Source organism: Nisaea nitritireducens (assembly GCF_014904795.1).
GTDB classification, from domain to species: Bacteria; Pseudomonadota; Alphaproteobacteria; order Thalassobaculales; family Thalassobaculaceae; genus Nisaea; species Nisaea nitritireducens.
Map to the genome: position 1 here is coordinate 1 of NZ_JACZFS010000033.1, position 55,250 is coordinate 55,250.

The following is a 55,250-nucleotide window of genomic DNA, read 5'->3' on the forward strand; positions in this document are numbered from 1 at the left end:
GCACGGCGGGATCGAGCACCGGCAGGTCGCCCTGGATATTGACGATGGCGTCGTGTTTTGCGTCGGGGTCGAGCGTGCAGAGCGCCTCCCAGATCCGGTCGGAGCCGGAGGGATGGCCCGGGTCTGTCAGCACCGCCTCCCCGCCATGATCGCGGACGGCATCGGCGATCTCCTTCTCGGCGCAGGCAACGGCGACCCGTCCGAGATCGGCCTCTTCCGCCCGGCGCACCACATGCACGATCATCGGCAGACCGCCGATATCGGCGAGCGGCTTGTTCGGCAGCCGCTCAGACTTCATCCGGGCGGGGATCAGGACAATAGGATTAGAGGGTGTCGCGTTCGCGGCCATGTCAGTCTCGCTCTTCGTCTTTCCGTTCCCGCCGGGCGCCCCATTCTGCCATTTCTTGCGGCGAAATGTCGCGCGGCCAGGGCGCTCTGTCCGCATGCCGGTAAATGTCCGGACTTGCGTCTTAGAGGGCGGAACCTTATAGGAAACTGTTAAAGGACTGTCGCCTGCCGAATTTGGCGAAACGGTCCGGATGTGAGATAGCTGGGCCGCGCGGAGCCTTTCCGGGCACCGATGCGGCGGGAAACAAAGGCGGGACGAGGTTCGGCATGTCATCTTCTCTGGAATTCAACAAGCTGGCCGCGGGCGTTCTGTGTGGCGGATTGCTTCTGATGGGCGTCGGCAAATTCGCAGGCGTGCTGGTGCACCCCGAGCAGCTCGAAACCAATGCCTATACGGTCGAAGTCGCCGAAGGCGCCGCAACGGCCGCCGCGCCGACCGGACCCGCTCCGATCGAGCCGATCCTCGGCCTTCTCGCCAGCGCCGATGTGGCCAGCGGGCAGAAAGTCGCGAAGAAGTGCGCGGCCTGCCACAGCTTCGACAAGGGCGGCCCGAACAAGGTTGGCCCGAACCTCTTCAATGTCGTGATGGCCGCCAAGGGTCATGTTGACGGCTTCGCCTATTCCGATGCGCTCCTGTCCTCCGGCGAGACCGACAACTGGACCTACACGGCGCTGAACCACTTCCTGCTGAAGCCGAAGGATTATGCGCCGGGCACGAAGATGAACTTCGCCGGCATCAAGAAGGCTTCCCAGCGCGCGGACCTCGTTGCCTATCTCCGCTCTCTCGCGGACAGCCCGGCAGCGCTGCCGTCGGCCGAGGAAATCCAGGCTGCGGACGACGCGTTCAAAGCCGCTGGCGGCTGATCGCCAACCGGAATTCAGGATTGAGCCGGGCCCGGATGTGGCCCGGCTTTTTCATTTTGGGAGCAAGACTATGACCCGGCCCTCCACGACTGAGCTTGCCAGCTTCGCCGCCTCGCTCGCCGATGCCGCCCGCGGCGTCATCCGCCGCTATCACAATTTCGGCGTCAACATCGAAGCCAAGGCCGACGAGAGCCCGGTGACAGTGGCCGACCGTGGCGCGGAGCGGGTCATGCGCGCGCTGATCGAGGAACGCTTTCCGGAGCACGGCATCGCCGGCGAGGAATATGGCAAGGTCCGTGAGGATGCCGAATTCGTCTGGTCGCTCGACCCGATCGACGGCACCAAGGCCTTCATCACCGGCAGCCCCCGCTTCGGCACCCTGATCGGCCTGGTCGAAAACGGTGCGCCGGTCCTCGGCGTGATCGACATGCCCGTGCTGGACGAGCGCTGGATCGGCGGCCGGGACTACATGGCCCGCATGAACGGCTCCCCGGTCGAGGTCCGCGCCTGCCCGCAGCTCTCCGACGCCATTCTCGCCGCCACCTCACCCGCCATGTTCGAGGGCACCGAAGAGATCTACGCCAGGCTCTGCGCCGGAACGCGCTATCAGGTCTATGGCGGCGACTGCCACAATTTCGCGACCCTCGCCGGCGGCCATGTCGATCTCTGCGTCGAGGCCGGTCTGCAGGATTACGACTTCCTCGCCGTGGTCCCGGTCATCGAGGCCGCAGGCGGCATCGTCACCGACTGGGAAGGCAACCGCCCCGCCCCGGGCTCCACCAACCGCATCTGCGCCGCCGGCGACAAGCGCGTCCACGAAGCCGCCCTGAAGATCCTGAACGGCTGACACTGGTTTCTTTCCCTCTCTCTCTCTTCATCGTCATCCCGGCCGGAGAGCCGGGACCTGGTTGTCATAGAGCGCAGCCCGCCATCCTCTGGATCCCGGCCTTCGACGGGATGACAACCTTGGAACGTCACCTACCACCGTCACCCCGGCGCAGGCCGGGGTCCACAGATCAAAGAGCGGTGTCCGTCATCCATGGATCCCGTCCTTCGACGGGATGACGATGATGTTGTGCGTCTCCGCTACCGTCGAATGGACGCACCGTATATGGCCTCATATGTAAACGCGCTGAACTCTTAGGCGAATATCCGCAATTAACTATCGCGCGGAAAATTCTCCGCTGTATTCTTCTTTAAATGTCTATCCGCTATTGGTTGTACGCAATTGCACTTGGGGGATGCCTGATCTCTGGGCCGCTACGCGCCCAAGAGAAAGATTCGTCCGCCAGTCCAAGCCCACAGGTAGAAAAACAGCCCCTCGGGAAAGCGGATGACCATCCAGCCTTACCCGATCCGCTTGCTTTACCAGTTCGGATCATTCAGAGCGAGGAAGAGGTCGCGCATGAACGTAAGCGTGAAAGCAGCTCTGATGAGTACAAGGCAGCAGGCCTGGAGGCCCAAGAACGTTCCGCTGAAGCCGCGGAGAAAAGCGCTCAAGCCGCTGATTGGCAGATATACCTCACAGGCGTGCAGGCCATTTTTGCGCTCATCGGAACTGCCGGACTGATCTTCGCTCTGTGTTTGAGCCATAAGGCCAACAAGGCCGCTCTAAGAGCCGCGAAGGCCGCCGAAGAAACTGCCGCCATCACGCAAAACACCGCCAAGAAGCAACTTCAGGCTTACGTCTCCCTCGCCCCCGCTGGGTTCATCTACGACAAATACACTCAGAAGCCGATAATTCGCGTCGAGCAATCCAACACCGGGCAAACCCCAGCCCGGAACGTTCGCGCTTGGGGGATGGTCGACGCACTCGACTATCCGCTTCCCCCTGATTTCGTCTTCCCAGAACCCGAATTCGGAGATGCCGTCAATACAGTGAATCCGGGGCAAAGATTCTATATTCCGTACGAGTACAAAACGTCCGTGCCCGCAGGTGATATCAAATCTACGACCATCATCGCCGCCAACAGAGAGACTTCCAAAAGGTTCTATTTCATAGGAGTCGTCGAGTACGACGACATCTACGGCGAGACGAGGAGAAGAACTCAGGCTTGTTGGTCCATTAAGATTCAAGATGCCGACATGAAAGAGAGTCGCTGGGGGACGATTATCGAAACGCCATTCGACTTTACAGGCGACCACAACGACGCAGATTAGACACGCCGCCAGCACCGCGAACCTACGCATTGTCGTCTAGGTGCATTTGATATTTAATCCCGCTCTCGGGCCGCGATGACGGACTTGGGGGTTGGTCGGGTGAAATCACCCCTCCACCTTTGCCTCGGCCTCACTCCGTGCTAGGACCGAATTCCAGCCTTTTGAACAATTTCCGGAGAGTTCCATGCCCGCCGTTATGTTCCGGTCCACGAGCGATTCCGCGCCTGCCTGGGAAGAAATGCTGAAACAGCGGATTCCGGGGCTCGACTTCCGGTCCTGGCCGGATATCGGCAATCCGGAGGATATCGAGTTCGTGCTCGCCTGGAAGATGCCTCCGGGCACGCTTGATGGCATGCCGAACGTGAAATGCATCTGTTCCCTCGGTCAAGGTGTGGATCATATTTTCGCCGATCCCAATCTGCCGGAAGGTGCCCAGATCATGCGGCTGGTCGATCCCTGGATGTCCCAGGCGATGAGCGAGTGGGTGCTGCTGCATGTGCTGCGCTACCACCGTCAGGCACCGGAATATGAGGAGCTGCGGAAGAGCAAGACCTGGAAATCCCTGCCGGCGCCGGATACGGCGAGCCGGAAGGTCGGCATTCTCGGCCTCGGCGCGCTCGGCGCGGATGCCGCCTCCAAGATCGCCGCACTCGGGTTCGACACCGCCGGCTGGAGCCGGACGGAAAAGCAGATCGAGGGCGTGAAGAGCTATTACGGGGAAGACCAGCTGATGGATTTCCTGGCCCGGACCGAGATCCTCTGCTGCCTGCTGCCGCTGACCAAGGCGACCGAGGGCGTGATCAATGCCAAAACCCTGGCCGCGCTGCCCGAGGGTGCCTTCGTGATCAATTCAGGCCGCGGCGGTCATGTGGTCGAGGAGGATCTGCTGGCGGCACTGGATAGCGGCCATATCGCCCATGCGGCCCTCGACGTGTTCCGCACCGAGCCGCTGCCGCAGGACAGCCCGTTCTGGGAGCATCCGAAGGTCGATCTCTGGCCGCATGTCTCGGCCCAGACCAACCCGGTCAGCGCCGGGGACCAGGTCGCCGATGCGATCCGGAAAGTGTTCAGCGGCGAGACGCCGGACAATCTGGTCGATCCGAAAATTCAGTACTGAGCGGAATGCGGGGACAGGTGGCCGGCGTCAGTCGGCCGCTTCGGCCTCGAACCGGCTGCCGCGTGACGCGTCGACAACAAGGTCGCCGAACTCGGTCAGGAAGACCGAGCCTTTCACAGTCCGCTGCACCAGCACGCTGCGCCGGTCCGCCTCGTCCGGGCGGCGGCGCACGAAACCGTATTCGCCAAGACGATCAAGCGCCCGGGTAATGGCCGGTTTCGAAACGTTCAAAGCGGCGGCGAGCCCGCGCACCGTATGCGGCGGATTCTCGATATAGACGGTGAGCAGGACCGCCAGTTGCCGGGCGGTCAGGTCCGGCGTATCGCGCCGGACGCTTTCGACCAGGGCTTTGCGCCAAATGCCTAGGGCTTGTATCGAATCGACAGCCATATCCGGTACCAGCATAACCCTGTTTGTTACGAATTCGATTTGACAATACAGGGAGCAACCGCACCGCGCAACGAAAGATCGTTCGCAAAACGCGAATTTACTGTCAGCTAACCGTATTTACCGACCGTTAACCATAACGTTTGCGCAACATTTTATAAAAAGCCCGTATACCCATGACTTCCCCGCCTTCCGGGCGGCCCGGCCGGGACTTCAGGTTCCAGGCCATCACGTCGACATGAGCCCATCGTGTCTCCGACGAAACGAAGTGCTCCAGGAAAAGCGCCGCCGTGATCGCGCCGCCATATCCGCCCGATCCGGTACTGGAAAGATCGGCGTTCGGCGATTTCAGCATCTCCCGATAAGGCTTGTGCAGCGGCAGCCGCCAGAGCGCGTCCCGTGCCTCCAGCCCGCCTTCCAGGAGATCCGCGGCAAGGTCGTCATCGTTACAGAAAAGCGCGGGCAGGTCGGTGCCCAGCGCCACCCGGGCAGCGCCGGTCAGGGTGGCGAAATCGAGAATCATCTCCGGCTTTTCACTATCCGCTTCGGTCAGCGCGTCGGCCAGCACAAGGCGGCCTTCGGCATCCGTGTTGCCGACCTCGACGGTCAGTCCCTTGCGCGACGGCAGGATATCCATCGGCCGGAAGGCATTGCCGGAGATCGCATTCTCCACCGCCGGCACCAGCACCCGGAGCCGCACCGGCAGCTCCGCGTCCATGATCAGTTTGGCGAGCCCCAGCGCATGGGCCGACCCGCCCATATCCTTTTTCATCATCAGCATGCCCGCAGCGGGCTTGATGTCCAGACCGCCGCTGTCGAAGATCACGCCCTTGCCGACAATCGTCACCTTCGGATGGCTTTTCTTGCCCCAGCGGATATCGATCAGCCGCGGCGCCCGGTCGGCGGCCCGGCCGACGGCGTGGATCATCGGGAAATTCTCGGCCAGAAGCGCCTCGCCCTCGATGATCTCGATCTTCGCCTTGTAGCTCTTGGCGAGATCGGACGCCGCGTCTGCAAGCTCTTCCGGGCCGAGATCGTTGGCCGGCCGGTTGATCAGGTCGCGGGCAAGCCCAGTCGCCTCGGCAAGGCGGCGCACCTCGTCCTGATCGGCGCCGTCGGGCCAGACCAGCTCGGCCTTGAAGACGGTCTTTTCCTTGAACGTGTCGAACCGGTAATGCGCCAGCGCCCAGCCGGTCGCCGCGCTTGTTGCCGCCTCGGGCGACAGCTCCGCCTCAAGGTAATAGCGGCCCTTCGGCAGCACGGCCGGCAGCGGCGCCAGATCCCAGAGACCGCCTCCCGGCACCTCCTGCTCCTCCACACCGAACAGGACGCGCTCGAGCCCGCCATCGGCATCGGGCAGGAAGCAGGTCCCCCCCGGCGCTGCCGAAAACTCCGATTCGCCGATCCAGCGCGCGGTGCGGGCGTCCGCTGCTTTCCGCCATGCCGGCAAGGTGGCGGCGCTGACCGGGGTCAGCGGAATGGATTTCGGGGTCGCTTTTCCAACGAAACGGAACGGCATCGGGGGGCTCCAGTAAAAGAGACGGTGCTTTTGTTCTAGCCTGCACGGCAGACCCGCTCAAGCGAAGCCGCGATGGATCGCCCCAGCTCGGCGCCCTGTTGCATGTCAGAGGTTGCGCAGCAGGCTCCAGCCGGTTCAAATGGCGGCAACAAAGCTCGGAGGAAAACCGTTATGGCGCCGTACAGCCTCATCATTGGAAACAAGAACTATTCGTCCTGGTCAATGCGGCCGTGGCTGATGATGACCGCGTGCGACATCCCGTTCGAGGAAACAGTGATCGCGCTCGACACGCCGAACACGCGTCAGGAAATCCTGCGGCATTCGCCGTCCGGCTTTGTTCCGGTCCTGAAAGACGGCGAGCTGACGGTCTGGGACAGCCTATCTATCGGCGAGTATCTGGCCGAGAAGCATCCGGAAGCAGGGTTGTGGCCCGACGACCCGATCGCCCGCGCGCGGGCCCGGTCGGTCTCGGCGGAAATGCATTCCGGTTTCGGCGCCGTGCGCAAGAACATGCCGATGAATATCCGCTCCAGCTTCCCGGGGCATGGGCGCGCGCCCGGCGTGCAGGAAGACATCAACCGGATCTCTGCAATCTGGCGGAACCACCGGCGCCGGGTGACCAACCCCGACGACGGGCCGTTCCTTTTCGGCCGCTTTTCCATTGCCGACGCGATGTTCGCACCGGTGGTCTCCCGGTTCCGGACCTATGCTGTCGATCTGACGGATGAAGCCGCGGCCTATGCCGAGGCAATCTGGGACATGCCGGCGATGAAGGCCTGGGTGGAAGACGCCAGGAACGAGCCGATGGTGATCGACCGGCACGAACTCTAGGCCGCATGTATTACTCGGCGAGGCCGCGCTCCAGCCGCGGATAATACAGCGCCATGGCCCCTGCCCTGACCAGCAGGAACAGGCAATAGGCGGCCCAGAGCCCATGATTGCCGTACAGGTCGGTCAGCGGATATGCCGCCGCGACGAAGACCGCGAGGGCGATCAGCATGCCGTTCCGCATCTCCGCCCCGCGTGTTGCTCCGATGAACATTCCGTCGAGCTGGAAGGACCAGACCGCGACAAGCGGGATCGCCGCCGCCCATGGCAGATAGTCACGGGCGACGTCCCGCACGGTCTCGATGCTGGTCATCAGGTCGATGAAGAGAGTGCCGCCGGCGAAGAACAGCACCGTCATCAGGACGGCCAGAACGGCGGCGCCCTTGGTGGTGGCAATCACCGCCGCACGCAGTTGCACCCGCGACCGCCGTCCGATCGCCTCGCCCACCAGCGCCTCTGCGGCATGGGCATAACCGTCCAGGCCGTATCCTGCGACGCTTTTGAAGATCAGAAACACCGCATTGGCCGCCAACACCGTGTCCCCGAGCTTCGCGCTCTCGTTCATGAAGAAGGCGGAGGCCGTCAGCACCGCCAGCGTGCGGATGAAGATGTCCCGGTTCACCGCCATCATCGCCTTCAGGCGACGGACAGCCGCCAGCTCCCGAAGGCGCGGCAGGCGGACATCGCGCGGCGCCAGGCGCCAGACCAGCACGGCACCGACCAGAAGTCCGATATACTGGGCAATCACCGTCGCCAGCGCGACGCCTTCGATGCCCCAGTCGAGCCCCAGCACGAAGATCAGGTTCAGCACCACATTCACGGAGTTGATGACGACCTGCTGGATCAGCCCGCCGCGCATCGCCTGCATGCCGAACAGCCAGCCAAGAACCGAGAAATTGCACAAGGCCGCCGGTGCGGCCCAGACACGGATCATGAAATAGGACCGCGCCGCCTCCTCGACCTGCTCGCTGCCGTCGAGGATGGAGAAGGCAAAGTCAGCCATCGGCACAGTCAGGGCGAGGCAAATGCCGCCGAATAACAGCGACAGCAGCAAGGCCCGGCCGAGACTGGCCAGAACCTCCGTCCCGTCGCCCGCACCTTTCGCCTGAGCGACAAAGCCCGTGGTGCCCATGCGCAGGAAGCCGAAGCCCCAATAGATGTAATTGAACAAGAGGGTACCGAGCGCCACGCCGCCGATATAGAAGGCGGCATCCAGATGGCCGACCACGGCCGTATCCACCGCACCGACCAGAGGCACCGTCAGATTTGACAGCACGACGGGCCAGGCGAGGTTCCAGACCCGGCGGTTGATGGTCGGCTGGAGGGACATGGTTCGTGCTGCCTTCGATTGCTCGGGGTGGCGGGGTGTAATCCGGCCCCGACCATAAAGACAAGCCTGTCCGGCCGATCCGAATAAAATCGAACGGCGACCGGTCAGATCTGTCGAGATGGCTTCACGCGGCCAGAGCCAGCAAGCCCGCAACAAGGATCAACGCGCCGCAGGCCAGCCGGAACAGGGTAAGGGCCCGGCGGATATCGCCCATACCGGCATCCGCACCGCCCGCTCCCATCCAGGAGTCGTCGACAGTTTTGCCGCCATAGACGCGCGGTCCGGCAAGACGCACACCAAGAGCACCCGCCATCGCCGCCTCCGGCCAGCCCGCATTGGGCGAGCGGTGCAGACGGGCATCCCGCAGGGTCGCCCGGACCGAGGAATGGGCATCCGCACCGGGCGTCACAAATGCGGCAGCCCAGATCAGTGGGGCGGACAACCGGGCCGGGATCAGGTTCGCCAGATCGTCCAGCCGGGCGGAAGCCCAGCCGAATTCCAGATACCGGGCATTCTTGTGGCCGATCATGCTGTCGGCGGTGTTCAACGCCTTGTAGGCAAGCAGTCCCGGCAGACCGCCGATCAGGTACCAGAAAGCCGGCGCCACCACGCCGTCGGAGAAATTCTCCGCCGCTGTCTCTATGGCCGCCCGGCTGACACCGTCCTCGTCCAGTTGCTCCGGATCGCGCCCGACGATCATCGAAACCGCCCGGCGGGCGCCCGGCAAACCATCTGTCGCGAAGGCGCGGGCCACTGCGGCGACATGATCGTACAGGCTTTTCTGCGCCAGAAAGACGGACGCTATCGCCGCTTCCAGCAGCCATCCGTAGCTTACGAAAGAAACAAGGCGATGCAGCAGCCAGCCAATGAGCGCGGCGACGGCAAGCAGCAATACGGCCAGCAGGACACCATCCCGGCGGCGGGCCGCATCGCCTGCCTCGGGCCGGTTCCAGCGGGTCTCGCCCCAGCCGATCAGGTTGCCGAACAGGACTACCGGGTGCGGCAGCCTGCTCCACAGGGCGGGGGGATCGCCGATCAGCGCGTCAAACACCAGCGCAAGGCAGAGAATGCCAGCCGTGCTCTGCAATGCCGCTTCGATCATGTCTGCCCGTTCCCGCCGGTTTTCAGGTTCACGCCGACTGACACCATTTCAGGCGCCGTTTCCAGAGAATTCTAACAGTGGAAGATAGTGTGGAGCGCGCCTGAATCTCGCACTCACGAGACAAAAAAGTGGCCCGGTCATGACGACCGGGCCATTTCGATTCAAGTGAGTTCTCACAAGGAGAATCGGCTAAGGGACTCACCACATACGACTCTACGCCTTCCGATTTTAATTTACAATACGTAAACACATATCGTTTAATTAGTTAAATCGTCTCCTCATTTACGTTTGAAAGGTTTGCTGATGGGACGGCGCTATTTCACACGCAGACGGCACGCCATAAAGGCCAGCCGTCTCTGGGTCAGGAGCACGACGTGGATTGCCGCGCCGTGCCTTATGTCATGGCTGGCTTACAAAGCTGTCACGCATGGGACGCTGGATCTTGCCGCGGTCGTCGTGATTGCCGTTTTGGCTGCTATTTATCTGGTGTCGGTCCTGCGCGTGCGCGGATTGTCCGGAGAATGGACCTTTTTCTGAGACGGCCGCCCTTTGGGCCAACTGCCCCGTCAGCTTCCCTTTACCTGAACCGGAAGTCCGGCAACGACCAGGGTCACCCTGTCTGCGATCGCCGCAATGCGCTGGTTGAGACGCCCCGCATGATCGCGGAAGGCGCGGGCGAGTTTGTTCTCCGGCACGATGCCGAACCCGACCTCATTGGCGACCAGCACCACTTCGCCTGATGACGCGCTGACGGCCGCACATAGCCGCTCAATCTCCGCATCCACATCCGCGTCGGCAAGAAGATGGTTCGTCAGCCACAGGGTCAGGCAATCGACGAGCAGAGCTTGGCCGGGCACTGCTTCCCGCCGCAAAACCGCCGCTAGGTCTTTTGGCTCCTCAATCGTCTGCCAGCCGTCTGCCGCACGGTCCGCCCGATGCTGCGCAATGCGGGCCTTCATCTCGTCATCATGCGCATCGGCCGTCGCGACATAGATCCGGGCGCCCTCACGCGCCTTGCACAAGCTCTCGGCATAACGGCTCTTGCCGGAACGGGCGCCGCCCAGTACCAAGGTCACCAATCCGCTGCTCTGCGTCATTCCGGCTGTTCCTCATTCGGCTGTCCCGCACGCACGGAGCAGAGTACACTTCGGCAAGCCCTGGTCATACCCGGGCAGGTCGGCAAACAGGAGCAAGATATGCCACAAGACGATCTCACCATGAGCGCACAACTGCTTCTGGAATCTGTCGAAGAAGAAAATGCCGACCTGCATGAAGCATGGGAACAGCTTGAGCGCATTCTCAACACCATGCGTGCCGAAGGCCTGCAGCCTCCGGAAGACCTTCTGAAGCTGGAAGAACGCATGAAAGCCGATTTCGCGGCGGCCAGCAAAAACGCCTGACGCGGAAGACCGGTCCGGTCGCTAGCGCACCATCCCCGAGGCCCTGGCCCGGGGATCGCCGACGGCGGCGGCCGTACCGTCATCATTCACCGCAACCGCCTGCACCGAGGCCAGCATCGGGTCCCGGCCCGGGCTCAGCTTGAGCTGCAGGTTGCGCGCCTCCGCAATGCCGGCGACGGTCTCCTCAAGCTCGGCATCCGCCAGAAGTGTCTCGGTTTCCGCATGTAGCCGGGCGCGGCCAACCGCGTCCGGCAAGCTGTCGCCGAGCACCAGGCTGTTGAACAACACCTGCATGATCGATGTCGGAATCCGGGTCGAGCCGGAAGCACCGATCGCCATGCGCACCTTGCCATCCCGGAACATCAGGCTCGGCATCATGCTGGAGACAGGGCGCTTGCCGCCGACCACCTCGTTCGGGTTTCCGGGCCACGGGCTGAACAGCATCATCTGGTTGTTCAGCAGGATACCGGTCCCGGGCAGTACCACGCCGGAATGGTTGTTGTTGGAATAGGTGATGCAGGCCGCATTCCCTTCCCGGTCGATCACGGCGAGGCTTGTCGTCTCGCTCGACTCACCGGAAGCAACCTTCACGAATGCCGGATCGCCATAACCGGCCGCCCGCTTCCGGAACATCTCGAGCATCGCGCCCGCCAGCAGGTCGTAATGCGCGCCGTCCGTGACGCTTTCGCCCTCCAGCGCCGCCAGTCCGGCGAAAACCAGCCCGCCCGATGACGGCGGCGGCATGGTCGCAACGTCATGCCCCTTGAACCGTGCGGTCGCAGGCGCCCGCCAGATCGCCTCGTAACTTTCGAGATCGGCGCGGTTGAGAAAGCCGTCATGGGCCTCCATCTCCGCCAGCAGCCGGTCCGCGAGGGCGCCTTTGTAGAAACAGTCCGGCCCGTCTTTCGCGATCATCCGGAGGGACTGGCCATATTCCGGGTTGGCCATCGCTTCCCCTGCCCGGTAGAGGCTGCCATCCGGCTTCAGCAACAGTTTGCGCGTTGCTTCGGTAAGGCTCAGCAGTGCTTCCGTGCGGGCCATGCGCAGGGCCGCCTTGTGCCCGACCTTGAAACCGCTTTCCGCCAGCCTGATCGCCGGCTCCAGCACGTCGGCCATCGCCAGCTTGCCGAATTTCGCCTGCGCCTCGCCGAGCCCGCGCACCGAGCCCGGGACCGCAACCGAGCGATGGCCGCGCTCATTCTCGCGGCCCTTCACCCGGACGATATAAGCGTTGTCAGTATCCATGGAGGGATAGAGATCGTACCGCGCCGTCATCGGGGCCACGCCGAGGAAATCGACGGACTCCGTCTTTCCGCTGGCCGCATCGTGCAGGATCATGAAACCGCCGGCGCCGATGCCGGAATCGAGCGGCTCCACCGTGCCCATGACATAAGCTGCCGCAACCGCCGCATCGATGGCGTTACCACCGGCCTCAAGGATATCCAGCGCCGCCCGGGACGCATCGGCATTGCCGCACGCCGCCGCACCTGCTTTTGGCGTGCCTTGTTGCCATGTCGTGATGCTCGGTTCCCGCTCGGCCATGTCGTCCTCTGGATGGATAATCTTGGAAGCGCGCGAGTGTGATCTATTCCGGCGCGCCCTGCACTCGAATATTGCGGTATGCAGAATATACGTTCCAGCATTGATCGCACAGCTCGCCGACAATCGTGCAAGCACCGGCTCTTGCCCGCCGCCCTTCACCGGTCTATGTCGGACCTTGGCCCCGCGCCGCTTTCATGATCCGCGCCGAGAAAGAGATATCCCGTGTCGAAGACCCATCGCCTGCTCCTGACCCAGCCGAAAGGCAGCCCGCGCTACGAGATGCTGAAGAACAATCTGGAAACGGATTGGGAAATCGAAACCTGGTCGAAGGATGACGGCGAGGACGCCTTCCGCGAGCGGATTGCAGATGTAGAGGTGCTGGTCGGCGGCGGCGTGCCGGATCTGCCGCAGGGCATTCCGCTGAAACTGTTCCAGATCCCCTTCACCGGCTATGACTGGACCGGGCCGGAGAAGATTCCGGCAGGCACTGTGTTCTGCAACACCTTCGAGCACGAGACCACGATCGCCGAGCACGTGCTGGCCGGCATGCTGGAATTCCAGACCGGCCTGATGCGCGAGACCCATCCGATGATGAAGGAAAAATCCTTCAACGGCCGGGACATCTCGAAGGGCCCGATGCATCGCGAGATGCGCGGCGCCACCGTCGGCATCGTCGGCTACGGTCATATCGGCCGCGAAGTCGCCAAGCGCTGCAAGGCCTTCGACATGGCCGTCATGGCGCTGTCCCGCACCAAGCGGGACGAGCCGGATCTGGTCGACTGGTACGGCACCCTCGACGACATGGACACGCTGCTGGCGGAGAGCGATTTCGTCATTGTCACGGCGCCGCTGAACGACGACACGCGCAGCATGATCAATGCCGAAGCCTTCGGGAAAATGAAGTCGGACGCGGTGATCTGCAATGTCGGGCGCGGGGCGGTGGTCGACGAGGCCGCGCTATACGAAGCGCTGTCGAGCAAGCAGATCCGGGGCGGCATCATCGATGTCTGGTACACCTACCCGTCGAAGAAAGACCCCAATCCCTGGCCGTCCAAGTTCCCGTTCCAGAAGCTCGACAACATCATCATGTCGCCGCACAACTCGGCCTGGAGCAACGAGATGGCCAACCGCCGCTGGGCCTTCGTCGCCGCCAACCTCGACCGGTTCGCCCGTGGCGAAGAGCTGCAGAACTTCTGCTTCGAGGGCACACGCCAGGGCTGACCCAAGACCTTATCCCAGACCATAAATCGGCCGGGCACGTGACCCGGCCGAACCTGGCCTCGGCCCAGCTGTAGCCGTCCTTTATCTGCTCTTCATTGTCCGCATACCCGAAATACTGGGTATGGATGATGATTTATGTGTTGTTATAAAATCACATCAACGCAAGCCGGTTAATGCCTCGACAAGGACGGCGGTGAGCGTGGCCCGGGTTGAGGCATGCCGTTCGACAACAATGACCCGGCGGGTCGTAACGGGGTCTCCGAATGGCAAGACCCGGATTCCCTCACGTCTCTCCGGATCAAGCGCATAGGCAGGCACCACTGCGACGCCGAGCCCGCCGGACACCATTTCGATGATCGGCTCGATCGCATCCAGCTCCATCGCCTCATCCACGGCCAGCGCGCGATCGCGCAAGGCATGCTCGATGATCCGGCCGACGCCGGTGCGCCGGTTGAAACGGATGAAGGGATGGCGTGTCAGCAATTCCGCATCCGTCACGCCAGAAAGCCCCGACGGCGCGATCACGGAAAGCGGCTCCTCGAAAATCAGGTGGTCCTTCAGTTCCGGAGGCAGACGATCCGGCGCCGTCAGAATGGCGGCATCCAGCTCCCCATGCGCAACCCGCCCCAGCAGGCCCGCGGAAAGGCCGCTTTCGATCCGCACCCGCAGATCCGGATATTGCTCATGCAGGCTTGTCAGTGCGCCGGGAAGAATGCCGGTACTGGCGGTCTGGATCACGCCGAGCCGGAGCGTGCCTGCGACATGCCCGTCCGGCTGCACAGACTGTTTCAGGTCCTCGTACTGGGTCAGGATCGCCCGCGCCTTCGGGATCAGCGCGGTGCCCCGGTCGTTCAGCACCGGCGGGCGGCGGGACCGGTCGAACAGATCCGCGCCCAGCTCCTGCTCCAGATTGCGCATCTGCATGCTGACGGCGGACTGGGCGAGCCCGAGCCTGTCGGCAGCGGCGGCGAAACTACCGCGCGCGGCGACTTCGAGGAAAATCTGCAGTCGGCGAAAGGACATCGGCTTTTCTTCACTATTTCTGATTTTAAGTATCAGAAATATGCGCTTGCCTGAAGTTATTCCCGGCCACAGACTTCACGGACCTGTGAAAGGCGCGTGAGATCCGCGCTCAGCAAAAAACAAGAACACCCGCGTGAGGAAACGCCATGTTTTTCGACCTGACCCCGGACCAGAAAGACCTGCAGGCCCGCGCCCGCGCGCTGGCGGCAGACGTGATCGCCCCGCGCGCCGCCGAGGTGGATCGCAGCGAGCAATATCCGTGGGACAACATCAAAGCGCTGACCGACGCCGGCTTCATGGGCATGACCGTGCCGAAAGAGTACGGCGGGCCGGGCCGTTCCTATCTCGACACCGTGCTGGTGATCGAGGAGATGGCGGCGGCCTGCGGTGTCACCGGGCGCATCGTGGTCGAGGGCAATATGGGCGCAATCTCCGCGATCATGACCTACGGCACCGAGGAGCAGAAGAAACTCGGCGCCGAACATGTTCTGTCCGGCGACAAGCTGGCGATCTGCATCACAGAGCCGGATGCGGGCAGTGCCGCGACCCTGATGACCACCCGGGCCGACAAGCGCGGCGATACCTATGTGCTGAACGGCAAGAAGCACTGGATCACCGGTGGCGGCGTCTCCCGCCTGCACCTGATCTTCGCCCGCGTGTTCGACGAGGACGGCACCGAGCTTGGCATCGGCGGCTTCCTGGCCGACAAGGACAAGGCGAGCGGCCTGATAATCGGCACCCGCGAGCCGACCATGGGCCTGCGCGGCATTCCGGAAACGGAAGTGATCTTCGAGGATCTGGAAATCCCCGCCTCCATGGCACTGCTGCCGCCAAGCGGCTTCAAACGCGGCTTCGCCGACCTGATGAGCGCCTATAACGCCCAGCGCGTCGGCGCCGGAACCGTGGGCATGGGGATCGCCGCCGGAGCCTACCGGCACGCCCTCGCCTTCGCCGGGGAGCGCGAACAGTTCGGCCGCCCGATTGCCGAGTTCCAGGGCCTGCAATGGATGCTGGCGGATATGTCCGTGCAGCTCGAGGCGGCCCGTTCCCTGATCTACCGGGCGGCAGCCAGTGCGGAAGGCCCGAGCGCTCCGTTCCCGGACGCGACGCTCGCGGCGCAGGCCAAGATCATGGCGTCCGAAATGGCCATCAAGGTGACCACGGACGCCCTGCAGGTGTTCGGCGCGCGCGGCTATTCCCGGAACTATCCGATGGAACGGATGCAGCGGGACGCCCGCATGTTCACGATTGGCGGAGGCACCGCGCAGATCTTGCGCACCGTCGTTGCCTCCCGCATCCTTGAGCGGAAACTGCCGCAGACCCGCGATGGCCACCAGCGGCTCGCCGAAAAACAGGCCGCCATGCGCCTCGCCGCCGAATAGTCTCTTCAGACTGGCCCCGTCAGACAGGAACAGCCCCATGCGTATTGCCGATGTGATTGCCCGCCGCCTGTACGAGGCGGGGGTCCGCTATGCCTTTGGCGTGCCGGGGGGCGAGGTGCTGACCCTTGTGGATGCGCTGGAGAAGGCCGGGATCAGGTTTCTGCTGGCCAAGCATGAGAATGCCGCCGGGTTCATGGCGGAAGGCGTCTGGCACATGACCGGCGCGCCGGGCGTGCTGGTCTGCACCGTCGGTCCGGGCGCGGCAAACGCTGTCAACGTCACCGCCAATGCGGAGCAGGACCGGGTGCCGCTGATCGTGCTGACCGGCTGCGTCGATGCGGGTGAGGCCGTCACCTACAATCATCAGGTCTTCGACCACACGGCGGTTTTCGGGCCGGTCTGCAAGGCCAGCGTCACCATGCCCGAAAAGAATGCGGACGCGCTGATCGACAAGCTGGTGCGCCTCGCCATGGCGGACCGGCCGGGCCCCGTGCATATCGACCTCCCCATCGCCGTCGCCGCGAAGCAAGCCGAGGATAAGGCCCCGGTAAGACGCCCCGCGCCGCAACCCTCCGCTCCCGCGCCGGGAGACGCGCTGGACGCCGCCCGCGCCGCGCTGGCAAAGGCCGAACGGCCGCTGATCGTCGCCGGGCTGGATGTGGTCAATCAGGATGCCGCCGACACACTTGCGGATTTCGCCCGGAAATTCGGCGCCCCCGTGATCGCCAGCTACAAGGCGAAAGGCGTGCTGGCGGAAGACGATCCGCTCTCCCTCGGCGGTGCCGGCCTGTCTCCGCTTGCGGACACGCATCTGAAACCGGTGATCGAGGCGGCGGATTTCATCCTCCTCGCGGGCTATGATCCGATCGAAATGCGCCCCGGCTGGCAGAACCTGTGGGATCCGGTGGAGAAGACGGTCGTCGAGCTGCTGGCCGCACCCGAATACTCCTACATGCATGACGCCAGCATGACCTTCCACGCCCATGTCGGCGAAAGCCTGAAGGCCATCGGTGACGGCGTTGAGCCACGCATCACCTGGCCCGGCACCGTCATCGCCGACACCCGTTCCGCCCTCGCCGGTGCCTTCGGCCAGAACGAGGCCTGGGGCCCCGCCGCCATCACCACCACCGTCCGCGCCAACACCCCGCGCGACGCGGTGCTGACCGTCGATAGCGGCGCCCACCGCATTCTCGCCAGCCAGGTCTGGGAAGCACAGGTGCCGCACGCGGTCCTGCAATCCACCGGCCTCTGCACCATGGGCTGCGCCCTCCCCCTCGCCACCGGCGCCAAACTCGCCGCCCCCGACCGGGCCGTGGTTGCCTTTACCGGCGACGGCGGGCTGGAGATGGTGCTGGGCGAGCTGGTGACGCTGCGGGACCTGAAACTACCGGTGATCATGGTGGTCTTCGTCGACGCCTCGCTGGCGCTGATCGAAAAGAAGCAGCGGGAAATGAAATACGGCAATGCCGGGGTGGATATGCAGGAGACCGATTTCGTCGCCATCGCCGAAGCGCTCGGCGGCATTGGCATCTGGTGCGAAGACCGGGAAACGCTGGCCTCCGCAATCAGAACGGGCCTCGCCACCGACACCTTCACCCTCTGCGCCTGCCGCATCGACCGGCAAAGCTACGACGGCCGGATTTAACCCCGCTCCCCCTCGTCATCCCGACGAAGGTCGGGATCCACGATCATGGTGCAGCGTCCGTCATCCATGGATCCCGGATCGGGTCCGGGATGACGGTGGAGAGGGTGCTTGTCCGTCCTCACCCAATTCGTCATCCCCACGCAAGTGGGGACCCAGGGGAGCACGGATCTCGCCCTATGATCTCTGGGTCCCCGCTTTCGCGGGAATGACAGTGGAGGTTTGGGAAGAAGCGGAGTGAGAGCGCTAGCCCCTCACCCGCATTTCGAATAGCCGCAGCTCGTGCAGAGATCGCAGCCTTCCTGCTTCATCAGGGAGACGGAGCCGCAGGTCGGGCACTGAGCCGGAATCGGGCCGCCGGCTAGCGGGCCGTCATTGACGACCTTTTTCTTGCCGCCGAAATCCATTTCCAGCGTGTCCGGGTCCTTCAGGAAGCCGATATCCTGCAAGTGCTGCTCAATCACGCCACCAATGGCCGCGAGCAGGGAGGGCACGTATTTGCCGCCCATCCAGCAGCCGCCGCGCGGATCGAACACCGCTTTCAGCTCCTCGACCACGAAGGAGACGTCGCCGCCGCGCCGGAACACCGCGCTGATCATCCGGGTGAGCGCCACGGTCCAGGCGTAATGCTCCATGTTCTTGGAATTGATGAAGACCTCGAACGGGCGGCGGTGGCCGGTCTGCATCACGTCGTTGATGGTGATGTAGATGGCGTGATCGCTCTCCGGCCACTTGATCTTGTAGGTCTTGCCCGGCAGCTCTTCCGGCCGGCCCAGCGGCTCGGTCATATAGACCACATCGGGGTTCGCCGCGGGGTCTGTCGTGACCGGGGCGGTTGCCGCTTCCTCGTTGGTGTTGGCGGGAGCCGGTGAGGCCTCTTCCTTCTTCTCGTCGGAGACGCTCAGTACCGAGCCGGTGATCTCGTTCGGCCGGTAGGTCGTGCAGCCCTTGCAGCCCTGCTCGTAGGCCGAGAGATAGACGTCCTTGAAATCCTCGAAGGAGATATCGACCGGCACGTTGATGGTCTTGGAGATCGAGCTGTCGATATATTTCTGCACCGCAGCCTGCATCGCCACATGGTCTTTCGGCGTCAGGGTCTGGACACTGACGAAGGCGTCCGTCAGCTCCGCGTCGTCGCCCTTCAGATGCTTGTACATCCGGTAGGCGTAATCCGAGACTTCCTCGGTCTTGCGGCTGCCGTCCGGCATCAGCACGGTGCGGTTATAGGCATAGCTGAAGACCGGCTCGAGACCCGAGGACACATTGTCCGCGACCAGAGAGATGGTCCCGGTCGGCGCGATGGAGGTCAGCAGCGCGTTGCGGATGCCGTGCTCCCGGATCAGATCCTGCACGTCCTGGTCCAGCTCTTTCACCGATTCGCTGGCCAGATACTTGTCCGCGTCGAACAGCGGGAACGCGCCCTTCTCCTTCGCCAGATCGACCGAGGCGAGATAGGAGTGACGGCGCAGCGCGGCCATCCATTTCTCCGTCATCGCCACCGCTTCCGGTGAGCCATAACGCAGCCCGCAGAAGATCAGGGCGTCGGCCAGGCCCGTAACACCGAGACCGATGCGGCGCTTGGCCTGTGCCTCGTGCGCCTGTTCCGGCAGCGGGAATTTCGAGGTGTCGACCACATTGTCCATCATCCGGACGGCGAGCGGCACCACGCGGGCCAGCTCGTCCAGATCCAGCTCCGCATTCTCCTCGAACGGGTTCTTCACGAAGCGGGCGAGGTTGATGGAGCCGAGCAGGCAGGCGCCATAGGGCGGCAAAGGCTGCTCGCCGCACGGGTTGGTGGCGGCGATGGTCTCGCAGTAATGCAGGTTGTTCCGCTTGTTGATGCGGTCGATGAAGATCACGCCCGGCTCGGCATAGGCGTAGGTCGCGGCCATGATCTTGTCCCAGAGATCGCGCGCCTGCACGGTCTTGAAGACGGTGCCGTCGAAGACGAGATCCCACGGGTCGTCCTGCTTCACCGCTTCCATGAACGGATCGGTGGCGAGGACGGAGAGGTTGAACATACGCAGCCGGGCCGGGTCCCGCTTCGCCTCGATGAAGGCTTCCACGTCCGGATGGTCGCAGCGCAGCGTCGCCATCATGGCGCCGCGGCGGGAGCCCGCGCTCATGATGGTGCGGCACATGGCGTCCCAGACATCCATGAAGGAGAGCGGGCCGGACGCATCCGCCGCCACCCCGTGCACCCGCGCGCCGCGCGGCCGGATGGTGGAGAAATCGTAGCCGATACCGCCGCCCTGCTGCATGGTCAGGGCCGCTTCCTTCAGGCCCTCGAAGATCCCGGCCATGTTGTCCGGAACCGTTCCCATGACGAAACAGTTGAAGAGCGTGACCTGACGCCCGGTGCCGGCGCCGGCGAAAATCCGGCCAGCGGGCAGATAGCGGAAATCGGCGAGCGCGGTATAGAACTTCTCCGCCCAGGCTTCCTGATCGGTCTCGACCTCGGCGAGAGCGCGCGCGACGCGCTGCCAGCTCTCCTCGATGGTGCGGTCGACAGGCTCGCCGTCGGCGGTCTTCAGGCGGTACTTCATGTCCCAAATCTGCTGGGAAACCGGGGCGATTGAAGTCATTCCGGGCTCGTCCGTTCTATCTCGTCAAACACTATATATAGCCGCGCGCTATCGGGAGGACGCTATATATATGCACCTTGGTCGCGTGTCTATCCTGTCACGCCGAAAGAGCAGCATAACACGAGAACCCTCATCCGGGCATCATCGATGCCAGCGTCACCCGCAGCCAGGCAGCCTGGTACTTGACGTATTCCGACAGAATCAGAAAGCGCGACTGCGGCGATTTCCACCATTCGGCAAGGCCCGGATCGGCCGGGCGCACCGGATACTCGCTGATCTCGATATCCGGCATCGCTGCCCGGAACTCGATTCGCGAGCGGGCCATATGATAATTCGAGGTCACGAGGATCATCGAGCGATAGCCGCCCGCGTCCATCCAGCCGGCCGCCTCCTCGGCATTGCCGATAGTATCGTGGGCGCCGTATCCGAGCGCCACACAGCAGGCCATCGTCTCCGCATCGACGGCGACACCGCTCTCCGCCATGGCGGCGCGGAATTCGGACGGGCTGACGATATCGTTGACCCCGGTGACCAGTAACTCCTTCGCATGCCCTTCAAGCAACAGGGAGACCGCAACGGGAATTCTCCGGCTCCCGCCTGTCAGCACGACGATGGCATCCGCCTCCGGCGCGGCACGCGGTGCATCCGACGGCATGGCGGCAAGGAACCAGAAGAAGCCGCCGACCCACAGGCCGCCTGCCACAACGGCCACGCTCAGGATGCCGACAAGCCACCCCCTGAGCGGACCCGCCTTCCAGTTCCGGCCGTCCTGCCGGCTCTCGGTGCTCACGGGTTCATCTTTCGGAGCGCGCCCAGCACGGAAAGCCGCGCGGCAATCCAGGCGACAAAGGCGACCAGCATCGGCGCGGACGCAATCAGGACCCATTCGACAATGCCGGCAGGCAGCCCGCCGAGCAGGGTCGGGATCAGGTTTGCGCTATCCACCGCCTCCGGCTCCAGCGCGGCGGCGACACCGGCCAGCGTCGCAACCGCAAGAAAGCCGCCGACCAGACCGCCCCGCAGCGCCATCTTCAGGACATGGGCCTGGAATTCGGAGGCAATGTAACCGTCACGGGCACCGATCAGGTGCAGGATCGAGATGACTTCGCGATGGATCGAGACCGAGGTGCGGACGGCGAAGATCACGGCGACCACTGATGCCCCCATGACCAGCGCCAGCACCGTCAGGCCAAGCGCCTCGACTGCCCGGGTCAGCTTCGCCACATGGCTCATCCACTGGGTATGGGCCTCGACCATGGCGCCGGGAAAGAGTTCGCCGAGCCGGGATTCGAACTGTTCCAGATCGACCTCCGGCGGTGCGGCGAAATGCAGATCGAACAGGCGCGGCAACGGCAGGTCCGCCGCCAGCTCGGCACCGAGCCAGGGCGCCAGCAACTCGGCGCTGCGGGACGTATCGACCCGGACCAGCCGGAGTATGCCCGGCAACTGCCGCATCATCCGTTCGGCCTGACTCAGTCGCGGGGCATCGCTGCCCTCGGTGACCGCGGCCGGAATCTGTACTGTGACCACGCTGCCAAGGGCGAAATCCCAGCGTGCGGCGAGCTGATGGGAGATCACCGCGCCGACCGAGGCGAGCACGGCGAAGTAACACATGATCCCGAGCAGCCAGGGCAGGTAGCGGGCGGATGGGTCGTGCGACAGCGGAATGTCGCCGCGGGTCATCAGGGCCATGCCTCAGCCCCCACGGCGCTGCTGGCTGGAGGCGGCCGCGCCGGCGGCAGAGCCGACCGGACGTGGCGCACTGCGCCGGCTACCCGGCCCGCGAACACGGGTCACGCGCCCGCCATCGACATTGAGACAGGGATGATCAAAGCGCTCCACCAGCGCCCTGTTATGGGTCGCGATCAGCACCGTGGTGCCCATCTTGTGCAGTTCCTCGAAGAGATAGAGCAGCCGGACGGCCACGCCGTCATCGACATTGCCTGTCGGCTCGTCGGCGAGCAAGAGCTGCGGCCGGCCGATCACGGCGCGGGCGATGGCCACGCGCTGCTGCTGTCCGCCGGACAGAGTATGTGGCAAGGCATCGAAATGGCCGGAGAGGCCGACCCATTCGAGCAACTCGGGGACATATTCGCGGATCGCCGATTCGCGCGCTCCGGCGATGCGCAGCGGCAGCGCGACATTGTCCAGCGCGCTCAGATGCGGGATCAGCCGGAAGTCCTGAAAGACGATGCCGATACGGCGGCGCAGCGCCGGAATCCCCTCCCGTCCGATGGTAGCCGCGTTCTGGCCGAACAGGGACAACCGGCCGCGTGACGGCTTGAGGCCGAGATACATCAGCTTCAGCAGGCTCGATTTTCCGGCACCGCTCGCCCCGGTGATGAACTGGAACGAGCTTTCCTCGACCGCGAAATTGACGTCGCTGAGGATCGCCGGGCTCCCGGGATAGCGGAGCTCCACCTTGTCAAACTGGATCACGGCGCGGCGCGCCTCCCTCTCCCAGATACCGGGCCCCTGACACCGGACGAGCCCGCAAATACGGTTTCGCGAGATTTTCCGGTTGCTCAAGCCCCCATGATTTCAGATCGTCAGCTTCATTGAAAGCATTGGCATGCAAAGCCCGACTATCGAAAGCGTGGCGGACAGTAGGCGCGCGTGTCGGCTTTGCCTATAGTGGCCGGACCGTCAGTGGACAACAGGATCACATGAAACTCACCTGTCCCGAATGTAGCCAGTCCTTCAGCGTACCGGACAACGCGATCGGCCCCAAGGGCCGCAAGCTCCGGTGCAGCAAGTGCAGCCACGAGTGGCATCAGACACTGGAAATGCTGGAAGAAAAAAAGGCGCCGAAGCCTGCCGCTAAACCTGCCGCGGCCAAGCCTGCCGCCGAACCCGACACGCCCGACGGCGAAGATGAAGAGGTCGTCCCGTTCGGACGCTTCGGCAGCGGCGAAGCCGATCCCGACGTGGAACCCGCCTTCGTAAACGACGAACAGCAAGAAGATCAGGAAGGCGTATTCGGCGCCCCCCCGATTCCGCGCGGCCGCATGCCGCTCTCCCGCCCGCCGAAGCGCCGCCGCAAGGGGCTTGTCGCCGCTGTTGCGGGTATCGGCGTTCTGGTCGTGCTCGCCATTCTGTTCGGCGCACGGGGCTCTCTGGTCGCCGCCTGGCCGCCGATCGACCGGCTTTACGCTTCCATCGGGCTCGGCGTTCCGGTGATCGGCGAGGAGCTGGTGATCCAGAATGTCGCCGTCTGGCGCAAGGCGGACGGCTCGATCGAGCTGCTGGTCATCAAGGGAGAGGTCCGCAACCCGACAGAGCAGATGCAGACTGTACCGACGCTGGCCGGCAAGCTCACCGGCAGCCAGGGCGACGTCATGCAGGAATGGCTGTTCCGGGCGGAAAACCAGGTCATGCTGCCGGGCGAGAAGACCAACTTCGAATACGAGCTGCCGCAACCCGGCGCCGATGCGGCGGAGGTGACCATTACCTTTTCAGAACGAGCTCTCGGCGGCGGTCTTGGATATTAAAGTGGGCTCGGTTACTAAATTATACCGACCCGGGTCAGAACCGCTTCAGCAGGCGCTCGATATAATCCAGCTCAAGGCTCGGTCGGGACCGGTCACCTGAACGCTCCCGCAGCTCGTCGAAAATCCGCCGGGCCCGCTGGATATCGCTTTCCGTCGGGATCTCGACATCGTTGTTGTCGTTGAAACCATACCCGGTGCGCCGGCGGTTCAGGGGATCGCCGTCTTCGGTTTCAAAATCATCCTCTTCGGCACTCTGCGCGTTCGGGTTTTCCTGACCCTGACCATTCGCCATCTCACGCAAGGCTTCGTTCAGGGATTCTGCGCCCTGCTGCATCTGGCCAAGCGCATCGCCCTGCGGCCCAACGGCCTGCCCCGGCGCGTTCTCGCCAAGCGCCTCGGTCGCGTCGCGCATGGATTGCTCCGCATCGCCGAAGCCTTCCGGGATCTGCCCGAGACCCTCGCCAACCTTGCGCATGAACTCGCCGAGCTGCTTGCGCAGCTGTTCCTGCATTTCCGCAAGCTCCGCCGCCAGCTCCTCGGCCGTCATCTGACCGTCGCCCTGACCGGGTGACTGCCCGGGCTGCTGCTGGCCGTTCTGACCCGGTTGTTGGCCGGGACGTTGCCCCGGCTGCTGACCTGGCTGCTGCCCCCGCCGGGACTGTTGCTGGCCTTGCTGACCCGGTTGCTGGCCACGCTGGCGCTGGTGCTGCTGGAAGGTCCGGTCCATCAGGTCGCGCTGCTGCTGTGACAGATCCTTCAGCTGACGCATCATTTCCTGCAGTGCCTGCTGCTGCGGCGACATTTGCTGCTGCTGCATGCCCATCCGCAGGTTTTCCATCATCTGCTGGAGCTGCGACAGCATCTGCCGGGCCGCGTCGCGGGCGCCGGTCTTCGCCATGTCCCGCATCTGATCCAGCATCTTCATCAGATCTTCGCGGCGCAGCATCTGGTTCGGGTCGATCTGCTGGCGCTGCATCTGATCGCCGCGCTGGGCCTGCTTCATCATCTGCTCGGCCATCGCCTGGAGATACTCGTCGATCGCTTTCTGCATTTCCTGCATCAGGCGTTCGATCTCCTCATCGCTGGCATCGCCGGCCAGCGCCTCCTGCAGCTTGCGCTCGATATCGCGCAGCTTGCGCATGGCGGTGGAAACCTCGCCATCCTCAATCCGCAATGCGATGTCCCAGAGCAAACTCTGCAGCGCCTCGAGACCGTCCCCTTCCGGCGCTTTGAAATAGAGCCTGTTCGCCGCCGTTTTCAGGCCGAGAAAGACGACAATATCGTGGAAATAGCGGCCCGGCCGGGCGGCGAGCGTCAGCAGGATTTCCGAAATATCGATGCGCTCTTCCGGCTCGGTTACCAGACGCTTGCGCTGACCGATCACGGCAATCGCCACCGGATGATTGAAGACCCGCTCCGGCAGCACCATCTCGACCGGCGCGCTTGTTCCGGCCTGATCGAGGTCGTCCGACGCCTCGAGCGTGATGCGGACCGGTTGTCCCGCCCAGGGATGCGGGGTCAGGTCGCTGAAACTGCGACCGGTGATCTCCTTCCGCTCGCCGGCAACCACCGGCATGGCGATCTCGATGGGCTTCTCATCGGTGATGCCGTCATCCCCGACGCGATGGATCAGCGCCCGGACCCGGGCCACGCCATAATCGTCTTCCGCTTCATAACGCAGGATCAGGGCCTGCCGTTCAGAGGCGGCCGGCGGCTCCATGAAATCGACGGACGGGACAAGATCCGGCAGCACATTGATGCGCCATTGGGCGAGCGCCTCATCGTCCTGCATCACGGCAAGCCGGGTACCGCGGGCAATGGGAGTCTGTATCTGATGGCTTTCGGGGGCGATGGTCTCGAAGCTGACCCGCTCCGACGTGCCTTGCGACATGCCTTCCGCTGTCTTGTCGGCAGTGCCCGCAAGAGCGCCGTCCTCAATGATCAGCTCGGGTGTCTCCTCGCCGCCATTGACGGTCGCCAGGAAACGGCTGCCGACCGGGATGGCAACGGTCCCCGGGTCTGACGGAACCTCCTCTGACGTCTCTTCCGTCCGGATCGAGGCCGAGCGGGAGAGCAGGATCGGGGCCATGCCCGTGTAATCCGGCGGGCTGACCCAGACATCCGCGAGCGAGGACGGCGCAGCTCCCGCGCCCCGCAGCTCAGGCGTGACCGCAGCGCGCAGGCGCTCGCCCGGGTTCTGCCAGCCCGCGACCAGCCCAATGAAGAGAATCAGTCCGACGAGGGAACGCAGGCCGAACGGGTCGAGCCGCGTCGCAACCGGCTCCGGACTGCCAACATGGACCTGGCGACGGACATCGCCCAGCCGCTTCAGATGGGCCTGCCAAAGGGCGGCTTCCGTCCTGCCGCCGCCGGCGACCGCGTCGCTCAGGGCCGAGAGAGGCCGGTGCCGCAAACCCGACCAGCTTTCCAGCCGGCGCAGGATCTGGCTTTCGTCCGGCCAGGAGAACGCGATGATTGCGCGCCGGAATGTCCAGAGGAAGAGCACGAGCACGATGGCGAGAAAACCCGCCTGCAGCCAGCCGCCACTGATCTGTCCCAGTGCCTGGGGCAGTTCGATCAGGGAAAATCCAAGGAACAGCCCAAGCAGGGCGAGCGGCCAGCGGAAGGCCGGGAAAAACCTTTCCCACGCCAGCACAAGGCCGGTCGTCCATACCTTTAAACGGTAGGAGAATGAAGCCGTCTGGGCATCGTCACGCATGCAAAGACCCATCCCCGGCATAGCGCCGTGTCATCAGGGACGGATCCCGACCGCCTCCCCCGCTGGCTTAACCACCCGCGGCGGCACGGGAACCTGTCGATAAGACATACTCTCCCGGAGACGATTGCCCGGTCAAGCCTGCGACAGGTCAGCTAGCCCGGCCGGACTATTCTTCAAGAGCCAGCATTTCATCGAGCGTCTGACGCCGGCGGACAACTTTGTAGCTATCGCCATCGACCAGAACTTCCGGCACGAGCGGCCGTGAGTTGTAGTTTGAGCTCATGACCGCACCGTAAGCACCCGCGGATTTCAACACGATAAGGTCCCCGTCACTGATCTTGCCGAGACGACGGCCACGGGCCAGATAATCCCCGCTTTCGCAGATCGGACCGACGATATCGGCCAGACTGTCTTCCTCACCAGCAACCGTTTCGGAGACGGTGACAATGTCGTGATGTGCCTCATAGAGGGTCGGGCGGATGAGATCGTTCATGGCGCCGTCGACAATCACGAAGCGCCGGGCACCGCCCTGCTTCACGAACATCACCCGGGTCATGAAATAACCCTCATTGCCGACCAGATAGCGGCCCGGCTCGACCGAGAGCCGGCAATCGAGATCGCCGACCGTGTCCTTCACGATCTCCGCATATTCGGCGAGATCCGGTGGCGTGGTGCCGTCATAGGAAATGCCGATACCGCCACCGAGATCGAGGTGATCGACCTTGTAGCCCTGCTGGCGAAGATTGAGCGTCATGCCCCGCAGCCGGTCATAGGCCGCGCGGTAAGGCGTGACGTCCATCAGCTGGGAGCCGATATGGACCGACATGCTGTTGAGGCTGATATTCTCAAGCTCGGCCGCGAGCGCGAACATGTCCGGCGCCCGTTCGATATCGATACCGAACTTGTTTTCCTTGCGGCCGGTCGTGATCTTCGCGTGGGTCTTGGCATCGACATCCGGATTGACCCGGATCGCCGCCGGCGCGACCACGCCCTTGGAGGCGGCAACCTGGTTGAGAAGCCGGAGCTCGTTTTCCGATTCGACGTTGAACTGATGAATGCCGGCATCCAGAGCCGCCGCCATCTCGTCCGCCGTCTTGCCGACGCCGGCGAAAACGATCTTGTCCGCCGCGACACCGGCCCGCAGGCTGCGCTGCATCTCGCCGCCGGACACCACATCCATGCCCGCGCCCAATTCGCCGAACAGCCGGATCACGGCAAGGTTCGAATTGGCTTTCAGAGCGTAGTAGATCGAGACCGGAAGACCGGCGAGCGCCTTCTCCAACGCACGATACCGCCCGATCATTCCGGCCTTGGAATAAACGTAGACGGGGCTGCCCACTTCGTCGGCGATACGCGCGAACGGAACCTGCTCAACAGTCAGGGCGCCGTCCACATAGGAGACTTGCTCACTCATTTCATCAAACTTTCGGTCGGGTAACGTCTTCTGGCTAACGCGTTATTGCGTCGGATAGGTGCGCGGGAAATCGGAGGATTGTCCGGAGGGCGGTTTGAGACTGCCCTTCTTGCCGCATGCGGCCTGGCTGAGGGCCAGACCGGCGAACAGGACTGCAAGCAGTCCAAGCCGGGTCATCCGTTTCAACATCGCACCTCTCCCCCGTTCTTGCGTCAACATTCGCGCGTCAGCCGAGGAACCGGTCGCGGGCACGGGCGACCTGTTCGCGCACATTGTCCGGAGCGGTTCCTCCGTAGCTGGTCCGGCTCGATACCGAAGCATCGACCGTCAGCACGTCGAACACACCGTCGGTGATGCCCGGCTCAACCGCCTGCATTTCCGCCAGGCTGAGATCCTCTATACCGCAGCCCTTGTCCTCCGCCAGCTTCACAATGGTGCCAGTGACATGGTGCGCCCGGCGGAACGGCATGCCCGCCGCCCGGACCAGCCAGTCGGCCAGATCGGTTGCGGTCGGGAAACCATCCTTCAGGGAAGCCCGCATCGGCTCGGGATTGGCCTTCATGTCGCGGATCATGCCCGCGGTCGCGGCGATGCAGAGACCGAGAGAGTCGACGGCGTCGAACACCGGCTCCTTGTCTTCCTGCATGTCCTTGCCATAGGCCAGCGGCAGGCCCTTCATGACAATCAGCAGCGCATTGAGATCGCCGATGATCCGGCCGGACTTCGCCCGCACCAGCTCGGCCGCGTCCGGGTTCCGCTTCTGCGGCATGATCGAGCTGCCGGTGGTGAAGGCGTCGGACAGCGTGATGTAATTGAACTGCGCGCTGGTCCAGATCACGATCTCTTCGGCCAGACGCGAGAAATGCGTGGCGCAGATCGACATGGCGGAGAGGAACTCGAGCGCGAAGTCCCGGTCGGACACCGCATCGAGCGAGTTCGCCGCCGGACGCGCGAAGCCAAGCGCTTCCGCCGTCTTGTGCCGGTCGATCGGGAAGGACGTGCCGGCCAGCGCCGCGGCGCCCAGCGGACATTCGTTCATCCGCTCCCGGCAATCCCTGAAACGCCCAAGATCCCGGCCGAACATCTCGACATAAGCCAGCAGATGGTGGCCGAAGGTAACCGGCTGGGCCGTCTGCAAGTGCGTGAAGCCCGGCATCACGACATCGGCATTGCGCTCGGCCTGGTCGACCAACGCCTGGATCAGCCCGGTCAGGCTTTCATCGACGGAGTCGAGCGCACCACGCACCCAGAGCTTGAAATCGGTCGCCACCTGATCGTTTCGGGAGCGTGCCGTGTGCAAGCGTCCCGCCGCATCGCCAATCAGCTCGGCCAGCCGATTCTCCACATTCATGTGGATGTCTTCCAGCGCGCGCGAGAATTTGAAGCTGCCGTCACGGATCTCCGCGTCGATTTGCTCTAGACCCAGACGGATTGCCTTACCATCTTCTGCGGTGAGCACCCCTTGGGCCACGAGCATTTCCGCATGGGCGATCGAGCCCTGGATGTCCTGGGCCGAGAAGCGCTTGTCGAAGCCGATTGATGCGTTGATCTCTTCCATGATCGCCGCGGGTCCGGATGCGAAGCGTCCGCCCCAGATCGTGCTGGCGCCGTCGTTCTTGGGGTCGTTGTGCCGTTTGTTCATTTAGGGAGTTGCCCCGGTGTCTTGGATTTCATCAGTAGCGGTCAGGAAAACGGTATTCGCCGGTCTCGCCGCAGCTTTCCTGGCTGCGATTGCCGGTTCCGCCGAAGCCGAGCCCCCGCTGGTGGGCGACATGGTCAAGTTCGTACCCAGCGCCGGGGACCGGACCGCGCCGGACACCCCCTTCATAAGCGCCACGGGCGAACCCATCAAGCTGGACTCGTATCACGGGAAGACCGTTCTGCTGAATTTCTGGGCCACCTGGTGCGCGCCCTGCGTCAAGGAGCTGCCAAGTCTGGATCGATTGAGCGCCGAACTCGGGGCTGAACTCGGAAGCGACAGGTTCGAAGTGCTGCTGGTTTCGATCGACCGCGGCGGCGCCCGTGTTTTCGAGCCATTCCTGGAAAAACTCGGGATCCGGAACCTGGCATCCGCCGCCGACCAGAAAGCCGCCCTGTTGCGGGCCTTCAAGGCGCCCGGCCTGCCGACCACCTTCCTGATCGCCCCCGACGGCGCGATCAAGGGCCGTCTGGTCGGGGATGCAGAATGGGATTCCGCAGCTGCGAAAGATCTGATTAACTATTATGCTTCAAACTGATAGTCGGTATAGATAGTTTCCTTACTCACCGCCTGACCGAGACCGGAAGACGATGACGCAGATCACCCGCCCGTACTTCATCCTGATTGTCATGATCCAGGCTGCGGTACTTGCGGGAAGCGGAACCATCGGCAGCAGGCCCGCCACCGCCCAAAATCAGATGATTTTCTTCCAGATTGCCACCGGCGGTGTGGACGGGACCTATTATCCGCTCGGTACGACAATCGCGAATGCCATCTCCCGGCCGCCGGGCTCCCCGCCTTGCGAGGAGGACGAGGAGTGCGGTGTGAAGGACCTCGTGGCCGCCGCCCAGAGTTCCAGCGGTTCGGTCGATAATGTGAATGCTGTGGAAACCGGCCTCGTCAACTCCGCCTTCGCCCAGGCCGATATCGTCTATGCCGCTTATTCCGGTACCGGACCGTTCGCCGGGCAGCAACCGATGACCCAGTTGCGCGGCCTGGCGCATCTCTACCCCGAGGTTCTGCATGTGCTCGCTCGCAAGGCTGCGAAGATCACCGGCGTGAAGGATCTGGTCGGCAAAAGGGTTTCAATCGACGAGCCCGGGTCGGGGCTTCTCGTTATGGCGCGGGATATTTTCGCAGCGTACGGCATCGACGAGAACGAGATGATCGCGTCCTACCTGAAGCCGGGACCGGCAGTAGACATGCTAGCCCGGGACGAGCTGGACGCCTTGTTCCAGATATCGGGCATGCCAAGCCATCTGGTCGCCACCACGGCGGAAAACCAAGATGTCGATCTCCTGACCCTGAACGGTCCTCCGGTTGGAAAACTGCTCGACACGCACCGGTTCCTGACCCGCTACACCATTCCGGCAGGCACCTATCAGGGTGTGGAGGAAGTGGAAACACTTTCCGTCGGCAGTCAGTGGATCGTCTCGGAGAAACTGCCCGAGCAGCTGGTGTACGATATCTGCCGCGCGCTCTGGAACTCGAACACGCGGAAGATTCTGGACGACGGCCATCCCCAAGGCCGCAACGTCAAGCTCGAATCTGCACTCGACGGCATCGCTATCCCGCTGCACAGCGGGGCAGAGCGCTGTTATCGCGATCTCGGTGTCTTACAGTAACAGGAGAGGCACGGAGAAACCGGTACCGTGACTGGGTCACGACAAACCGGCCGCCAGGTCCCCCGAAAACAGCGCGTCTAGCCTGCTCTGTCAGTGCACCGAGAACGTGTGGGCTTCGTTAATTGCGCGCCCTTTTATGCGTTTGCGAGTATAGGGGTCGAGACTGTCAAAGCGCTGTTGCGCAAAGATAAGGTCGATCGCTCTTCCCGAATTCAGGGCAGCACTAAGCGCGTCCGCGACATGACTTTCGCGTCCGGTAACATCCGCCACAGATATCTGGAGAAGCCGCAATGCCTTTTCGGCAACCGATACGGTCATAGTCCAATCCTTCCTTCTAAAGGATATTTATTCCCCACCGTTTTGGTAGGTCCGTGAGTTATAGATAAAATTTTATCGAATTACAAGGAAATTTCTGCCTATCCGGCAATATGTGCCGGGCTGAGCCGCGCGGCTCAGCGGGTCGGCACCGGCTCATCGCCGGAATAGTCATAGAAACCGCGGCCCGTCTTGCGACCGAGCCACCCTGCTTCAACATACTTCACCAGCAGCGGGCACGGCCGGTACTTGCTATCCGCCAGCCCGTCATAGAGCACATGCATCACGGCAAGGCAGGTATCGAGGCCGATAAAGTCAGCGAGCTGCAGCGGTCCCATCGGGTGATTGGCGCCGAGCTTGAGCGCCGTGTCGATGGAATGCACCGAGCCCACGCCTTCGTAGAGCGTGTAGATCGCTTCGTTGATCATCGGCATCAGAATGCGGTTCACGATGAAGGCCGGGAAGTCTTCCGCGACCGACACTGTCTTGCCCAGCGCCAGGGCCAATGCCTGAACAGCCTCGAACGTGTCCTGCTCTGTGGCAATGCCGCGGATCAGCTCGACAAGCTGCATCACCGGCACCGGATTCATGAAATGCATGCCGATGAACCGGCCCGGCCGGTCCGTGACGGCGGCAAGGCGGGTAATCGAGATCGAGGACGTGTTGGTGGCGATGATCGCATCGGCCGAGAGATGCGGCACCAGCGTCTTCAGGATCTCGCGCTTGATCGACTCATCCTCGGTCGCCGCTTCGACGACGAGATCGCAATCACTGAAAACCGCGTAATCTGTACTAGTGGAAATCCTGGCAAGAGCCGCGCCCACGTCGGTATCCCCGACCTTGCCGCGCGCCGCCTGGCGGTGCATGTCCCGCTCGATCTTTTCCATGGCTTCGGCAAGCTGGGATTCTTCAAGATCAAGCAGACGGACATCGAAGCCCGAAAGCGCACAGACATGGGCAATGCCGCCGCCCATCTGTCCAGCTCCGATCACACCGATCGTGCGCAGGTCCATATTCCTTCTCCCCGGTCTTTCCGGGCGGCCCCTACAGGGCCGTCCAGTGACGGGCAGCATGGGACGCCCGTCACCGGTTGGCTGTCAAGTTTTAGTGGCCGACTGGCGTTAGCCGTCCAGTTCCTTGCTGAGAGCCGGAACGGCCTCGAACAGGTCAGCGACGAGGCCGTAATCGGCGACCTGGAAGATCGGCGCTTCCTCGTCCTTGTTGATGGCGACGATGACCTTGCTGTCCTTCATACCGGCAAGGTGCTGGATCGCGCCGGAAATACCGACAGCGATATAGAGGTCCGGCGCCACGACCTTACCGGTCTGACCGACCTGGTAGTCGTTCGGCACGAAGCCCGCATCGACGGCGGCGCGCGAAGCACCGACGGCGGCACCCAACTTGTCCGCGACCTCTTCCAGCATGGCAAAGTTCTCGCCGTTCTGCATGCCGCGACCGCCGGAGATGACGATCTTGGCGGAGGTCAGCTCCGGACGCTCCGAGCTGCTGAGCTCGGCACCGACATAGCTGCTGAGGCCGGCATCGCCCTTGGCATCAGCCGCTTCGACTGCGGCCGAGCCGCCTTCGGAGGCAGCGGCATCGAACGCCGTGGTCCGCACGGTGATGACTTTCACCGCATCGGAAGACTTCACGGTGGCCATCGCGTTACCGGCATAGATCGGACGCACGAAGGTGTCCGCATCGACAACGCCGGAGATCTCGGAGATCTGCTGCACGTCGAGCAGGGCCGCAGCGCGCGGCAGCACGTTCTTGCCGAAGCTGGTGGCCGGGGCCAGAACATGGCTGTAACCGGCGGCGAGAGCCACCACCAGCGGCGCAACGTTTTCCGCCAGACCGTTGGCGTATTCCGCTGAGTCTGCATGCAGAACCTTGGAGACACCGGCGATCTTGGCAGCGGCATCCGCGGCAGCGGCTGAACCGCTTCCGGCCACGAGCACGGTGATGTCGCCGCCGATTTCGGCAGCGGCGGTCACGGTATTCAGGGTGGCGGGAGCGATATCCGAATTATCGTGTTCGGCAACGACGAGAACGCTCATCAGATCACCTTTGCTTCAGTACGCAGTTTCGAAACCAGCTCGGCGACGTCGGCAACCGTGACGCCGGCTTCGCGCTTGGCCGGTTCCTCGACCTTGAGGGTTTCGAGGCGCGGCGCCGGATCGACACCGAGATCGGCCGGCGAGAACTGGTCGATCGGCTTCTTCTTCGCCTTCATGATGTTCGGCAGCGAAGCGTAGCGCGGCTCGTTCAGACGCAAATCCGTCGTCACGATGGCCGGCAGCTTGAGCGAGATGGTCTCGAGACCGCCATCGATCTCGCGGGTGACCTTGGCTTCGCCAGCACCCATCTCGATCTTCGAAGCGAAGGTCGCCTGACCCCAACCGAGCAGCGCGGCCAGCATCTGGCCGGTCTGGTTGGCGTCGTCATCGATGGCCTGCTTGCCCAGGATGACGAGTTCAGGCTGTTCCTTGTCGACCACGGCCTTCAGCATCTTGGCGACGGCCAGCGGTTCCAGGTCGCCGTCATGCAGCACGTGGATACCCCGGTCGGCGCCCATGGCGAGCGCGGTCCGGATGGTTTCCTGGCACTGCTGGGCACCCAGCGATACGGCGATAACCTCGGTCGCGGTCCCGGCTTCCTTGAGGCGGATGGCCTCTTCGACGGAAATCTCGTCGAACGGATTCATGGACATCTTGACGTTGGCGAGCTCGACCCCGGTCTGGTCCGCTTTCACACGAACCTTGACGTTGTAGTCGATGACCCGTTTGACGGGTACGAGAACCTTCATGGCGACCCCGGTATAGATTTCAGTTTCAATAGCGGCACTCGGTCATAGGCGAAGCGTTTTTCGCCTGTCAAGCTGACGCCGCCTCCTTATACCCTTTATCCGACATCCGGCAACTTGGCGGCTTTTCAACGATTTCCGCCCGGAACCCATAGCACGTCGCCTGCTCCGTCATCATTGATATGCCGAGCAAGCACGAACAAATGGTCCGATAGACGGTTGATAAACTTGATAGCGACCGCACTGACAGCTTCTTCTTCAGCCAGTTCCGTCATCGCCCGTTCCGCCCGTCGCGCCACCGTGCGCGCCAGATGCAGATAGGCCGCGGCCGGCTTGCCACCCGGCAAAATAAAGGAATCCAGCGGTTTCAGCTTGTCATTCATGGCGTCGATCTCGCGTTCGAGGCGCTCGACCTGAGCTACATCGACGCGCAACGGCGGCCATTTCGGGTTTTCCTGCTCCGGCGTTGCCAGATCGGCACCGAGATCGAAGAGATCGTTCTGAATCCGGGCCAACATGGCATCCACCTCCGGATGCTCGCTCGTATGCAACCGGGCCAGCCCGATAATGCTGTTCGCTTCGTCGACGGAGCCATAGGCCTCAGGGCGAAACGCATGCTTCTTCACCCGGGTTCCATCGCCGAGAGACGTCTCTCCGGCATCCCCGCCGCGGGTGTAGATTTTGGTCAGCCTTACCATCTGAACGCCCCCGAAACTATTTTGCGCAGAGCTGTCGCGTCAGCGGCTGATAGCCAGTGCGAGCATGAACAGAACGACCGCAACGAATTGAAATAACACACGATATCGCATCAGCTTGTTCGAGCGCTGGGGAGCCCCCGGCCCGCCACGGGCCATGGACACGAGGCCGCCGAAGAGCGTGCCGAGCACGAGCAGCAGCGAACAGGCCATCAGGATGATTACAAAAACATTCATGCGCCCCATATAGAACGCAGAGGTAAGATTGACCAGTGCCGACGGTTCATGGCGGCAATCCGTCACAGCACAGACGCGAAACGATTTGACGCAAATGCCACTTAATTCCGATCCAAAATTTACGCCTTGTTAAACAATCGGACCGAGATCGAAACAGATTTAACATTTCGTAACTCCGTTATGAGTTGATTCGCCCCCTTTTTCCGAAATACACTTCCTGTACGGCCCCAAGATTTGCTATTCGAAGCCCGTGACCCCCAATTTGTAGTAGGATACCCGACTCCAGATGCCTGACGATTCAGCCTTGAATTATGCAACTGCAAACTACAAAAACGATGCGATTTCAATTAATTACAAGAAAAGTCAATCCTATATCGTCCCCTGTTCCAGCAGTTTCCGCGACCGTGTAACAGCATTTGCAGATTCACAAGGCGCCAGCGTCGCCGATCTGGCGCGCGGTGTGCTGCTCCTGGTGCCGAATGAGACCGTCATGGCGACGGACGACCCGGGAGAGCCCGCGCCTGACGACCGGGAAGTGGTGAAACTCCAGTCCGGACCGTCCAAAGGCCGCACCCTGCGCCGGAAACCACGTTTGCAGCTTCGCCTGCCGATCGGCTACGACATCGCTCGTTTGCGCCGGGCACTGGCTCTTGCGCTGAAGATGTCCGAGGGGGAGAGGACACTCAGTGTCGAGTCAGCCGATGATCGCAAGCAACGCAGCGACGACCGGGCAATCCGCACGCGACTTGAAGAAGATATCGAGCAATTACAGCGCATTATCGGCGATCTCGCGTTCGAGCCGCTGCGGGAGGGAATCTCCAGCCGGAGCGAGGCATTGCATGTCATGGGATTTGCTCCGACCGCTGTCCCGGACCAGAAAGCCATTCGCGGACGCTATCGTCGGCTGGCTCTGGTGTTCCATCCGGATTCCCCATTCGGCGATCATCAGCGCATGAGCCAGCTCAACGAGGCTCTGGAGAAACTGACGCGTGCTTGACGCCAGTCCTCTTGACGGTTCCCCTGGGGCGCAATAGGTTCCGTTTCATGATTAATTACGCATTCCGGCGCTTGGCCGGTCGAATTATCGGGCGAATTAGCAACCCGGTCCTCTGATAGGGCCGGGCAGTTGCTGTTTTCCCTTATTCGACCCCCAAAGCCGGAGTGGTTTTGTCATGCAAGACGTTGTTGCGTCTCAGTCTTTTCTCCCCAATACCTCCGAAACACGCACCGAAGCGGATGTGACCGCCTGCTTTTCCGTTCAGGCCGTCGCGGACCCCTCGGTGATGCCGCGCGTCCTAGAGCTTTTTGCCAAGCGCGGCCTGATTCCTGCTCGCTGGCACAGCGATCTCGGCGGCCGGCGCCGGGACGAGCTGACCATCGACCTGCAGGTCCAGGGCCTGACCCGTTCCCAGCGCGACCACACGGCGGCCATCCTGCGCGGCATGGTGTACGTGACGTCTGTTCTGGTATCGGAAAAGCGCTACTCCTGATCCAACCCGCCGGCGGAAAGGTCTGCCGGTGAGCGGATACCTGCATTATCTGAAGGTCTGCAACGCCTATAACCCGGCCGATTATCGTCCCTGGTCGATTTCAGGGACGACGATCGGGCAAGTCCGCCATCCGGTGGCCGAGCATCTGACCGGGTTCGGTTTTGCGGATCAGGGTAGCATCCTTACGCTACCGCCGGCCTCGTTCGAGGAGCTGAGCGGAACCCTGGAGACAGCGGCCGACGGATTGCGCGCGGCCGGTCTCGCGGCAAAGCCCCGGGACGAGCTTTACCCGCTGCTCGCCCATCCGGACAGCGCACCCCTGGCCGCTCTCGACCGGGGCGCCGCCACCGAATTCGGCATCCTGAACAGGGGCTTCCACCTGAACGGCATTGTCCGGCGCGTGGACGGGACGTTCATGTGGGTCGCCCGGCGCGCCCGCAACAAGGCGACCTATCCCGGCAAGCTGGACAACATGGTCGCAGGCGGCCACCCGCTCGGCATCTCGCCCTTCGACAATCTGCTGAAGGAATGCCACGAGGAAGCAGGCATTCCGCCGGAGATCGCCGCGACAGCACGACCGACCGGCACCATCAGTTACCAGATGGCCGTTCCCTCGGGCCTGCGGCGCCACATGTTCTACACCTACGATCTGGAGCTGGATCCCGGCTTCGTCCCGCAGCCGATAGACGGCGAGGTCGAGAGCTTCGAGCTGCTGCCCATCGGTCAGGTCATGGAGATCGTCGAGAACGACCCGGATGCCTTCAAATACAACTGCAACCTCGCGATCATCGACTTCCTGGTCCGGCACGGATTCATCGCGCCTGACCATCCGGATTATTTCGAGATCGCATCGGGTTTGCGCCGCCCCCTGCTATGAGCTGGCGCCTCGCATCCTGTTGGATCACGCGGCAGACATACCGGCGATCATCGCCCCGAATGCTACAATGTGGATCAGCATGATTGCACGGTCGTTCCAAAGCATTCCCACCGCAAACCAGCCGATCACACCGACCAGAAAAAGATAGAGATTCCAAGGCGTCCAGCCGAATCCCGTGGCCGCGTAGCCGAAAATCTGGATAATGGAGGCCGCCCATTTCAACGCAAATGCAGCGCGCGCAGGGGACGCCTGAGCGACGACCGCATCAGACGGCACGGGTCAGACCTCCATCAATTCGCAAATTCTGCCCTGTCATATATCCACCTTGATCCGAGGCCAGCCATGAGATCAGTGAGGAAACTTCCTCGGCATGGCCATAACGGCCGAGCGGGATACGTGCCTTGCGATCCTCGGTTTCGGGCAGACTGTCGATGAAGCCCGGAAGAACGTTGTTCATCCGGATATTGTCGGCCGCGTACCGGTCCGCATAAAGCTTGGAGAAAGCGGCCAGACCGGCCCGGAACACCCCGGATGTCGGGAACAGCGGATCGGGCTCGAAAGCGGCGAAGGTCGAGATATTGATGATCGCGCCGCCGCCCTGTGCCTGCATCAGCGGCGTTACCAGACGGGTCGGACGGACGACGTTCAGCAGATAAACCTCCATCCCGTCGTGCCAATCCTCATCCGTCAGATCCAGAACCGGCCCCTTCGGACCGTGTCCGGCAGAGTTCACCAGCACATCGACCCGTCCCCAGCGCTCGACGGCGCCATCGACCAGACGCTTCAGATCCTCGACCGACCGGTTCGAGCCGGTCACGCCGAAACCGCCCAGCTCTTCGGCGAGAGCTTCGCCCTTACCGGACGAAGAGAGGATACCGACGCGAAACCCGTCCGCCGCCAGCCGGCGCGCCGCATCTGCGCCCATTCCGCTGCCACCAGCCGTAACCAATGCAATTTTTTCTACAGACATTGGACTTTTCCTTCGGGAGAATTTTCCTGTTAAAGGAGTATATGCGCGCAGTAAATGGCTCGAGCCAGTCAGTTCCTCTACCTCATGAAAGTAGAAATTCTATTGGCTAAAAAACTCCATCTTCCACCGGTCAATGCGCTGAAAGCCTTCGACGCCGCCGGGCGTCATCTGAACTTCCGGGCCGCTGCGGAAGAGCTGGGGGTTTCCCAGGGCGCCGTCGCGCAACAGATTCGCGGTCTTGAAGCACATCTCGGCCTCAAGCTGTTCGACCGGCATTCCAAGGGGCTTGCCTTCACGGCCGAGGGACGTGGATATCACCAGCAGGTCAGCGCCGCCTTTGCCATGCTGCAGGAGGCGACACTCCGGCTGGCCCCCACGCCATCCAAGGTGACGATCAGCGTCACGCCGACTTTCGCCGCCAAGTGGCTGATACCGAACCTGCCAAGCCTGACCGCGCGCCACCCGGAAATAGACTTGCGGGTTCTCGCAACCGATAGCGTACTGAGCTTTCATGGCGACGGCATCGACCTCGCAATCCGTCAAGGTTCGCCTCCCTTCGGGGCTGCCATCGATGCCCGGCTTCTGTTCCATGGCAATATTGTCGCGATTGCCGCTCCTGCCCTGGTGCAGGGGCGGGATCTGCCACTCTCGGCACATGACTTCAGCGCGCTCCCGCTGCTGCAGGACACACATGATCTGTGGCCCGCTTTTCTGCGGGAGGTGCTCGGGGTCAGCGACTGGGCGGGAAAGAACAGACTGAGTTTCAGTCAGACCTCGCTCAGCATCGATGCGGCGCTGGCCGGTCAGGGCATTGCCCTGGCCAGCCGCTTTCTGGTGGAGCAGGATTTTCTGGCAGGACGACTGGTTGAGGTTGCGGACGGCTCTTTCAATGGTGGGCGGGACTTTCATCTGCTCGCACAGAAGAGCACTACCCGTCCGCCGGCCGTGACGGCCGTGATGGAATGGCTTCTCGGCAAGAGCGAGAGGCAAAACTGAAGCGTCAAACGCTGATCAGATCGCCGTTTCCGGCCGGACGCCCGGATGATTGGCGGGATGAGCCGGCGGTCCGCCAGGAGCTTCCGGGATCGCAAGATCGCCCGCCAGCATGGCATCCACCGTCCGCAGCAAGGTGCCAAGGCGCCGATCCGGCATCCCGAGTTCGACCAGATGAGCAACTGTGTTGGCCAGATAATCCCGGCATGGCCCGGCGGTCCCGACACCCTGGATCACCAGGGCCGCCCGCTGTTCGACCGTCAGGTCCGCCGCGTATTGCGCATGGGCACGATCCACGACATAGGACTGGGCCACGACGCGGCGGTCGGACATGGAATCGATGACCGGCAGGTAACGAGGATCGTAAACGCCTGTGATCATTTCCCGCTCATGCAGATAATCCAGCACGGCGGATCTGTCTTCGGATGCGATCCGGTAGGCAATACCGCGGCAGGACCCGCCCCGGTCGAGCCCGAGCACCAGTCCCGGCCGCTCAGGCGTGCCGCGATACCTGTGCGACCAGACACAGAAATCGCGATGATACCCATTGAGCCGGACCGGCAAACGCTCCACATAGTCGAAGCCCGGCCGCCACATCAGCGAGCCGTAGCCGAAAACCCATAGATCGCCGCTGTCGGTAGTCATATCTTTCGGGACACTCGGGAAGTAATTTGCACCAGATGACCAACGAGATAACCACACCACCGGCGCCGCACAAGAGCCCGCGACGCATCGGTACCGTTCTTTCCTTCGTGCTGGCGCTCGCGGTGCTGACCTATGTCGGCAACTGGTTCGCCGCCGCGTTCTGGCTGGAAGGCCGGATCGAGGACTGGGCTGCCGCAGAACGCGCCAAGGGCAACGAGATCGCTTACGGCACATTACGCTTCGAGGGTTTTCCCTTCGAGATGAGCATCCTTGCGCCTGACGTTCTCTACCAACGGAACCGGGAAGCCGTGGTCGAAACAGTGGCGACCGACCGGCTGCGGCTGTCCGCCAAGCCCTGGGCGCCGCTCGATCTGACGCTGACGGCGGAGAACGGCCTGACCGCGGTCCAGAAGGCCCCCGCGCAAGGCACAACGGTGACCCTGACATCGGCGCCCGATACCACGATCAATGCCAAGTTCTACAATTCAGGGGTGCTGGAGCATGCCCGGCTGAGTGCTGCCAGCGGCCGGCTGGTCTCGCATCGGGAGGGCGATCCCGTCGGCCCGCGCGAAGCCGCCAGGCTCGGCGCAACAACCGCGACACTGGATCAGGCCGACAGCGTTGCCAGCCATACGGATGCGTCGGCCGTCGTCAGCCTCACCACCGCCCGTCTGGAAACGCCCGCCCTGAAGCAGCTCGGCACAGCGGCAGACCATGCCAGGCTCTCTCTCGAAGCGACTCTGCGCGGCGCGCTTTCCGGCACCGATGCAACGGATCTTGCGCTTTGGCGGGATGCGGGCGGAACCGTCGACATCGACCGCTTCACGCTGTCGCTCGACCCGGTGGCGCTGAAACTGAACGCGACACTCGCGCTGGATCAGCTGCTCCGTCCGGAAGGTGCGGGCACCCTGGAAATCAAGGGGTTCGATGAAGTCATAGAAGACCTCATCAGCGCCGGTCATCTGACCCGGGACGCCGCCGAAGTTGCCCGCCTCGTGCTGGGCGCCTTCAGCCGCAACAGCGGCACAGACGGAACCCGTGTCGTCAGCATGCCGGTCTCGGCACAGAACGGACGCGTCAGCGCCGGTCCCTTCACCTTATTCCGGTTTCCTGCCTTCTGAGTCCGCATCCTCTTTATTGGCATCCGGCCCCCAGGGGTTGGAGCCTTCCTGATGCGCCTCGACAACACTCCGCCGGACTTCCCGCGTGCGCTCGAAAAACTCATAGAGCTTGTCGCCCTCGCCCCACCGGATCTGCCGCTGCAGAGCCGTCAGATCCTCGGTGAAACGCTGCAGCATCTCCAACACCGCTTCCTTGTTGTTCAGAAAGATGTCGCGCCACATGGTCGGGTCCGAGCCGGCAATCCGGGTGAAGTCCCGGAAGCCACCGGCGGAGAACCGGATCACGTCCTGCCGCTCCTGCTCCTCAACATCGAAGGCCGTGCCGACGATGGTGTAGGCGATCAGGTGAGGCAGGTGAGAGGTCAGCGCCAGCACCTTGTCGTGGTAGGCCGCATCCATCACCTCGACGATGGCGCCGACCCGGGACCACAGTGCCTCGACTTTCGCCGTTGCCGTGGGGTCGACACCTTCTTCCGGCGTCAGCAGCCAGAAGCGACCCCGGAAAAGCTCGGCAAAACCGGCATCGGGGCCGGATTTCTCCGTTCCTGCGACCGGGTGACCGGGGACGAAGTGAACGCCTTCCGGAACCAGCGGCGAGACGTCACGTACCACCGCCATTTTCACCGAGCCGATATCGGTCAGGACCGCGCCCTGCTCCAGATGCGGTGCGATCTCGGACATGATCGCGGCATAAGCGCCGACCGGCGCGCACAGGACGACACCGTCAGCGCCTGTCACGGCCTCTCCGGCGCTCTCGTGCACACTGTCGACGATACCAAGCTCCAGCAGCCGCGCCCGGACCGCCGGATCACGGTCGAAGGCCGCAAGATGGGCAGCACCGTTGCCAGCCTGACGCACGGCGCGGGCGATGGAAGAGCCGATATTGCCGACGCCGATCAGCGCCAGCCGCTTGAAGACAGGCTCGTCCTGGGGAAGATCTGTCATGCTCATGATGCCGGCCTTTCCTTGCCGAGAAAGTCTGCCAGCGCATCGACCACATCGCGCATTTCCTCGCCGGTACCGATGGACAGCCGCACGGTGTCGGGCACGCCGTATCCGGCCATCTCCCGCACCAGAATGTTCCGGTCCGCGAGGAAAGCGCGGGCCGCCGCGGCATTGCGCCCCTCTTCTTCCGGGAAACGCAGCAGCAGGAAGTTGGTCACGGTCGGCAGCGCCTCAAGACCGAGCTCGGTGAACTTCTCCACGCTCCAGGGCAGCCAGCGGTTGTTGCTCTCGACCACCGCTTCCTGGAAGGCCAGATCCTCGACCGCGGCGATGCCAGCCGCGATGGCCAGCGAGTTCACACCGAACGGCTGCTTGATGCTTTCCAGCGTCGCCGCGATATCCTTCGGCGCGTAGGCCCAGCCGAGCCGGAGGCCCGCCATACCGTACAGTTTCGAGAAGGTCCGCAGCATCACGACATTGTCGTGCGCCTCGACCAGCTCGATACCGCTGTCGAAGTCGTTCTTCGTTACGTATTCGCAATAGGCGGCGTCCATCACCAGCAGGATATCGTCCCGCAACCCGGCCCGCAGGCGCTTCACCTCATCCTGCGGGATGTAGGTGCCTGTCGGGTTGTTCGGATTGGCGAGGAACACCATGCGGGTGCGGTCGCTGACAGCGGCGAGGATCGCATCGACGCTGACAGTGTATTCGTCGTCCGGCGCCATCACCGGCACACCGCCGGCAATCCGGGTCGCCATCGGGTAGACCAGAAAGCCGTACTGGGTGTGGATCGCCTCGTCGCCCGGCTCGAGATAAGCGAGGCAGAGCGTCTGGATCAACTCGTCGGAGCCGCAACCGAAAACGATGCCGGCCGGATCGATGCCGTTACGCTTTGCCACCGCTTCCGCCAGTCGGCTGGCGGCGACGGCGGGGTAGCGGTGCAGGTCCGGATCGGCCGTGTGCATGGCCGCGAGGGCCTTCGGGCTCATGCCAAGAGCGCCTTCGTTCGCGGACAGGCGGATCACCCGCCCCGGCTTGCTCGCACCACCGTGGTTCGGCGTGTAGCTGACCATGGTCGCGATGGAGGATTTCGGTTTGATCGACGGCGTCTTATTGCTGGAAGACATGATTTTATCAGTTCAAAAAGCGTACAGGGAGATCGGATCTGGGTCCGGTGGCGGGCCGAAAAATCAGCCGGCGTGAACCGGGACCGCGTAAGCGCCGATGCGGTAATAGGGCACCTCGCCTTCGCGGCCGCCCAGATGTCGCTCCAGTCCTTCCGGGATCTCCAGGAACCCGTCCTGCTCGATCAGCCGGTAGCCGTCGCCTTCATCCACCACATCGCCCGCGATCTCGACGCCGTCGCGCACCGCGAACAGCGTCTTGTCCTCACCGGAGGCTTCCGGCTCCTGCCCGGCGACGATGAAGGCATCGCCTGCGAAACCATTCACCCCGACAGCAGCCCCGGTCTCGCAAAAAGGAAGCCGCGCAATGATGCGCGGCGTCGCCAGACCGGTTCTGTCGGAGCACAGCTGCGGCCACCATCGTGCAGCGGTCATCGGGAAGCCGGGCAGCACGCCAAGCGTCGCCGCGCCGGCGGCAACCGCATTCAGCACAGCTTCGGCGCTGTCCATACGCTCGATCGTCGACGAGATACCGCAATGATCACGCGCCAGATCGTAGACCTTCTCGGCGCCTTCCGGCAGGTAGACTGCGGCATGCACGTGCGTCTGCATGTTCAGGTTGGCGCTCAGAATCTCACGCCAGAACCGGATCAGCGTCGGAATGTTTAGGTAGGATTCATTGCGCGCGACGAGGCGGCGGATGATCTGCGCCTCGCGGCCCGGCCGGAAATAGGGGCCTCGGTCTCCGCCCTTGGCGTCGGCGACCTGCTTGCCGATCTCGACACGGCGCATCAACAGATCGTGCAAAGCCACGTCGATCCCGTCGATCTCCCGCCTCAGATCATCAAGCGTGCTCACCGGACTAGCCTTCCAATCGAACCCCGAACGAGCCCAATCGGACCCGAAAAAAGAAGAATGCCGCAGAGTCGTACTCCGTCGAACTCCCGGCGCGGCGGCTAGCAATAGCCGTGGCAGGCAGCGAATTCAAGCGGACAGAGAACCGGTTGGCGGAAATCGGGACAGCTTCGGCTGGTTGAGTGCCTGACCAGCTGTCCCGGAAATCGGAAAATTAATGCACAGATCAGGCGATCTGGTCGCAGATCGCCAGCACCCGCTCCTTGACCAGCGGGGTCGAGAATTCCCGGAAATCGGCCATGAAATCGGCCGCCTTGTGTTCCTCGAATGCCGCCATGTCGGTGTAGGTTTCCCAGAGCTGGAAAGCCCCCGGGTTTTCCTGATCGCGGGCGACGAGGAAGCCCTTGCAGCCCTCCTGGGTCAGGCTGTTGGCGGCGTGCTGCTTCAGACGCGCTTCAAAAGCTGCGGCGTCACTCTCGGCAACAACCAGCTTCACGGCGATCACAATCATTTCTGTTTCCTCCTCTGTAAATTTTCAGCGATGCGGCCATGACCGCCGGCTGTGTTCAGGGCTGTCGCCCGGCGCCTGGGCATTGGCAACAGTTGCCTGATTTTCACAGCCCGCCCCTTTGGCCGGGCATAGATCTGTTTCGTTGCCTCGATCAGTACCACGCCAGAGAACCGGTTGAACCAGCGCTCGCCGAGTTTTTCCACGGCGGAGGCGGAACGCAGCAGCAGCGGCGAGTTCGAGGGCGGCATGTAGAGCGCATGCGCGGTGAGCGAGGGCGCGAACATGTTGTCTTTCAGCAAGCGCGAGAGCTGCGAGGGGGAATAGGGATGGCCGTGTCCGAAGGGGGTGCGATCGAGCCGGGCCCAGATACCGCGCCGGTTCGGCACCACGACCAGCAACTTGCCGTTCCCGGCCAGAACCCGCCAGACCTCCTGCAGCATGGGCCGCAATTGCTCGGTGCATTCCAGCGCATGGACCAGCAGCACCCGGTCGACGGAGACATCCTGCAACGGCAGCTCGGCCTCGTCGGAAAGGCAGACCAGCCCCTTGCCCTCGCGCGGCCAGTGCAGCACGCCCTGTTGCGAGGGCATCACCGCGATCACCCGCTCCGCCTCGTCCCGGAACGGACGCAGGAACGGCGTCGCGTAACCGAGCCCGAGCACGGTCTCGCCCTTGGTGTTCGGCCATAGCTCACGGATACGGCGGCGGATCATCCGCCGGGCTACCTGCCCGACGCGCGTGCCGTAAAAATCCCAGAGATCGACTGCATCGTTGAACATGTTCCATACCGGCAGTTCACATGTCGCGAAGGGATCATAGTCGCCCGCTTGGCCGCGTCAAAAGGTTGATGCTACGGTCCCGCCTGCGTTTTCACGATGCCCCACCGGATTCCAAGGAGCGAAGCAATGGCCCGTCTCGAAGTGGTGCTGGTCCCCGCCAGATCCGACAATTACGTCTACCTGCTGCATGACGCGGACAGTGGCGCGACCGCCGTGGTCGATCCCGGCGAAGCGGCGCCGGTGATCGCGGCGCTTGAGGCACGCGGCTGGAAGCCGAGCCACATCATCAACACCCACCATCACGGCGACCATATCGAGGGCAACGAGGCGGTGCGGGAGAAATACGGCTGCACCCTGGTCGGCCCGAAATCGGAGACGGCACGGATCTCCGGTATGGACGTCACGCTGGCCGAGGGCGATGCGTTCGAGTTTGCCGGGCACAAGGCGGAAATCTTCGAGACACCGGGCCATACGCTGGGCCATATCGCCTTCTTCTTCCCGGATTCGGATATCCTGCTCTCCGGCGACACGCTCTTCGTGCTCGGCTGTGGCCGGGTGTTCGAAGGCACGATGGAACAGATGTGGGACTCGCTGAAAAAACTGCGCGGCCTGCCGGCCTCGACCCGGATCTATTGCGGCCACGAATATACCCAGTCGAACGCCCGCTTCGCGCTTTCGGTCGATGGCGGCAACGCCAGGCTGAAAGCCCAGGCGGAGGCGATCGACAAAGCGCGGGCCGCGGGCAAGCCGACCGTGCCGTCAACACTCGGCGATGAGCTGGAGACGAACCCGTTCCTGCGCGCGGACGATCCGGCGCTGGCCGCCGCCATCGGCATGGAGGGTGCCGATCCGGTCGCGGTCTTCACCGAAGTGCGGCATCGCAAGGACAATTTCTAAGCCCTAGATCGGGGCCTGCCGGTTCTCAGAGCCGGTTTTCCAAGGGAGCGAACAACACATGAAACTGCTTTATTCCCCGGCGTCCCCATTCGTCCGGAAAGTCCTCGTGTTCATCAAGGAACTCGGGCTTGAGGACAAGGTCGAGCTGGCCAAGGTAACGACCACTGTGGTCAACCAGAGCGCGGAGCTCGCCGCCAGCAATCCCGTGGCGAAAATCCCGGCGCTGGTGCTGGATAACGGCAAAGGCCTGTACGATTCGCGCGTCATCACGGCCTATCTGGATTCTCTGGTCGCCTCCCCGTCCTTCTACCCGGCGGAAGGCGACGCACGCTGGGACGTGCTTTGCATGGAAGCGTTGGCGGACGGTCTGATGGATGCCGCCGTGAACAATCGCTATGAGCGGGGCCTGCGCCCGGCGGACAAGCAGTGGGCCGAATGGGGCGAAGGACAGATGAAAAAGGTCGATGGCGCCCTGAAGGCGCTCGATGCCGCGGCTGTATCCTTTGGCGACAGGATCGATGCCGGCATCATCGGCGCGGCCTGTGCCTGCGGCTATCTCGACTTCCGCTATCCGGATATCGGCTGGCGCGAGAACTATCCGGCGCTCGGCGCCTGGTACGCCAAATTCTCCGAGCGCAAATCGATGCAGGAAACCCAGCCGCCGTCCTGATCGATCATGAGCTCAGCCGATTGGAAAGCTATCGTCGCGAAACTCGGGATGCAGCCGCATCCCGAGGGCGGCTATTACGCCGAAACCTGGCGCGACGCGCCGGGCGATGGCAGCCGGGGCACGGTCACGCAGATCTATTATCTGCTGCCGGTCGGCGAAGTCTCCGCCTGGCACCGGGTCACGGACGCCACCGAGATCTGGCATCATTACGCGGGCGCACCGCTCGTCCTGACCCTATCGCCGAACGGGCATGACGCGGAAGCGCATCATCTCGGCCCCGACGTGCTGGCCGGCCAGAAACCGCATATCGTGGTCCCGGAAGGCTGGTGGCAGGCGGCGGAAAGCCTCGGAGAATGGACGCTCGTCGGCTGCACTGTGGCACCCGCCTTCGATTTTTCCGGCTTCGAAATGGCCCCGCCCGACTGGCGGCCGACCCCGCGCGGCAGCTAAACGCCACCCCCTCGATCACCTACGGCGCGCGCCGCCGGAAAATCATGTCCCGCGAGGCCAGCACGGCGCCGCCGACAATCAGCAGACACGCCACGGCAACCACCCCCGTGAAGGGGGCAAGTCCGACCAGGATGAGCAGGATCGTCGACAGCAATGGCGCCGCGTAGGACGAGGCGCCGAGCGCCTGGATATCGCCGCGCTTCACCCCGTAATCCCAGGTGAAGAATGCACCGCCCACCGGTCCAAGCCCGAGCAGGGCAACCGCGCCCCATTCCAGCATGCCGTCCGGCCAGACCGTCTGTTCGAAAGCCAGATGGCAGAGGACACCAAGGATCGCCGCAACGGCGCAAAAGCCGCCGACAGCCTCGGTCGGAACGGAACCGAAACGGCGTGACAGGACCGAATATCCGGACCAGGTAACCGCGCAGATGCAGGCGGCGCCATAGCCGAAGCTGTAGCGCGGATCGAGGCTGAGCGTTTCGCCGCGCGTCACCAAGAGGGCCGCACCGCCAAGCCCCAGCAGCGCACCGGCGAGATGGAACCAGCGCAACCGCTCGCCCGGCAGCAAAGCCGAGAAGACGACGATCAGCAGCGGCCAGAGATAGGCGATCAGGCTGGCCTCGACGGTCGGCGCATTGTCGATCGCGACGAAATAGAAGAAGTGATAGCCGAACAGACCGCCGACACCGAGCAGCCAGACCATCGGCTTCTGACGCATATAGCTGAGCGGGTTCTGTCCCCGAACCAGCCAGAAGACGCAGGCGATCAGGGTCGCGACCGTGAAGCACATGGCGAGAAGCTGAAACGGCGGGACCTTGCCGGTGAGCGCGGTAAACAGTGCCAACGCGGCCCACATAAGGACAGCAGTGAAGCCGATGGCGGTCGCCTTCAGGCGGATTGCACGCTGGTCCACGATCAGAGTGCCCGGCGGGCCTTCAGGGCCTGGGTCAGGGTTCCGTCATCGAGGAAATCGAGCTCACCCCCAACCGGAACGCCACGCGCCAGACGGGTGATGGAAACGTCGAGACCGGCCAGTCGGTCGGAGATGTAATGGGCGGTGGTCTGCCCGTCGACGGTGGCATCCATGGCCAGAATCACTTCCTTCACTTCCGGCGCACCGGAACGGGCGATCAGCCCGTCAAGATTGAGATCGTCCGGCCCGACTCCGTCGAGCGCGGACAGCAGGCCGCCCAGCACGTGATAGCGGCCCTTGAAGGCGCCGGCCCGCTCGAGCGCCCAGACATCGCCGACATCCTCGACAACGCAGATCACCGACGCATCACGGCTATCGTCACGGCAGATATGGCAGGGATCGCTGGCATCGAGATTGCCGCAGACCGAACAGTCGCGAACTGCTTCCGCGGCAGCGCCCAGCGCATCGGCCAGCGGCCGCATCAGAACTTCCCGTTTGCGCAACATATGCAGCACGGCCCGGCGGGCCGACCGCGGGCCGAGGCCCGGCAGCTTCGCCAGATAGTGCATGACGCGGTCAAGCTCATCCATCGCGAGGCTATCCTGCCGGCCGCAATCGGATCAGAACGGCAGCTTGAAGCCCGGCGGCAAAGGCAGCCCGCCGGTCAGCTTCTGCATTTCGTCCTGCATCTTCTCGTCCGCCTTCGCCTTGGCGTCGTTGGCGGCGGCGATGATCAGGTCTTCCAGCACCTCGGTATCGGCCGGATCGACGAGGGAGGGATCGATCTTGATCCCCTTCATCTCGCCCTTGCCGGTCATCCGGACGGTGACCATACCGGCGCCGCTGGAGCCCTCGACTTCCAGTTCCTGCAATTCCGCCTGCATTTCCTGCATGCGCTCCTGCATCTGCTGGACCTGCTTCATCATGTTGCCGAGATTTTTCATCTGGTCATGCCTCGTTCGCTTGACTGTCTTCGTCGCTGTAAGGAGCGGCCTCCGGGGCAGCCTCCTCGGGGATCTCCCTGACCAGCGGTCGAATGGCTTCTATCGTGCTTTCGGGGAAAGCTTCAAGCACCGCCGCGACCACCGGGTGTTCGGAGATCGATTTTCGCTTCGCCGCCTCGGCATTCGCCTTGCGCTCCGCCAGGGTATGGATGTCCTCGTCGCCCGGCATCGCATCGTTCGACTCGACGGTCCAGGGAATGCCCGTCCACTGCTTCAGCTTGGCCGCGACCTGGCCCGGCAGACTGTCCGGCGCACTGGGATCGAGCACGATTTCCAGCCGTCCCGCCTCTGCGGAGATCGGCCGGACCGAGCGGCTGAGCTGTGCGTGCAGCAGTGCCTCGCGATGCTCCTCGAACAGGGCGACCACGGCCTCGAAGGTCTCGGGTATAGCCGGTGCCGAGGGTTCTTCCGGGGCTGGTGGCGGGGCTGATGGCGGAGCGGCGACTGGCTTCGGCACCATCGCGACCGGTGCCGGAGTGCGTTCCGTCTGAGGTGCCGTCTGGTTTTGCGCGGCCGCCGGTTGGCGTCCCGGAGCCGCGTCAGGCTTTCCCGCCTTGATCGCCTTCACCAGATCGCCGGGCGGCGGCAGGTCCGCCGTATAGGCCAGCCGGATCAGCACCATCTCGAGCGCGGCCAGCGTCGAGGGCGCGCTCTGCACCTCACCGAGCCCCTTCAGGAGCATCTGCCAGGTCCGCGCCAGAACCGGCAGCGTCAACTGGTCCGCGAAGGAAACACCGCGTGTCCGTTCCAGCTCGGAAGCGCCTTCCAGTGCCGAGTCGCGGGCTGTTTTCAGCCGGGTGATCAGGTGGGTCAGATCCAGCAGATCCTGCAGCACGACCACCGGATCGGCGCCGGAGGCATACATCGAGCGGACATCGCCCAGCGCCTCTGCGATCTTGCCGCCCATCACCTTTTCGAACAGATCGAAAACCAGCGCCCGGTCGGCGAGGCCAAGCATGTCCTGCACCTGTGCCGCCGTGATCCGGCCGTCGGACAGCGCCATCGCCTGATCGAGGATCGAAAGACCATCGCGGGCCGAGCCGTCAGCGGCGCGGGAAATCAGCGCCAGCGCCTCGTCGTCCGCCTCGACGCCTTCCTTGCCGCAGATGGTGCCGAACAGCTCCATCAGCTCGGAAACATCGAATCGGCGCAGATCGAATCGCTGGCAGCGCGACAGCACGGTGATCGGCACCTTGCGGATCTCGGTCGTCGCGAAGATGAATTTCACATGCTCCGGCGGCTCTTCCAGCGTTTTCAGGAGCGCGTTGAAGGCATTGCGGGAGAGCATATGCACTTCATCGATGATGTAGACTTTGTAGCGGGCGGAAACCGGCTTGTAGCGCACCCCGTCGATGATCTCGCGGATATCGTCGACGCCGGTGCGCGAGGCCGCATCCATCTCCATCACGTCGACATGCCGGTCCTCGGTGATCGACCGGCAGGGGTCGCACACACCGCAGGGCGTCACGGTCGGCCCGCCGGAACCGTCCGGCCCGATGCAGTTGAGGCCCTTGGCGATGATCCGCGCCGTCGTCGTCTTGCCGACCCCGCGTACGCCGGTCAGCACAAAGGCGTGCGCCAGACGGCCGGAGGCCAGTGCGTTCCGCAAGGTGCGGACAAGCGCGTCCTGACCCTTCAGGTCGTCGAGCGTCTGCGGCCGGTATTTCCGCGCGAGCACACGGTATTCCGCAGGTGGCGCAACAACGTCGCCCGCGGGGCCCTCAATGGTCTCGGAAGGTGTCTGATCGTCCATGCGGGGGATCATAGGGGAGAGGTGGAAGACTGGGAAGCGACCCGAGCGAAAACTCGTTACGGCTGCTTCCTTCCGGACCTGACCGGATTGGCGAGGAGCTCGTCCGTCCCAGCCTTCCGAGGGTTCTATATCGGGGGAACGGTGCGGAATGCAAGGAGAGTCCGCCCGGCGAAGCGTATGCAACTCCGGTCGATGCTAAAAACATTTCTTGATAATGCGTGTCATTTGCATAAATTCCCTAAATAAGTGCACCTGAAACAGAAGCACCGCCCGGAGGAGACTGCATGTCCGAGAGTACAAGTCTGGGGCCGTGTACGCCCTTTTTCATCGTTGAAAGCCTGCCTGTCTCTCTGGAGCATTATCTTGAGAAAATGGGCTTCGAATGCCGCTTCATGGCACCGGAGAGCGATCCGCAATTCGCCATTGTCGGGCGCGGGCAGGCGCAGATCATGGTCAAGTCCATCGACAGAACCGTCCCGCCTCTTCCGAACCATGTCCGGCACGAATGGGCCCGCTGGGACACATTCGTCCATGTCGCCGATCCGGATGTGCTCGCCGAAGAACTGAAAGAGCGCGGCGTTGCATTCAAGGAGCCTCTCGCCGACACCGACGACGGCCTGAGGGGGTTCGAGATCGCCGATCCGGACGGCTATGTCTGCTTCTTTGGCAGGCCGCTCTGATCCACCGCGACCCAATGATCTCTGGGTCCCCGCGTGCGCGAGGATGACGGCTTAAAAAAGGTCGTCATTCCTGCGAAAGCAGGAACCCAGGGAAGACGGGCTCGCTTCCGAAACAATCAGCCCTTGGTCGGCTCCAGCTTCTCCCCGTTCCGCTCTTCCCAATACTGGATCGAGGCGGAATGGTCGCTGCCTGGATGGGCTTCATTGAACTCACGCCAGATGCCGGTCAGCAGGTTCAGGATCGGCATGTCCTGACCCTGGCTTTCGGCAAGGCCCGCGGCGATGCCGACATCCTTGGTCATCAGGGCGGTGGCAAACCCTGCGTCGAACTTGCGGGTCAGCACCGAGGGCTTGAACTTGGTCTCGGTATTGTTGCTGCGGCCGGTCGAGACGTTGATCACATCGATCATCACGTTCGGGTCGAGGCCGAACTTGGCACCGACCAGAATGGCCTCGTTGGTGGCGCTGAGGGCGATGGCCGAGAGGTAGTTGTTCAGGCACTTCATGGCATGACCGGAGCCGAGCGGGCCGGTGCGGACGACCACCCGGCTCATCGGCTCCATGATCCCCTCGGCCGCATCCAGCGCCGCTTCGTCCGCGCCGCCGAGCATGATGGCGAGCGAGCCTTCCTCGGCCCGCCAGGTGCCGCCAGAAACGGGTGCATCGCACAGCACGATGCCTTTTTCCTTCAACGCCGCGCCAAGTTCGACCGTACCGGTCGGCTCGGACGAGCTCATGTCGATGGCGACGGCGCCTTTCTTCATGCCCTTCGAGGCATTGTCCGCGCCGTCAACAAGCGCCATACGGGCAGCCTTGCCGTCCGGCACCATGGTGACGACGATATCCGACGCCGCGCCAAGCGCTTCCAGACTCGGCGCCACCTCACCACCGATTTCACCCGCGAATCGCTGGGAAACCTCAGGTCTGAGATCGAAAACGCGCACGTCGTAGCCCGCCTCGACCATATGCCGGGCCATCGGCCAGCCCATCATGCCGAGGCCGATCCAGCCGACGATCGGTTTAGTGTCGGAAGCCATGGCTCAGACTCCCTGTTCTTTGAAGACTTCGCGGGCGATCTTGAAGGCACTGACGGCAGCCGGGAAGCCGGCATAGGTCGCCGATTGCAGGAAGATCTCCGCAATCTCCTTCTTGGTGACGCCGTTGTTCAGCGCGCCAAGCAGATGCAGGCGCAGTTCGTGCTCACGGCCCATCGCGGACAGCATGGCGAGGTTCAGCATCGAGCGGGTTTTCAAATCGAGTCCGTCCCGGCCCCAGCATGCTCCCCATGCATGGGTGGTGACGAACTTCTGCAGGATCATCGAGAACTCGTCCGCATTGTTGAAACTGTTCTCGACATATTCGTCGCCGAGCACCTTCTTGCGGGTCGCCAAGCCCTGTTCGAAAAGCTGATCCAGATCCATTGGGGTCTCCTCCCTTGATTTTCGTAATTGTATACGAAGGTACCGAGACAGACCGTGGCTGACCAGAGAGCGGTCGGGAACGAGCCGCCGCCGCGAACGGCAAGAAAGCGGGGTTTATTCTTTCCCGGCGGCGGCGCGGATCAGGGCCCGGTAAAGCCGCTGCTGCGGCCGGTTGAAAACCAGAAATTCAGGATGCCACTGCACCCCGAAGAAAAGCTGGTCACCGGTACTCTCGATCCCCTGCACCATGCCCCGTCGATCATGTGCCGACACCCGGAGGCCCTCGCCGATTCTATCGACCGACTGATGGTGAATACTGTTCACCCGGCACCAGCTCACCCCGAGCATTTCTCGCAGGCGCGATCCCTCGTCGATTTCGATCCTTTTTACCGGCAACGGCGTCCGCCGGGCCCGGGTGCCGGGATAGGCCTCGGAGATTTCATTGTGCAGATCGCCGCCGAAATACACATTCAGGATCTGGGCCCCACGGCAAATGCCAAGGACAGGTCGTTTTCCATCCCTGAACTGATCGAGCAGCGCGAGCTCGAAGGCATCCCGCTCCGGATCGATCGCCTCCTCTATCGTAACCTCACCGCTATAGAGCGCCGGCGCGAGATCGCTGCCGCCGCCGATGATCACCCCATCGAGCGCATCGGCATCAAGCGGACGGTCAGGCCCGAGCCGAACGCTCCGCCCGCCGGCACGCCAGATCGCGAACCGGTGAAAGGACAGCGGGATCAAACCGGATTTGCTGGATGTGGAGATCCCGATCAGCGGGCGGTAGCTGTTGCTCATTCAACACCGAACAAGCGGCGCAACCGCCCGGAAATACCGGCCTGTCTTGCCGCGCGAAAACTGACGATGGCCGCGCCAAGCCGCTCCGGATCAGCAGCCAGTTCTTCCACCGTAACCCAGCGGTTCCATTCGGTTACCGCAGACCAATCCGGATCGCCGAGATCGGCGTTCGGCAGGCGGTAGTGATAGGTCGGGCGCGGTTTGATCAGGACATCCGTTATCCGGCTGCGTACCCGTTCCGGCGCCAGATGGGTAAAGAGCGGCAGCATATCAAGCTCGCGGTTCCGGGTCGGATTCATCTCGAGATAATCGTCAATCATTGTCTCAAGGTCCGCCGGGTAGTCAGGCGAGAGAATTCTCCGCGCGTAACTCTCCGGGAAATGGGCAGTGTGCGGCAGAATGCGGCGGGTGATATCGACGGCTACCGCGTCTCTGAGATTTTCGGACAGCAGGAGATAGGCCTGCAAGACACGCAGGATTTCCTCCGGCGCACCGGTTGCGACCTCCACATTCAGATGCAGCCCGAAGGCATAAAACGCGCTTTCCCGGGTGCCAAGGGCCCCATGCCGGCGCAGGAGCGCGAACACGTCATCAAGCGCCCCCAGACTGGACCAGGGGATCGGCGGAAACACGATCTCCACCGGCACCAGCCCGGTCAGGGCATCGCCCAGAGGACCGCGCCAGTCGTCCGGCAGCTCAAAGTCCCTGAACAGGGAGCTGGAGCTGTCCGCTGTTCCTTCCGCACCGGAATTCCCATGCACATACTGGAGATCAAGTTCGACCGTGGCCTCACCCCATTCTTCATGGCGCAGGATGGTGCGGTGCGCGTCGATTTTCTCCGCCTCGCCGCCGAACGCATCCAGCAGGAGATCCACCGTCTGTTCCACCGACAGCCCGGCAAATTCCAGC

Annotated in this window: 59 protein-coding genes and 1 other RNA gene (1 of these 60 running past the window's edge); 21 read left to right on the forward strand and 39 right to left on the reverse strand. The window is 63.1% G+C overall.

What is annotated here, in order from left to right; all coding sequences use genetic code 11:
• Positions 1-349 (reverse strand): cytidylyltransferase domain-containing protein (locus IG629_RS11690; protein WP_193172192.1); only part of this gene is annotated, 349 nt, incomplete at its 3' end.
• A 266-nt stretch (positions 350-615) separates the two neighbouring features.
• Here IG629_RS11690 and IG629_RS11695 point away from each other — a divergent pair.
• From IG629_RS11695 to IG629_RS11710, 4 genes are all read left to right on the forward strand, one after another.
• Positions 616-1,212, forward strand: a complete 597-nt coding sequence (locus IG629_RS11695) for a c-type cytochrome (protein WP_193172130.1) — start codon at positions 616-618, stop codon at positions 1,210-1,212.
• A gap of 70 nt (positions 1,213-1,282) precedes the next feature.
• Positions 1,283-2,059 (forward strand): inositol monophosphatase family protein, encoded by a 777-nt coding sequence (locus IG629_RS11700; RefSeq protein ID WP_193172131.1) that lies wholly within the window; start codon positions 1,283-1,285, stop codon positions 2,057-2,059.
• Positions 2,060-2,412: 353 nt separating this feature from the next.
• Entirely contained in the window at positions 2,413-3,372 is a 960-nt protein-coding gene (locus IG629_RS11705; RefSeq protein ID WP_193172132.1) for a hypothetical protein, read from the forward strand.
• A 184-nt stretch (positions 3,373-3,556) separates the two neighbouring features.
• Positions 3,557-4,489 (forward strand): 2-hydroxyacid dehydrogenase, encoded by a 933-nt coding sequence (locus tag IG629_RS11710; protein ID WP_193172133.1) that lies wholly within the window; start codon positions 3,557-3,559, stop codon positions 4,487-4,489.
• Between the two features lie 27 nt (positions 4,490-4,516).
• Here IG629_RS11710 and IG629_RS11715 read toward each other — a convergent pair whose 3' ends face one another.
• Complete coding sequence (locus IG629_RS11715) at positions 4,517-4,879, reverse strand: MarR family transcriptional regulator (RefSeq protein ID WP_193172134.1); 363 nt, start codon at positions 4,877-4,879, stop codon at positions 4,517-4,519.
• 127 nt (positions 4,880-5,006) lie between these two features.
• Positions 5,007-6,395: a leucyl aminopeptidase family protein gene (locus tag IG629_RS11720; RefSeq protein WP_193172135.1), complete on the reverse strand. Its 1,389-nt coding sequence runs from the start codon at positions 6,393-6,395 to the stop codon at positions 5,007-5,009.
• A gap of 171 nt (positions 6,396-6,566) precedes the next feature.
• On the opposite strand from IG629_RS11720, the gene IG629_RS11725 reads away from it, so the two are divergent.
• On the forward strand, positions 6,567-7,226 hold the full coding sequence (locus tag IG629_RS11725; RefSeq protein ID WP_193172136.1) for a glutathione S-transferase family protein: 660 nt from the start codon (positions 6,567-6,569) through the stop codon (positions 7,224-7,226).
• 10 nt (positions 7,227-7,236) lie between these two features.
• On the opposite strand, the gene IG629_RS11730 is transcribed toward IG629_RS11725, so the two are convergent.
• From IG629_RS11730 to cobU, 3 genes are all read right to left on the reverse strand, one after another.
• Entirely contained in the window at positions 7,237-8,553 is a 1,317-nt protein-coding gene (locus IG629_RS11730; protein ID WP_226886639.1) for an MATE family efflux transporter, read from the reverse strand.
• A 124-nt stretch (positions 8,554-8,677) separates the two neighbouring features.
• Positions 8,678-9,655, reverse strand: a complete 978-nt coding sequence (cbiB, locus tag IG629_RS11735; RefSeq protein ID WP_193172137.1) for an adenosylcobinamide-phosphate synthase CbiB — start codon at positions 9,653-9,655, stop codon at positions 8,678-8,680.
• Positions 9,656-10,221: 566 nt separating this feature from the next.
• A complete protein-coding gene (gene cobU, locus IG629_RS11740) occupies positions 10,222-10,752 on the reverse strand; it encodes a bifunctional adenosylcobinamide kinase/adenosylcobinamide-phosphate guanylyltransferase (protein WP_193172138.1) in 531 nt (176 codons plus the stop codon).
• Positions 10,753-10,851: 99 nt separating this feature from the next.
• Between cobU and IG629_RS11745 the strand changes: the two genes are divergently transcribed.
• Complete coding sequence (locus tag IG629_RS11745; protein ID WP_028466028.1) at positions 10,852-11,055, forward strand: hypothetical protein; 204 nt, start codon at positions 10,852-10,854, stop codon at positions 11,053-11,055.
• A 21-nt stretch (positions 11,056-11,076) separates the two neighbouring features.
• Here the strand turns inward: IG629_RS11745 and IG629_RS11750 are convergent, their stop codons facing one another.
• A complete protein-coding gene (locus IG629_RS11750; protein WP_193172139.1) occupies positions 11,077-12,597 on the reverse strand; it encodes a gamma-glutamyltransferase family protein in 1,521 nt (506 codons plus the stop codon).
• Positions 12,598-12,819: 222 nt separating this feature from the next.
• Between IG629_RS11750 and IG629_RS22645 the strand changes: the two genes are divergently transcribed.
• Positions 12,820-13,818 (forward strand): 2-hydroxyacid dehydrogenase, encoded by a 999-nt coding sequence (locus IG629_RS22645; RefSeq protein WP_193172140.1) that lies wholly within the window; start codon positions 12,820-12,822, stop codon positions 13,816-13,818.
• Between the two features lie 156 nt (positions 13,819-13,974).
• Here IG629_RS22645 and IG629_RS11760 read toward each other — a convergent pair whose 3' ends face one another.
• Positions 13,975-14,841: a LysR substrate-binding domain-containing protein gene (locus tag IG629_RS11760; protein ID WP_193172141.1), complete on the reverse strand. Its 867-nt coding sequence runs from the start codon at positions 14,839-14,841 to the stop codon at positions 13,975-13,977.
• A gap of 146 nt (positions 14,842-14,987) precedes the next feature.
• Here IG629_RS11760 and acdA point away from each other — a divergent pair, with 146 nt between their 5' ends.
• Complete coding sequence (gene acdA, locus IG629_RS11765) at positions 14,988-16,223, forward strand: 3-sulfinopropanoyl-CoA desulfinase (RefSeq protein WP_193172142.1); 1,236 nt, start codon at positions 14,988-14,990, stop codon at positions 16,221-16,223.
• A 37-nt stretch (positions 16,224-16,260) separates the two neighbouring features.
• Positions 16,261-17,868 carry a thiamine pyrophosphate-binding protein gene (locus IG629_RS11770; RefSeq protein WP_193172143.1) on the forward strand — a complete coding sequence of 536 codons (1,608 nt, stop codon included), beginning with the start codon at positions 16,261-16,263 and terminating at the stop codon, positions 17,866-17,868.
• A 251-nt stretch (positions 17,869-18,119) separates the two neighbouring features.
• Here the strand turns inward: IG629_RS11770 and IG629_RS11775 are convergent, their stop codons facing one another.
• The 4 genes from IG629_RS11775 to ftsE form a co-directional block, all read right to left on the reverse strand.
• Positions 18,120-20,450 (reverse strand): adenosylcobalamin-dependent ribonucleoside-diphosphate reductase, encoded by a 2,331-nt coding sequence (locus IG629_RS11775; protein WP_193172144.1) that lies wholly within the window; start codon positions 20,448-20,450, stop codon positions 18,120-18,122.
• A 130-nt stretch (positions 20,451-20,580) separates the two neighbouring features.
• On the reverse strand, positions 20,581-21,240 hold the full coding sequence (locus IG629_RS11780) for a YdcF family protein (protein WP_193172145.1): 660 nt from the start codon (positions 21,238-21,240) through the stop codon (positions 20,581-20,583).
• Positions 21,237-22,142 (reverse strand): cell division protein FtsX, encoded by a 906-nt coding sequence (locus IG629_RS11785; protein WP_193172146.1) that lies wholly within the window; start codon positions 22,140-22,142, stop codon positions 21,237-21,239. The genes IG629_RS11780 and IG629_RS11785 overlap by 4 nt, the downstream gene beginning before the upstream one ends.
• Before the next feature lie 3 nt (positions 22,143-22,145).
• A complete protein-coding gene (ftsE, locus tag IG629_RS11790; RefSeq protein ID WP_193172147.1) occupies positions 22,146-22,889 on the reverse strand; it encodes a cell division ATP-binding protein FtsE in 744 nt (247 codons plus the stop codon).
• A 227-nt stretch (positions 22,890-23,116) separates the two neighbouring features.
• Here ftsE and IG629_RS11795 point away from each other — a divergent pair, with 227 nt between their 5' ends.
• Positions 23,117-23,941 carry a DUF3426 domain-containing protein gene (locus IG629_RS11795; protein ID WP_193172148.1) on the forward strand — a complete coding sequence of 275 codons (825 nt, stop codon included), beginning with the start codon at positions 23,117-23,119 and terminating at the stop codon, positions 23,939-23,941.
• Positions 23,942-23,975: 34 nt separating this feature from the next.
• Here the strand turns inward: IG629_RS11795 and IG629_RS11800 are convergent, their stop codons facing one another.
• The 4 genes from IG629_RS11800 to argH form a co-directional block, all read right to left on the reverse strand.
• On the reverse strand, positions 23,976-26,660 hold the full coding sequence (locus IG629_RS11800) for a TIGR02302 family protein (RefSeq protein WP_193172149.1): 2,685 nt from the start codon (positions 26,658-26,660) through the stop codon (positions 23,976-23,978).
• A 166-nt stretch (positions 26,661-26,826) separates the two neighbouring features.
• Positions 26,827-28,074: a diaminopimelate decarboxylase gene (gene lysA / locus IG629_RS11805; RefSeq protein WP_193172150.1), complete on the reverse strand. Its 1,248-nt coding sequence runs from the start codon at positions 28,072-28,074 to the stop codon at positions 26,827-26,829.
• Positions 28,075-28,116: 42 nt separating this feature from the next.
• On the reverse strand, positions 28,117-28,263 hold the full coding sequence (locus IG629_RS11810; RefSeq protein WP_169721200.1) for a hypothetical protein: 147 nt from the start codon (positions 28,261-28,263) through the stop codon (positions 28,117-28,119).
• Positions 28,264-28,300: 37 nt separating this feature from the next.
• Entirely contained in the window at positions 28,301-29,716 is a 1,416-nt protein-coding gene (gene argH, locus IG629_RS11815; RefSeq protein ID WP_193172151.1) for an argininosuccinate lyase, read from the reverse strand.
• A gap of 16 nt (positions 29,717-29,732) precedes the next feature.
• On the opposite strand from argH, the gene IG629_RS11820 reads away from it, so the two are divergent.
• Complete coding sequence (locus IG629_RS11820; RefSeq protein ID WP_319025068.1) at positions 29,733-30,311, forward strand: TlpA family protein disulfide reductase; 579 nt, start codon at positions 29,733-29,735, stop codon at positions 30,309-30,311.
• Between the two features lie 52 nt (positions 30,312-30,363).
• Positions 30,364-31,398, forward strand: a complete 1,035-nt coding sequence (locus IG629_RS11825; RefSeq protein WP_193172152.1) for a TAXI family TRAP transporter solute-binding subunit — start codon at positions 30,364-30,366, stop codon at positions 31,396-31,398.
• Positions 31,399-31,488: 90 nt separating this feature from the next.
• On the opposite strand, the gene IG629_RS11830 is transcribed toward IG629_RS11825, so the two are convergent.
• The 6 genes from IG629_RS11830 to IG629_RS11855 all read right to left on the reverse strand — a co-directional run bounded on the left by IG629_RS11830 (position 31,489) and on the right by IG629_RS11855 (position 35,448).
• Positions 31,489-31,716 (reverse strand): hypothetical protein, encoded by a 228-nt coding sequence (locus IG629_RS11830; RefSeq protein ID WP_193172153.1) that lies wholly within the window; start codon positions 31,714-31,716, stop codon positions 31,489-31,491.
• Between the two features lie 134 nt (positions 31,717-31,850).
• Positions 31,851-32,726: a 3-hydroxybutyryl-CoA dehydrogenase gene (locus IG629_RS11835; protein WP_036553904.1), complete on the reverse strand. Its 876-nt coding sequence runs from the start codon at positions 32,724-32,726 to the stop codon at positions 31,851-31,853.
• 108 nt (positions 32,727-32,834) lie between these two features.
• Positions 32,835-33,770 (reverse strand): FAD-binding protein, encoded by a 936-nt coding sequence (locus IG629_RS11840; protein ID WP_193172154.1) that lies wholly within the window; start codon positions 33,768-33,770, stop codon positions 32,835-32,837.
• On the reverse strand, positions 33,770-34,519 hold the full coding sequence (locus IG629_RS11845; RefSeq protein WP_193172155.1) for an electron transfer flavoprotein subunit beta/FixA family protein: 750 nt from the start codon (positions 34,517-34,519) through the stop codon (positions 33,770-33,772). The genes IG629_RS11840 and IG629_RS11845 overlap by 1 nt, the downstream gene beginning before the upstream one ends.
• Before the next feature lie 125 nt (positions 34,520-34,644).
• Positions 34,645-35,214 (reverse strand): cob(I)yrinic acid a,c-diamide adenosyltransferase, encoded by a 570-nt coding sequence (locus IG629_RS11850; RefSeq protein WP_193172156.1) that lies wholly within the window; start codon positions 35,212-35,214, stop codon positions 34,645-34,647.
• Between the two features lie 39 nt (positions 35,215-35,253).
• Entirely contained in the window at positions 35,254-35,448 is a 195-nt protein-coding gene (locus IG629_RS11855) for a twin transmembrane helix small protein (RefSeq protein WP_193172157.1), read from the reverse strand.
• A 286-nt stretch (positions 35,449-35,734) separates the two neighbouring features.
• Here IG629_RS11855 and IG629_RS11860 point away from each other — a divergent pair, with 286 nt between their 5' ends.
• From IG629_RS11860 to IG629_RS11870, 3 genes are all read left to right on the forward strand, one after another.
• Positions 35,735-36,445, forward strand: coding sequence for a J domain-containing protein (locus IG629_RS11860; RefSeq protein ID WP_226886640.1), 711 nt, complete (start codon positions 35,735-35,737; stop codon positions 36,443-36,445).
• Positions 36,446-36,620: 175 nt separating this feature from the next.
• On the forward strand, positions 36,621-36,938 hold the full coding sequence (locus IG629_RS11865; protein WP_226886641.1) for a hypothetical protein: 318 nt from the start codon (positions 36,621-36,623) through the stop codon (positions 36,936-36,938).
• Between the two features lie 28 nt (positions 36,939-36,966).
• The gene (locus IG629_RS11870) at positions 36,967-37,815 is read left to right on the forward strand and encodes an NUDIX hydrolase (protein WP_193172158.1); all 849 of its coding nucleotides are present in this window, start codon (positions 36,967-36,969) and stop codon (positions 37,813-37,815) included.
• A gap of 24 nt (positions 37,816-37,839) precedes the next feature.
• On the opposite strand, the gene IG629_RS11875 is transcribed toward IG629_RS11870, so the two are convergent.
• Positions 37,840-38,091 carry a DUF6552 family protein gene (locus IG629_RS11875; RefSeq protein ID WP_193172159.1) on the reverse strand — a complete coding sequence of 84 codons (252 nt, stop codon included), beginning with the start codon at positions 38,089-38,091 and terminating at the stop codon, positions 37,840-37,842.
• On the reverse strand, positions 38,081-38,785 hold the full coding sequence (locus IG629_RS11880) for an SDR family oxidoreductase (protein WP_193172160.1): 705 nt from the start codon (positions 38,783-38,785) through the stop codon (positions 38,081-38,083). Before IG629_RS11880 ends, IG629_RS11875 begins: the two co-directional genes overlap by 11 nt.
• A gap of 102 nt (positions 38,786-38,887) precedes the next feature.
• Between IG629_RS11880 and IG629_RS11885 the strand changes: the two genes are divergently transcribed.
• Complete coding sequence (locus tag IG629_RS11885) at positions 38,888-39,781, forward strand: LysR substrate-binding domain-containing protein (RefSeq protein ID WP_226886642.1); 894 nt, start codon at positions 38,888-38,890, stop codon at positions 39,779-39,781.
• 15 nt (positions 39,782-39,796) lie between these two features.
• On the opposite strand, the gene IG629_RS11890 is transcribed toward IG629_RS11885, so the two are convergent.
• Positions 39,797-40,423 (reverse strand): gamma-glutamylcyclotransferase, encoded by a 627-nt coding sequence (locus IG629_RS11890; protein ID WP_193172161.1) that lies wholly within the window; start codon positions 40,421-40,423, stop codon positions 39,797-39,799.
• Between the two features lie 35 nt (positions 40,424-40,458).
• Between IG629_RS11890 and IG629_RS11895 the strand changes: the two genes are divergently transcribed.
• Positions 40,459-41,544, forward strand: coding sequence for a DUF2125 domain-containing protein (locus tag IG629_RS11895; protein ID WP_193172162.1), 1,086 nt, complete (start codon positions 40,459-40,461; stop codon positions 41,542-41,544).
• On the opposite strand, the gene IG629_RS11900 is transcribed toward IG629_RS11895, so the two are convergent.
• The 5 genes from IG629_RS11900 to IG629_RS11920 form a co-directional block, all read right to left on the reverse strand.
• On the reverse strand, positions 41,521-42,489 hold the full coding sequence (locus IG629_RS11900) for a prephenate/arogenate dehydrogenase family protein (RefSeq protein WP_404923848.1): 969 nt from the start codon (positions 42,487-42,489) through the stop codon (positions 41,521-41,523). The genes IG629_RS11895 and IG629_RS11900 overlap by 24 nt on opposite strands.
• 2 nt (positions 42,490-42,491) lie before the next feature.
• Positions 42,492-43,616: a pyridoxal phosphate-dependent aminotransferase gene (locus IG629_RS11905; protein WP_193172164.1), complete on the reverse strand. Its 1,125-nt coding sequence runs from the start codon at positions 43,614-43,616 to the stop codon at positions 42,492-42,494.
• A 63-nt stretch (positions 43,617-43,679) separates the two neighbouring features.
• On the reverse strand, positions 43,680-44,471 hold the full coding sequence (locus IG629_RS11910; RefSeq protein WP_051284801.1) for a chorismate mutase: 792 nt from the start codon (positions 44,469-44,471) through the stop codon (positions 43,680-43,682).
• Positions 44,472-44,694: 223 nt separating this feature from the next.
• Positions 44,695-44,979 carry a putative quinol monooxygenase gene (locus tag IG629_RS11915; protein ID WP_193172165.1) on the reverse strand — a complete coding sequence of 95 codons (285 nt, stop codon included), beginning with the start codon at positions 44,977-44,979 and terminating at the stop codon, positions 44,695-44,697.
• Complete coding sequence (locus IG629_RS11920; protein ID WP_193172166.1) at positions 44,976-45,758, reverse strand: class I SAM-dependent methyltransferase; 783 nt, start codon at positions 45,756-45,758, stop codon at positions 44,976-44,978. The genes IG629_RS11915 and IG629_RS11920 overlap by 4 nt, the downstream gene beginning before the upstream one ends.
• A gap of 126 nt (positions 45,759-45,884) precedes the next feature.
• Between IG629_RS11920 and gloB the strand changes: the two genes are divergently transcribed.
• Genes gloB through IG629_RS11935 form a run of 3 tightly spaced genes read left to right on the forward strand, consistent with a single transcriptional unit; the run spans position 45,885 to position 47,775 of the window.
• Positions 45,885-46,655, forward strand: a complete 771-nt coding sequence (gene gloB, locus IG629_RS11925) for a hydroxyacylglutathione hydrolase (RefSeq protein WP_193172167.1) — start codon at positions 45,885-45,887, stop codon at positions 46,653-46,655.
• Positions 46,656-46,713: 58 nt separating this feature from the next.
• Positions 46,714-47,325, forward strand: a complete 612-nt coding sequence (locus IG629_RS11930) for a glutathione S-transferase (protein ID WP_193172168.1) — start codon at positions 46,714-46,716, stop codon at positions 47,323-47,325.
• A 6-nt stretch (positions 47,326-47,331) separates the two neighbouring features.
• Positions 47,332-47,775, forward strand: coding sequence for a cupin domain-containing protein (locus tag IG629_RS11935; RefSeq protein WP_193172169.1), 444 nt, complete (start codon positions 47,332-47,334; stop codon positions 47,773-47,775).
• Positions 47,776-47,794: 19 nt separating this feature from the next.
• On the opposite strand, the gene yddG is transcribed toward IG629_RS11935, so the two are convergent.
• From yddG to ffs, 5 genes are all read right to left on the reverse strand, one after another.
• A complete protein-coding gene (gene yddG / locus IG629_RS11940; protein ID WP_319025069.1) occupies positions 47,795-48,688 on the reverse strand; it encodes an aromatic amino acid exporter YddG in 894 nt (297 codons plus the stop codon).
• A gap of 2 nt (positions 48,689-48,690) precedes the next feature.
• A complete protein-coding gene (gene recR / locus IG629_RS11945; RefSeq protein ID WP_193172170.1) occupies positions 48,691-49,278 on the reverse strand; it encodes a recombination mediator RecR in 588 nt (195 codons plus the stop codon).
• A 30-nt stretch (positions 49,279-49,308) separates the two neighbouring features.
• On the reverse strand, positions 49,309-49,632 hold the full coding sequence (locus IG629_RS11950) for a YbaB/EbfC family nucleoid-associated protein (RefSeq protein WP_028466059.1): 324 nt from the start codon (positions 49,630-49,632) through the stop codon (positions 49,309-49,311).
• A gap of 4 nt (positions 49,633-49,636) precedes the next feature.
• Positions 49,637-51,445: a DNA polymerase III subunit gamma/tau gene (locus IG629_RS11955; protein WP_193172171.1), complete on the reverse strand. Its 1,809-nt coding sequence runs from the start codon at positions 51,443-51,445 to the stop codon at positions 49,637-49,639.
• A gap of 20 nt (positions 51,446-51,465) precedes the next feature.
• An RNA gene (gene ffs / locus IG629_RS11960) (signal recognition particle sRNA small type) lies at positions 51,466-51,563 on the reverse strand.
• A gap of 166 nt (positions 51,564-51,729) precedes the next feature.
• Between ffs and IG629_RS11965 the strand changes: the two genes are divergently transcribed.
• Positions 51,730-52,125 carry a VOC family protein gene (locus IG629_RS11965; RefSeq protein WP_193172172.1) on the forward strand — a complete coding sequence of 132 codons (396 nt, stop codon included), beginning with the start codon at positions 51,730-51,732 and terminating at the stop codon, positions 52,123-52,125.
• A gap of 116 nt (positions 52,126-52,241) precedes the next feature.
• On the opposite strand, the gene IG629_RS11970 is transcribed toward IG629_RS11965, so the two are convergent.
• From IG629_RS11970 to IG629_RS11985, 4 genes are all read right to left on the reverse strand, one after another.
• Complete coding sequence (locus IG629_RS11970) at positions 52,242-53,162, reverse strand: NAD(P)-dependent oxidoreductase (RefSeq protein WP_193172173.1); 921 nt, start codon at positions 53,160-53,162, stop codon at positions 52,242-52,244.
• Positions 53,163-53,165: 3 nt separating this feature from the next.
• On the reverse strand, positions 53,166-53,546 hold the full coding sequence (locus tag IG629_RS11975) for a carboxymuconolactone decarboxylase family protein (RefSeq protein ID WP_028466062.1): 381 nt from the start codon (positions 53,544-53,546) through the stop codon (positions 53,166-53,168).
• Positions 53,547-53,660: 114 nt separating this feature from the next.
• A complete protein-coding gene (locus tag IG629_RS11980) occupies positions 53,661-54,341 on the reverse strand; it encodes a gamma-glutamyl-gamma-aminobutyrate hydrolase family protein (RefSeq protein ID WP_193172174.1) in 681 nt (226 codons plus the stop codon).
• On the reverse strand, positions 54,338-55,250 hold the 3' portion of the coding sequence (locus tag IG629_RS11985; protein ID WP_193172175.1) for an amidoligase family protein. 71 nt of this gene lie beyond the right edge of the window; only the last 913 of its 984 coding nucleotides appear in the window; the start codon falls outside the window, past its right edge — the gene reads right to left on this strand; the stop codon is at positions 54,338-54,340. Before IG629_RS11985 ends, IG629_RS11980 begins: the two co-directional genes overlap by 4 nt.

Coding starts and splice junctions, on each gene's coding strand:
- IG629_RS11695 (WP_193172130.1), top strand. CDS start 616: ATGTCATCTTCTCTGGAATTCAACAAGCTGGCCGCGGGCGTTCTGTGT.
- IG629_RS11700 (WP_193172131.1), top strand. CDS start 1,283: ATGACCCGGCCCTCCACGACTGAGCTTGCCAGCTTCGCCGCCTCGCTC.
- IG629_RS11705 (WP_193172132.1), top strand. CDS start 2,413: ATGTCTATCCGCTATTGGTTGTACGCAATTGCACTTGGGGGATGCCTG.
- IG629_RS11710 (WP_193172133.1), top strand. CDS start 3,557: ATGCCCGCCGTTATGTTCCGGTCCACGAGCGATTCCGCGCCTGCCTGG.
- IG629_RS11715 (WP_193172134.1), bottom strand. CDS start 4,879: ATGGCTGTCGATTCGATACAAGCCCTAGGCATTTGGCGCAAAGCCCTG.
- IG629_RS11720 (WP_193172135.1), bottom strand. CDS start 6,395: ATGCCGTTCCGTTTCGTTGGAAAAGCGACCCCGAAATCCATTCCGCTG.
- IG629_RS11725 (WP_193172136.1), top strand. CDS start 6,567: ATGGCGCCGTACAGCCTCATCATTGGAAACAAGAACTATTCGTCCTGG.
- IG629_RS11730 (WP_226886639.1), bottom strand. CDS start 8,553: ATGTCCCTCCAGCCGACCATCAACCGCCGGGTCTGGAACCTCGCCTGG.
- cbiB (WP_193172137.1), bottom strand. CDS start 9,655: ATGATCGAAGCGGCATTGCAGAGCACGGCTGGCATTCTCTGCCTTGCG.
- cobU (WP_193172138.1), bottom strand. CDS start 10,752: ATGACGCAGAGCAGCGGATTGGTGACCTTGGTACTGGGCGGCGCCCGT.
- IG629_RS11745 (WP_028466028.1), top strand. CDS start 10,852: ATGCCACAAGACGATCTCACCATGAGCGCACAACTGCTTCTGGAATCT.
- IG629_RS11750 (WP_193172139.1), bottom strand. CDS start 12,597: ATGGCCGAGCGGGAACCGAGCATCACGACATGGCAACAAGGCACGCCA.
- IG629_RS11760 (WP_193172141.1), bottom strand. CDS start 14,841: ATGTCCTTTCGCCGACTGCAGATTTTCCTCGAAGTCGCCGCGCGCGGT.
- acdA (WP_193172142.1), top strand. CDS start 14,988: ATGTTTTTCGACCTGACCCCGGACCAGAAAGACCTGCAGGCCCGCGCC.
- IG629_RS11770 (WP_193172143.1), top strand. CDS start 16,261: ATGCGTATTGCCGATGTGATTGCCCGCCGCCTGTACGAGGCGGGGGTC.
- IG629_RS11775 (WP_193172144.1), bottom strand. CDS start 20,450: ATGACTTCAATCGCCCCGGTTTCCCAGCAGATTTGGGACATGAAGTAC.
- IG629_RS11785 (WP_193172146.1), bottom strand. CDS start 22,142: ATGGCCCTGATGACCCGCGGCGACATTCCGCTGTCGCACGACCCATCC.
- IG629_RS11795 (WP_193172148.1), top strand. CDS start 23,117: ATGAAACTCACCTGTCCCGAATGTAGCCAGTCCTTCAGCGTACCGGAC.
- IG629_RS11800 (WP_193172149.1), bottom strand. CDS start 26,660: ATGCGTGACGATGCCCAGACGGCTTCATTCTCCTACCGTTTAAAGGTA.
- lysA (WP_193172150.1), bottom strand. CDS start 28,074: ATGAGTGAGCAAGTCTCCTATGTGGACGGCGCCCTGACTGTTGAGCAG.
- IG629_RS11810 (WP_169721200.1), bottom strand. CDS start 28,263: ATGTTGAAACGGATGACCCGGCTTGGACTGCTTGCAGTCCTGTTCGCC.
- argH (WP_193172151.1), bottom strand. CDS start 29,716: ATGAACAAACGGCACAACGACCCCAAGAACGACGGCGCCAGCACGATC.
- IG629_RS11825 (WP_193172152.1), top strand. CDS start 30,364: ATGACGCAGATCACCCGCCCGTACTTCATCCTGATTGTCATGATCCAG.
- IG629_RS11830 (WP_193172153.1), bottom strand. CDS start 31,716: ATGACCGTATCGGTTGCCGAAAAGGCATTGCGGCTTCTCCAGATATCT.
- IG629_RS11835 (WP_036553904.1), bottom strand. CDS start 32,726: ATGGACCTGCGCACGATCGGTGTGATCGGAGCTGGACAGATGGGCGGC.
- IG629_RS11840 (WP_193172154.1), bottom strand. CDS start 33,770: ATGAGCGTTCTCGTCGTTGCCGAACACGATAATTCGGATATCGCTCCC.
- IG629_RS11845 (WP_193172155.1), bottom strand. CDS start 34,519: ATGAAGGTTCTCGTACCCGTCAAACGGGTCATCGACTACAACGTCAAG.
- IG629_RS11850 (WP_193172156.1), bottom strand. CDS start 35,214: ATGGTAAGGCTGACCAAAATCTACACCCGCGGCGGGGATGCCGGAGAG.
- IG629_RS11855 (WP_193172157.1), bottom strand. CDS start 35,448: ATGAATGTTTTTGTAATCATCCTGATGGCCTGTTCGCTGCTGCTCGTG.
- IG629_RS11860 (WP_226886640.1), top strand. CDS start 35,735: ATGCCTGACGATTCAGCCTTGAATTATGCAACTGCAAACTACAAAAAC.
- IG629_RS11865 (WP_226886641.1), top strand. CDS start 36,621: ATGCAAGACGTTGTTGCGTCTCAGTCTTTTCTCCCCAATACCTCCGAA.
- IG629_RS11880 (WP_193172160.1), bottom strand. CDS start 38,785: ATGTCTGTAGAAAAAATTGCATTGGTTACGGCTGGTGGCAGCGGAATG.
- IG629_RS11890 (WP_193172161.1), bottom strand. CDS start 40,423: ATGACTACCGACAGCGGCGATCTATGGGTTTTCGGCTACGGCTCGCTG.
- IG629_RS11895 (WP_193172162.1), top strand. CDS start 40,459: ATGACCAACGAGATAACCACACCACCGGCGCCGCACAAGAGCCCGCGA.
- IG629_RS11900 (WP_404923848.1), bottom strand. CDS start 42,489: ATGACAGATCTTCCCCAGGACGAGCCTGTCTTCAAGCGGCTGGCGCTG.
- IG629_RS11905 (WP_193172164.1), bottom strand. CDS start 43,616: ATGTCTTCCAGCAATAAGACGCCGTCGATCAAACCGAAATCCTCCATC.
- IG629_RS11915 (WP_193172165.1), bottom strand. CDS start 44,979: ATGATTGTGATCGCCGTGAAGCTGGTTGTTGCCGAGAGTGACGCCGCA.
- IG629_RS11920 (WP_193172166.1), bottom strand. CDS start 45,758: ATGTTCAACGATGCAGTCGATCTCTGGGATTTTTACGGCACGCGCGTC.
- gloB (WP_193172167.1), top strand. CDS start 45,885: ATGGCCCGTCTCGAAGTGGTGCTGGTCCCCGCCAGATCCGACAATTAC.
- IG629_RS11930 (WP_193172168.1), top strand. CDS start 46,714: ATGAAACTGCTTTATTCCCCGGCGTCCCCATTCGTCCGGAAAGTCCTC.
- IG629_RS11935 (WP_193172169.1), top strand. CDS start 47,332: ATGAGCTCAGCCGATTGGAAAGCTATCGTCGCGAAACTCGGGATGCAG.
- recR (WP_193172170.1), bottom strand. CDS start 49,278: ATGGATGAGCTTGACCGCGTCATGCACTATCTGGCGAAGCTGCCGGGC.
- IG629_RS11950 (WP_028466059.1), bottom strand. CDS start 49,632: ATGAAAAATCTCGGCAACATGATGAAGCAGGTCCAGCAGATGCAGGAG.
- IG629_RS11955 (WP_193172171.1), bottom strand. CDS start 51,445: ATGGACGATCAGACACCTTCCGAGACCATTGAGGGCCCCGCGGGCGAC.
- IG629_RS11965 (WP_193172172.1), top strand. CDS start 51,730: ATGTCCGAGAGTACAAGTCTGGGGCCGTGTACGCCCTTTTTCATCGTT.
- IG629_RS11970 (WP_193172173.1), bottom strand. CDS start 53,162: ATGGCTTCCGACACTAAACCGATCGTCGGCTGGATCGGCCTCGGCATG.
- IG629_RS11975 (WP_028466062.1), bottom strand. CDS start 53,546: ATGGATCTGGATCAGCTTTTCGAACAGGGCTTGGCGACCCGCAAGAAG.
- IG629_RS11980 (WP_193172174.1), bottom strand. CDS start 54,341: ATGAGCAACAGCTACCGCCCGCTGATCGGGATCTCCACATCCAGCAAA.